The sequence below is a fragment of the Nonomuraea sp. NPDC059007 genome, assembly GCF_042740555.1.
GTDB lineage: Bacteria > Actinomycetota > Actinomycetes > Streptosporangiales > Streptosporangiaceae > Nonomuraea.
In genome coordinates this window covers 162,116-211,152 of sequence record NZ_JBHYJD010000017.1, presented here as the reverse complement: position 1 = coordinate 211,152, position 49,037 = coordinate 162,116, and the positions used below count along the sequence as shown (strand labels likewise).

General features: G+C 71.8%; 46 protein-coding genes, 1 tRNA gene and 1 riboswitch. Of the genes, 25 read left to right on the top strand and 22 right to left on the bottom strand.

Annotated elements, in window-relative coordinates; genetic code table 11:
- Window positions 1-1,374, bottom strand: a 1,374-nt coding sequence (locus tag ACFWY5_RS28040) for a sensor histidine kinase (RefSeq protein WP_379635309.1), incomplete at its 3' end; no start/stop codon positions are given.
- 30 nt (window positions 1,375-1,404) lie between these two features.
- Between ACFWY5_RS28040 and ACFWY5_RS28035 the strand changes: the two genes are divergently transcribed.
- Window positions 1,405-2,388: a hypothetical protein gene (locus tag ACFWY5_RS28035; protein ID WP_379613000.1), complete on the top strand. Its 984-nt coding sequence runs from the start codon at window positions 1,405-1,407 to the stop codon at window positions 2,386-2,388.
- A gap of 40 nt (window positions 2,389-2,428) precedes the next feature.
- On the opposite strand, the gene ACFWY5_RS28030 is transcribed toward ACFWY5_RS28035, so the two are convergent.
- From ACFWY5_RS28030 to ACFWY5_RS28020, 3 genes are all read right to left on the bottom strand, one after another.
- On the bottom strand, window positions 2,429-2,929 hold the full coding sequence (locus ACFWY5_RS28030) for a hypothetical protein (RefSeq protein WP_379613001.1): 501 nt from the start codon (window positions 2,927-2,929) through the stop codon (window positions 2,429-2,431).
- Window positions 2,930-3,038: 109 nt separating this feature from the next.
- Window positions 3,039-4,004 carry a zinc-binding dehydrogenase gene (locus ACFWY5_RS28025; RefSeq protein ID WP_379635307.1) on the bottom strand — a complete coding sequence of 322 codons (966 nt, stop codon included), beginning with the start codon at window positions 4,002-4,004 and terminating at the stop codon, window positions 3,039-3,041.
- Window positions 4,005-4,038: 34 nt separating this feature from the next.
- Window positions 4,039-4,686, bottom strand: coding sequence for a TetR/AcrR family transcriptional regulator C-terminal domain-containing protein (locus ACFWY5_RS28020; RefSeq protein ID WP_379613004.1), 648 nt, complete (start codon window positions 4,684-4,686; stop codon window positions 4,039-4,041).
- A 71-nt stretch (window positions 4,687-4,757) separates the two neighbouring features.
- Between ACFWY5_RS28020 and ACFWY5_RS28015 the strand changes: the two genes are divergently transcribed.
- Window positions 4,758-5,267, top strand: a complete 510-nt coding sequence (locus tag ACFWY5_RS28015) for a hypothetical protein (RefSeq protein WP_379613005.1) — start codon at window positions 4,758-4,760, stop codon at window positions 5,265-5,267.
- On the opposite strand, the gene tenA is transcribed toward ACFWY5_RS28015, so the two are convergent.
- Together tenA and ACFWY5_RS28005 are read right to left on the bottom strand one after the other, a co-directional pair.
- A complete protein-coding gene (tenA, locus tag ACFWY5_RS28010) occupies window positions 5,248-5,919 on the bottom strand; it encodes a thiaminase II (protein ID WP_379613006.1) in 672 nt (223 codons plus the stop codon). The two genes, ACFWY5_RS28015 and tenA, sit on opposite strands and share 20 nt — an antisense overlap.
- A riboswitch (TPP riboswitch) is annotated at window positions 5,907-6,001 on the bottom strand. It overlaps the preceding gene by 13 nt.
- On the bottom strand, window positions 5,970-7,148 hold the full coding sequence (locus tag ACFWY5_RS28005) for an MFS transporter (protein ID WP_379635305.1): 1,179 nt from the start codon (window positions 7,146-7,148) through the stop codon (window positions 5,970-5,972). (Overlaps the previous riboswitch by 32 nt.)
- A gap of 105 nt (window positions 7,149-7,253) precedes the next feature.
- On the opposite strand from ACFWY5_RS28005, the gene ACFWY5_RS28000 reads away from it, so the two are divergent.
- The 7 genes from ACFWY5_RS28000 (at window position 7,254) to ACFWY5_RS27970 (ending at window position 16,573) form a co-directional block, all read left to right on the top strand.
- Complete coding sequence (locus ACFWY5_RS28000; protein WP_379613008.1) at window positions 7,254-7,757, top strand: MarR family winged helix-turn-helix transcriptional regulator; 504 nt, start codon at window positions 7,254-7,256, stop codon at window positions 7,755-7,757.
- Between the two features lie 50 nt (window positions 7,758-7,807).
- Entirely contained in the window at window positions 7,808-9,703 is a 1,896-nt protein-coding gene (locus tag ACFWY5_RS27995; protein ID WP_379635303.1) for a prolyl oligopeptidase family serine peptidase, read from the top strand.
- A gap of 72 nt (window positions 9,704-9,775) precedes the next feature.
- Window positions 9,776-10,267 (top strand): hypothetical protein, encoded by a 492-nt coding sequence (locus ACFWY5_RS27990; protein ID WP_379613010.1) that lies wholly within the window; start codon window positions 9,776-9,778, stop codon window positions 10,265-10,267.
- Window positions 10,267-11,631, top strand: coding sequence for a hypothetical protein (locus ACFWY5_RS27985; RefSeq protein ID WP_379635301.1), 1,365 nt, complete (start codon window positions 10,267-10,269; stop codon window positions 11,629-11,631). Before ACFWY5_RS27990 ends, ACFWY5_RS27985 begins: the two co-directional genes overlap by 1 nt.
- Window positions 11,628-12,854: a VWA domain-containing protein gene (locus ACFWY5_RS27980; RefSeq protein ID WP_379613012.1), complete on the top strand. Its 1,227-nt coding sequence runs from the start codon at window positions 11,628-11,630 to the stop codon at window positions 12,852-12,854. Before ACFWY5_RS27985 ends, ACFWY5_RS27980 begins: the two co-directional genes overlap by 4 nt.
- Window positions 12,855-12,863: 9 nt before the next feature.
- On the top strand, window positions 12,864-13,973 hold the full coding sequence (locus tag ACFWY5_RS27975; RefSeq protein WP_379635299.1) for an AAA family ATPase: 1,110 nt from the start codon (window positions 12,864-12,866) through the stop codon (window positions 13,971-13,973).
- Complete coding sequence (locus ACFWY5_RS27970; RefSeq protein WP_379635297.1) at window positions 13,970-16,573, top strand: DUF5682 family protein; 2,604 nt, start codon at window positions 13,970-13,972, stop codon at window positions 16,571-16,573. The genes ACFWY5_RS27975 and ACFWY5_RS27970 overlap by 4 nt, the downstream gene beginning before the upstream one ends.
- 45 nt (window positions 16,574-16,618) lie before the next feature.
- On the opposite strand, the gene ACFWY5_RS27965 is transcribed toward ACFWY5_RS27970, so the two are convergent.
- Window positions 16,619-17,554 carry a carbohydrate kinase gene (locus tag ACFWY5_RS27965; protein WP_379635295.1) on the bottom strand — a complete coding sequence of 312 codons (936 nt, stop codon included), beginning with the start codon at window positions 17,552-17,554 and terminating at the stop codon, window positions 16,619-16,621.
- Between the two features lie 10 nt (window positions 17,555-17,564).
- Entirely contained in the window at window positions 17,565-18,920 is a 1,356-nt protein-coding gene (locus ACFWY5_RS27960) for an MFS transporter (protein ID WP_379635293.1), read from the bottom strand.
- Window positions 18,921-19,047: 127 nt separating this feature from the next.
- Here ACFWY5_RS27960 and ACFWY5_RS27955 point away from each other — a divergent pair, with 127 nt between their 5' ends.
- Window positions 19,048-19,734: a hypothetical protein gene (locus ACFWY5_RS27955; protein WP_379635291.1), complete on the top strand. Its 687-nt coding sequence runs from the start codon at window positions 19,048-19,050 to the stop codon at window positions 19,732-19,734.
- A 1-nt stretch (window position 19,735) separates the two neighbouring features.
- Here ACFWY5_RS27955 and ACFWY5_RS27950 read toward each other — a convergent pair whose 3' ends face one another.
- Window positions 19,736-20,458, bottom strand: a complete 723-nt coding sequence (locus ACFWY5_RS27950) for a siderophore-interacting protein (protein WP_379613018.1) — start codon at window positions 20,456-20,458, stop codon at window positions 19,736-19,738.
- A gap of 69 nt (window positions 20,459-20,527) precedes the next feature.
- On the opposite strand from ACFWY5_RS27950, the gene ACFWY5_RS27945 reads away from it, so the two are divergent.
- Window positions 20,528-21,223 (top strand): TetR/AcrR family transcriptional regulator, encoded by a 696-nt coding sequence (locus ACFWY5_RS27945; RefSeq protein ID WP_379613019.1) that lies wholly within the window; start codon window positions 20,528-20,530, stop codon window positions 21,221-21,223.
- On the opposite strand, the gene ACFWY5_RS27940 is transcribed toward ACFWY5_RS27945, so the two are convergent.
- The gene (locus ACFWY5_RS27940) at window positions 21,220-22,233 is read right to left on the bottom strand and encodes an ROK family transcriptional regulator (RefSeq protein WP_379635289.1); all 1,014 of its coding nucleotides are present in this window, start codon (window positions 22,231-22,233) and stop codon (window positions 21,220-21,222) included. The genes ACFWY5_RS27945 and ACFWY5_RS27940 overlap by 4 nt on opposite strands.
- 59 nt (window positions 22,234-22,292) lie before the next feature.
- Here ACFWY5_RS27940 and ACFWY5_RS27935 point away from each other — a divergent pair, with 59 nt between their 5' ends.
- Entirely contained in the window at window positions 22,293-23,441 is a 1,149-nt protein-coding gene (locus ACFWY5_RS27935) for an MFS transporter (protein ID WP_379613021.1), read from the top strand.
- On the opposite strand, the gene ACFWY5_RS27930 is transcribed toward ACFWY5_RS27935, so the two are convergent.
- Complete coding sequence (locus tag ACFWY5_RS27930; protein ID WP_379635287.1) at window positions 23,438-24,742, bottom strand: FAD-binding oxidoreductase; 1,305 nt, start codon at window positions 24,740-24,742, stop codon at window positions 23,438-23,440. The genes ACFWY5_RS27935 and ACFWY5_RS27930 overlap by 4 nt on opposite strands.
- Before the next feature lie 57 nt (window positions 24,743-24,799).
- Here ACFWY5_RS27930 and ACFWY5_RS27925 point away from each other — a divergent pair, with 57 nt between their 5' ends.
- Window positions 24,800-25,615 carry an SAM-dependent methyltransferase gene (locus tag ACFWY5_RS27925; protein ID WP_379613023.1) on the top strand — a complete coding sequence of 272 codons (816 nt, stop codon included), beginning with the start codon at window positions 24,800-24,802 and terminating at the stop codon, window positions 25,613-25,615.
- Here ACFWY5_RS27925 and ACFWY5_RS27920 read toward each other — a convergent pair.
- The 4 genes from ACFWY5_RS27920 to alaS all read right to left on the bottom strand — a co-directional run bounded on the left by ACFWY5_RS27920 (window position 25,604) and on the right by alaS (window position 30,917).
- On the bottom strand, window positions 25,604-26,242 hold the full coding sequence (locus ACFWY5_RS27920; protein ID WP_379635285.1) for a YoaK family protein: 639 nt from the start codon (window positions 26,240-26,242) through the stop codon (window positions 25,604-25,606). The two genes, ACFWY5_RS27925 and ACFWY5_RS27920, sit on opposite strands and share 12 nt — an antisense overlap.
- A gap of 92 nt (window positions 26,243-26,334) precedes the next feature.
- Window positions 26,335-27,822, bottom strand: coding sequence for an MFS transporter (locus ACFWY5_RS27915; RefSeq protein WP_379635283.1), 1,488 nt, complete (start codon window positions 27,820-27,822; stop codon window positions 26,335-26,337).
- 80 nt (window positions 27,823-27,902) lie between these two features.
- Window positions 27,903-28,298 carry a DUF1801 domain-containing protein gene (locus tag ACFWY5_RS27910; protein ID WP_379613026.1) on the bottom strand — a complete coding sequence of 132 codons (396 nt, stop codon included), beginning with the start codon at window positions 28,296-28,298 and terminating at the stop codon, window positions 27,903-27,905.
- A 63-nt stretch (window positions 28,299-28,361) separates the two neighbouring features.
- Window positions 28,362-30,917: an alanine--tRNA ligase gene (gene alaS, locus ACFWY5_RS27905; RefSeq protein WP_379635281.1), complete on the bottom strand. Its 2,556-nt coding sequence runs from the start codon at window positions 30,915-30,917 to the stop codon at window positions 28,362-28,364.
- A 140-nt stretch (window positions 30,918-31,057) separates the two neighbouring features.
- Between alaS and ACFWY5_RS27900 the strand changes: the two genes are divergently transcribed.
- On the top strand, window positions 31,058-31,819 hold the full coding sequence (locus tag ACFWY5_RS27900; RefSeq protein ID WP_379635279.1) for a peptidylprolyl isomerase: 762 nt from the start codon (window positions 31,058-31,060) through the stop codon (window positions 31,817-31,819).
- A 51-nt stretch (window positions 31,820-31,870) separates the two neighbouring features.
- Here ACFWY5_RS27900 and ACFWY5_RS27895 read toward each other — a convergent pair whose 3' ends face one another.
- Window positions 31,871-32,944, bottom strand: a complete 1,074-nt coding sequence (locus tag ACFWY5_RS27895) for a PucR family transcriptional regulator (RefSeq protein ID WP_379635277.1) — start codon at window positions 32,942-32,944, stop codon at window positions 31,871-31,873.
- A gap of 89 nt (window positions 32,945-33,033) precedes the next feature.
- Between ACFWY5_RS27895 and ACFWY5_RS27890 the strand changes: the two genes are divergently transcribed.
- From ACFWY5_RS27890 to ACFWY5_RS27880, 3 genes are all read left to right on the top strand, one after another.
- Window positions 33,034-34,185: a lactate 2-monooxygenase gene (locus ACFWY5_RS27890; protein WP_379635275.1), complete on the top strand. Its 1,152-nt coding sequence runs from the start codon at window positions 33,034-33,036 to the stop codon at window positions 34,183-34,185.
- Complete coding sequence (locus ACFWY5_RS27885) at window positions 34,182-34,964, top strand: class II aldolase/adducin family protein (protein ID WP_379613031.1); 783 nt, start codon at window positions 34,182-34,184, stop codon at window positions 34,962-34,964. The genes ACFWY5_RS27890 and ACFWY5_RS27885 overlap by 4 nt, the downstream gene beginning before the upstream one ends.
- A gap of 160 nt (window positions 34,965-35,124) precedes the next feature.
- Complete coding sequence (locus ACFWY5_RS27880; RefSeq protein ID WP_379635273.1) at window positions 35,125-36,735, top strand: hypothetical protein; 1,611 nt, start codon at window positions 35,125-35,127, stop codon at window positions 36,733-36,735.
- Here ACFWY5_RS27880 and ACFWY5_RS27875 read toward each other — a convergent pair.
- From ACFWY5_RS27875 to ACFWY5_RS27865, 3 genes are read right to left on the bottom strand one after another with little or no spacing between them, the layout of a single operon-like run.
- Window positions 36,730-37,158 carry a MarR family winged helix-turn-helix transcriptional regulator gene (locus ACFWY5_RS27875; RefSeq protein WP_379613033.1) on the bottom strand — a complete coding sequence of 143 codons (429 nt, stop codon included), beginning with the start codon at window positions 37,156-37,158 and terminating at the stop codon, window positions 36,730-36,732. The two genes, ACFWY5_RS27880 and ACFWY5_RS27875, sit on opposite strands and share 6 nt — an antisense overlap.
- Window positions 37,155-38,624, bottom strand: coding sequence for an MFS transporter (locus tag ACFWY5_RS27870; protein WP_379613034.1), 1,470 nt, complete (start codon window positions 38,622-38,624; stop codon window positions 37,155-37,157). The genes ACFWY5_RS27875 and ACFWY5_RS27870 overlap by 4 nt, the downstream gene beginning before the upstream one ends.
- A 34-nt stretch (window positions 38,625-38,658) precedes the next feature.
- A complete protein-coding gene (locus ACFWY5_RS27865) occupies window positions 38,659-39,603 on the bottom strand; it encodes a hypothetical protein (protein WP_379635272.1) in 945 nt (314 codons plus the stop codon).
- Between the two features lie 136 nt (window positions 39,604-39,739).
- On the opposite strand from ACFWY5_RS27865, the gene ACFWY5_RS27860 reads away from it, so the two are divergent.
- Genes ACFWY5_RS27860 through ACFWY5_RS27850 form a run of 3 tightly spaced genes read left to right on the top strand, consistent with a single transcriptional unit; the run spans window position 39,740 to window position 41,806 of the window.
- Window positions 39,740-40,339, top strand: coding sequence for a TetR family transcriptional regulator (locus ACFWY5_RS27860; RefSeq protein WP_379613036.1), 600 nt, complete (start codon window positions 39,740-39,742; stop codon window positions 40,337-40,339).
- Complete coding sequence (locus ACFWY5_RS27855) at window positions 40,336-40,533, top strand: ferredoxin (RefSeq protein WP_379613037.1); 198 nt, start codon at window positions 40,336-40,338, stop codon at window positions 40,531-40,533. Before ACFWY5_RS27860 ends, ACFWY5_RS27855 begins: the two co-directional genes overlap by 4 nt.
- Window position 40,534: 1 nt before the next feature.
- Complete coding sequence (locus ACFWY5_RS27850) at window positions 40,535-41,806, top strand: cytochrome P450 (RefSeq protein WP_379635270.1); 1,272 nt, start codon at window positions 40,535-40,537, stop codon at window positions 41,804-41,806.
- On the opposite strand, the gene ACFWY5_RS27845 is transcribed toward ACFWY5_RS27850, so the two are convergent.
- Complete coding sequence (locus ACFWY5_RS27845; protein ID WP_379635268.1) at window positions 41,807-42,790, bottom strand: TetR family transcriptional regulator; 984 nt, start codon at window positions 42,788-42,790, stop codon at window positions 41,807-41,809.
- 150 nt (window positions 42,791-42,940) lie between these two features.
- On the opposite strand from ACFWY5_RS27845, the gene ACFWY5_RS27840 reads away from it, so the two are divergent.
- The 3 genes from ACFWY5_RS27840 to ACFWY5_RS27830 are packed head-to-tail and all read left to right on the top strand — an operon-like array spanning window position 42,941 to window position 46,739.
- Entirely contained in the window at window positions 42,941-43,930 is a 990-nt protein-coding gene (locus tag ACFWY5_RS27840) for a Gfo/Idh/MocA family protein (protein ID WP_379635265.1), read from the top strand.
- Entirely contained in the window at window positions 43,927-45,375 is a 1,449-nt protein-coding gene (locus ACFWY5_RS27835; RefSeq protein WP_379635264.1) for an aldehyde dehydrogenase family protein, read from the top strand. The genes ACFWY5_RS27840 and ACFWY5_RS27835 overlap by 4 nt, the downstream gene beginning before the upstream one ends.
- Window positions 45,372-46,739: a purine-cytosine permease family protein gene (locus ACFWY5_RS27830; protein ID WP_379613042.1), complete on the top strand. Its 1,368-nt coding sequence runs from the start codon at window positions 45,372-45,374 to the stop codon at window positions 46,737-46,739. The genes ACFWY5_RS27835 and ACFWY5_RS27830 overlap by 4 nt, the downstream gene beginning before the upstream one ends.
- Here ACFWY5_RS27830 and ACFWY5_RS27825 read toward each other — a convergent pair.
- Window positions 46,736-47,224, bottom strand: coding sequence for an RrF2 family transcriptional regulator (locus ACFWY5_RS27825; protein ID WP_379635262.1), 489 nt, complete (start codon window positions 47,222-47,224; stop codon window positions 46,736-46,738). The genes ACFWY5_RS27830 and ACFWY5_RS27825 overlap by 4 nt on opposite strands.
- An 84-nt stretch (window positions 47,225-47,308) precedes the next feature.
- On the opposite strand from ACFWY5_RS27825, the gene ACFWY5_RS27820 reads away from it, so the two are divergent.
- Window positions 47,309-48,502, top strand: a complete 1,194-nt coding sequence (locus ACFWY5_RS27820) for a CynX/NimT family MFS transporter (protein WP_379613044.1) — start codon at window positions 47,309-47,311, stop codon at window positions 48,500-48,502.
- A gap of 21 nt (window positions 48,503-48,523) precedes the next feature.
- Window positions 48,524-48,808 (top strand): hypothetical protein, encoded by a 285-nt coding sequence (locus ACFWY5_RS27815; protein ID WP_184959110.1) that lies wholly within the window; start codon window positions 48,524-48,526, stop codon window positions 48,806-48,808.
- A 77-nt stretch (window positions 48,809-48,885) separates the two neighbouring features.
- Here the strand turns inward: ACFWY5_RS27815 and ACFWY5_RS27810 are convergent.
- Window positions 48,886-48,959, bottom strand: a tRNA-Ile gene (locus tag ACFWY5_RS27810).
- Window positions 48,960-49,037: the final 78 nt, after the last annotated feature.

Genomic DNA, 49,037 nt, shown 5'->3' with positions numbered 1-49,037 from the left:
GAGCAGCACACCGGCCGCCCAGGCGATCACCACCGGGACCAGCACGAACGCGCTCAGCACCGCCCACGCGGCGAACCGGTTCCCGACGATCCCCGGCCCCCAGGCCAGCGCGGCGCCCACCGTGGAGCCCACGGCCAGCGGCGCGAGCACGCCGCGCGGGCCGCGGGCGACGCCGATGCCATAGACCATGATCAACTCGATCCAGCCGCACCACAGCACGAGGTCCCCGCCCGGGGTGATCGGCCAGCCGGAGACCCGCGCCAGCTCGATCAGCGGGTAGAGGGACAGGGTCGCGGCGAGCGCGGGGACCGGGCGCGCGAGGTGCCAGCGCAGCGGGAGCGCGTGCAGGATCAGCAGGGGTACGAGCAGCGCCAGTTCCTTGGCCGGCAGCGGAACGTCGCCCGGATCGGGCACCAGCAGCCCGCCCACCGGAATCCCGACGCCCAGGACCACCGGCGCCCAGTTCCGGACATGCTCGCTCCACCACCGCCCCCGCCGCGACCCGCCGTCACCGAGCGGCAACACGGCACGCACCCGCCAGCCGCACCCCGCAGGGACCGCCGTGGGGCCCGCCTCCAGGGAGCCGCCCGCGGCCGCGGCCTCCGAGCGCAGAACCGCCAGTCCGCAGCCGCTGCCCGCGTCGAAGGCCGCGCCCCCTCGTCCCTGGTCGGTGACGGAGACGACCAGCCGCCCGCCATGCTCTCTGACCAGCACGTCGACCGGGACGCCTGGGGCGTGCCGCCGGCTGTTGGTCAGCGCCTCGCGTACGATCCGCACCGCCAGCGCCGCGATCGGCGGCGGCACGTCCCCGGCGTCCCTGCGGTAGGCGACCCCGCGCCCCGGCCAGCCGGCGACGAGCGCGTCCAGGTCGGCCAGACGCGCGTGGTCCGCGCGAGCGTCGAGCTCGGTCAGCCTGGTCAGTTCCGCGACGACCAGCCGCCCCTCCCGTACGGCATGCGCCCCCGCCTCAGCCGTCAGCCGGCCATCCCGGACATGCAGGGCGGACGAGGCGCCGATCATGATGCCGGTCAGCCGGTGGGCGGCGGTGTCGTGCAGGTCGGCGGCCAGCCGGTGCCGCTCGGCCTCGGCCGCCAGACCGGGCACCGCCGCCGCACCCGAGGCGTACGCGGCGAACGCGCGCCTCCTGGCTCCGCGTACCCGTGCCGACCTGCCGAGTGCCCAGCCGGCGGCGCTGAGGCCGGCGGCCAGGAAGGCCACTCCGGCGACCTGGCCGGGGGTGCCGCCGGCGGCCAGGGTCACGGTTGTCGCGCTCGCTCCGGCCAGGGCTACGAACCAGAGGACGACGCGGGCCGTACAGGAAAAGGACAGTCCCGCCACCACCGCGACGGCCGCGAACGAGCCTGCCCACCACACCGTTCCAGGATAGGGATATCTTGTCGGGCCATGTCGCCAAGATCGTGGTTATGGTGGGGCGTCGCCGTGGTGCTCACGCACGCGCACCTGGTCTTCGCCCGCCCTTCCGACGGCATTGGGTGTGCCGGAATCGGCCTGTATCAGGTGGTCGCCGCCGAGCTGTGGTCGATCGCGGACTGGGTTCCGCTGGTCTGGTACTCGGGGATACCGGCGGTCGGCCTGGTCGTGGTGACGTGCTGGCTGTGGGAACCGTGGATCGCCCGGCAGATCGTGCGGTGGCTGGCGGCGTTGCTGCTGCTCTTCTTCGGCCTTGAGCAGTTCGGCTTCCTCGTGGATCTGTTCTTGAGCCCAGGATGTCTGGACACGTGGGGCTGGTCGGCGTTCACTCGCCTCGACCTGCTTCCGCCGCTGGCGGCGTTGTGCATGATCGCGGCGGTGCGCGCTCCCGGTCGGAGGCTCCTGAACGTCCGGCGGGTGACGGTCCTGGTCGTGGTGGCGCTGCTGACCCTGCTCCCCACGGCCGACCAGGGGCCCGGGCACACCGGTGAGCGGACGCCGGTGCGCCCGAGGGCGGCTGCGGAAGAGCAGGACTTCGATCGGTGGGAGGCCGACAGCCGGCGGGCCTGCGACCGGGGCAGGCACCGGCCGAAGGTCAAGCCGGTGGTCGCGGGCCGGCAGTGGATCCTGTCGGAAGCCGGGCTCGCGGTGTTCGAGGAATCCGCGGATGAGGGCCTGGCGTTCGAGGTGGCCGCGGACTATCCGGTCTGCGTCACCACCGAGGCGTATCGCCAGGCTCCCCCGCGGGAGTCGCGTGGGTGGGAGCGGGTCAAGGAGGTGGCGTACGTGAGCCCGGACGGCGCGATCGTGGTGCACGATCCCTTGGCGGGGCCGTCGGGGCTGCCGAACCTGGCGATCGCCGGGCCCGGACGCTACCGGGTGCGGACGCACTACCGGATCGCGCACGACGACGGGGTGGGGCATCTGCTGGTGATCGTGTTCCCGGAGCGGCGGTGAGCCACGGGGCGGGTGCCTCGGGGCTCACCGGGTGGGGCTGTTATCGCTCGTAGTGCTCGTGCAGGGTGACCGAGCGGTACTCGTGGGTCCTGTTGATCCTGGCGTCGACCAGCCAGACCTTCGCGTACACGTCGTCCTTGTTGTCGGTCCACGAATTGTCCTCGTCGAGGCGGCTGCCGCCGACGCGGATGTCGAACTCGGCGCTGAGGCCGCCGGACCAGGCGGAGACCCAGCTGACGGGGACGGCGAAGAGGGCGTTGTCGAAGGCGGGGTCCTCGCCGAACGTCTTGGCCGAGAACGGCTCGCCCGGCGCGTCGATGATGGCCTGGGCGTCGCTCTGGCTCATGGTGACGTCGATGCCGATGTGCACGTCGTAGATGCCGGGTCCGGCCTTGGTGATGCCCAGGCAGATGACGGCGTTCTTGTCGGTCCTGCAGGACTGGGCGTTGGCCGGGGGCGCGACGAACAACATCAGCGTGGCGATCGTGGCCGTCAGGACGCTGATCGCGGCGACGAACCGGCGGCTCATGGTGGTGACCAAGGGTTCTCCTCGGGGTGGTGCGCCGCACTCCGTTGGCGGCGCGCTCATCCCGTGGGGCGTGACATCGCCGTTCCATGGGGGTGGAACGGCGCATGGCACAGGCCGGACGTCAGGTGACGAGCAGCAGCGACTTGCCGACCGTGGCGCGTTCGGCGAGGGAGGCGTGGGCGTCGGCGGCGCGCTCCAGCGGGAAGGTGGCGCCGATGCGTGGCGTGATGACGCCCTTCGCGGCGAGGTCGAGCGCCTGGGCCAGCACGTCGCGGACCTCGTCCTGCTCGGGCGGGCCCGCCTCCAGCGCGTTGTGGACGCGTACCCGGCGCCGTTCGGCGAGGTCCGGGTCGATGGTGGTGAACTCCCCGCCGGAGGTGCCGTACGTGATGAAGCGCCCGCCCTCGGCCGCCGTCTCGAACGCCGCGAGCCCGAGCGCCCCGCCCACGCCGTCGAAGACGAGGTCGACGCCGCCGGTGGCCGCGCGTACGCGCTGCCGCCAGTCCTCGGCCGAGTAGTCCACGACGACCTCGGCGCCCAGTTCGCGGGCCAGGTCCAGCTTCTTCTCGCCCCGCGCGGCCGCGGCCACCCGGGCACCGGCGTCGCGGGCGAGCTGCACCAGGAGCGACCCGGCCCCGCCCGCCGCGGCGGTGACCAGAACCCACTCCCCCTTAACGATCGCCCCGTCGCGGGCGAGCAGCAGCGCCGTCACCCCGTCATGCAGTACGGCCGCCGCCTCCCGGAATCCCAGCCCGTCCGGGATCTCGACCACCTCGCCGGCGGCGGCGACGATCCGCTCGGCGTAGCCGGTGGACGACCTGGCCACCACCCGCCGCCCGACCCAGGACGGGTCGACGCCCGCGCCCACGGCCGACACCACGCCCGCTCCGCCGCCGCCGGGCACGTAGGGAAGGTCGCGGGGGAAGTAGTCAGCGCCCCAACCGGCGCGCAGCAGGGTGTCCAGATAGATGACGTCGGCGACGGCCAGGTCGACGACCAGCTCGCCCGCGCCGGGGACCGGGTCGGGCACCTCGACGGGCGTCAGGACTTCAGGGCCGCCGAACTCGCGCACATGAATGGCTCTCATGCCCCCTACCCTTCAACCTCCAGCATGGTTGAGGTCAAGCCAGGCGGGCGAAGAGGCCGTCGAGCAGCGACGAGAGGCCGAACTCGAAGGCGTCGCCGCCGGTGGGGTAGTCCGGCTCCAGGCGGGCCCGCAGGCGGGGGAAGCGCTGGGCGGTCTCGACCATCTCCGCCATCGCCTCGTCCATCCGCTTCTCCTCGTCGGCGCCCGCGCGGCGTACCTTCGCGCGCAGGGCGGACTCGGCCGCCTCCCCCTGCGCGGCGCCGATCACGAACATCAGGATCGACGCGGCGACCCGGTCGGCGTCGGCGGCGCCGAAGCCGGCCGTCTCGTGGACGGCCAGGCAGTGCTCGTCGTAGCGGGCCTTGTTGGGGCCGTAGATGACATGGGTGCTCATGGCCGGGATCAGCCAGAAGTGGCGGACGATCATCTCGTGGGCGCCGCGGGCGAGTTCGGCGGCGGCCTCGCGCCAGCCCATGGCGGCTGAGTCGGGCAGCCGGATCTCGCCGAAGACGTGGTCGGCGGCCAGCTCGACGAGCCGGTCCTTGCTCTTGACGTGGTAGTACATGGCGGTCGCGGCCGAGTCGAGCTGGGCGCCGAGCCGCCGCATGTTCAGGCCGGCCACGCCCTCGGCGTCCAGGACCTCGACGGCGGCCAGGACGATCTGCTCCTTGGTCAGCGACATGCCGCCATCGTATTGCACTTAGTTCAACTACGTCCTACAGTTTTACTAAGTTCAAAAACGAGGAGACATCCATGAACGCCCGCATCGCCGCAGCGGTGATCCAGCTACTGACCGTGGTCCCGTTCCTGCTGGGGATCTACTCCGTGACCTTCTACGGCGCCGCCGCCCAGCGGGCCGCCGAGGCCGAGATGGCCCGCCAGAACCAGCCCCTGGAACTGCTGACCGGGAACGGCATCAGCTTCGCCGGCAGCGAGGGCCTGGCGATCGTGATCATCGTCATCCTGGTGGTCCTGGCGCTGCTCAACCTGACCGGCAGGCGGATCGGCCGGATCCTCTCCTGGATCTTCCAGCCGATCCTGCTCGTGCTCGGCGTCGTCATCATTCCCGGCCAGGTGTTCACGGCCCGCTTCCTGGAGCCGGTGCTGCCCGGCGTGGACACGCACACGCTGGTCGCCGCGGCCCTGGGCGCCATGCCCGCCTGGGCGACGACCGTCAGCTGGGCCAAGCTCGTGCTCACCACCGCCGGCTCGGTCGCCGTCGTGGTGCTGCTGATCCGGGCGGCTAAAGCCACTTCGCGGTAGGCCAGGACTCCAGTTGCCAGGCGCTGTCCCAGAACATCCACTCGAACTCCGCCGCCTTCACGAAGGCGGCCCGCATCTCCTCCAGGAGCGCCGGGTCGGCCTCGGCGGCGAGGCGGTCGGTGATCTGCTTGGCCCGCGTGACCGACGCGGCGTACTCGGGGTCGGCGTAGGTGGCGATCCAGGCGCGGTACGGATGGGTCTCGGAGCTGCGGCCCACCAGCGCGGTGCCGACGTCCTCGTAGATCCAGAAGCAGGGCAGCACCGCCGCCGCCAGCACCGGGTACGGCGCCGACAGCGCGGTGGCCTGCAGCCAGGAGGAGTAGCCGAGGGCCGTGGGCGAGGTGGGCACGCCGGTCAGGTCGGCGGCCGTCAGGCCGTACTGCTCGATGTAGCCCTCGTGGAGGGTGCGCTCGGCGGCGATGGCGTCGTGGGCGGCCTGCGACCAGAAGGCCATCTCGTCCGGGTCCGCCGCCCTGACGGCCGCGGTGGCCAGGGCCTTGGCGAACGCCTCCAGGTAGCGGGCGTCCTGGACGATGTAGAAGGCGAAGCGCTCGCGGGAGAGCGTGCCGTCGCCCAGGGCGGTGTTGAACGGATGCTCGTGGATGGCCCGCAGCAGGCCGGCGGTTTGGGTCCAGGCGTCGTCGGTGAACACGACAGTCCCTTCGCTAGTCCGAACTAGATCAGGTTCGACGGGTTTGGATCTCAGCCCTTGTCGGGCACCCCGCGTCGCGCGCTCACAGTAACAGCCGCCAATGCGGTGAGTCCCATCAGGAGGGCGCCGAACCAGAGGGCGCCGGTGATGGCCAGGTTGTCGGCCACGATCCCGCCGAACGCGGCGCCGAAGGCGATGGCCAGGTTGAAGACGGTGGTGTTCAGCGCGGTCGCCGCCTCGGCCGAGGCTCCGGCGCCCTTCAGGATCCAGGTCTGCACGGCCACGGGGGCGCCGCCGTAGGCCAGGCCCCAGATCAGCAGCAGGATCGAACCGGTCACCGGCGTGGTGCCGGCCAGCGGGAAGATCACCATGATCACGGCCAGGGTCGCGCTCAGCGTGACGACCCGGCGCCTGACGTCCCAGGACGAGCCGACGAAGGTGCCGACGACTCCGGCGACGCCGAAGCCGAGCAGGACCGGGCCGATCAGGTCGGCGGGCACGCCGGAGACGTTCTGCAGGATCGGGCTGATGAAGGTGAAGGCCGCGTACTGGCCGCTGACCACGAGGAACGTGGAGATGACGGCGGCGCGGACGACCGGATTGCGGAACTGGCGCGGCAGTTCGCGCAGGCGGACGGGGGCGGTGGCGGGAATCCTCGGCAGCAGCCACAGCAGCGCGCCGACCACCAGCAGGGCCAGCACGCCGACGGCGGCGAAGGCGACCCGCCAGTCGGTGAGCCCGCCGATGAGCGTCCCGGCCGGGACGCCGAGCACGTTCGCCGCGGTCGCACCGCCGAAGGCCAGCGAGGTGGCCCGCGCGACGTGACGTTCCGGCACCAGCCGTACGGCGATGCCCGCCGCGAGCGCCCAGAACCCGCCGATCCCGATGCCGACCAGGAACCGGGAGGCCAGCATGACGCCGAAGTTGGGCGCGACCACGGAGACCGCGTTGGCCACCACCATCAGGCTGAGCAACCCGATCAGCACGGTACGCCGGTCCAGCCGCCCGATCGCCACGGGCAGCAGGGGCGCGGTGGCGGAGGCGACCAGGCCGGGCACGGTCACCATGAGCCCGGCGGCGCCCTCGGAGATGTCCAAGGAGCCGCCGATGGCGGTGAGCAGGCCGACGGGCAACTGCTCCACGGTGACCATGGCGAACGTGCCCACGGCCACGGCCGCCACGGCCAGCCATTCCTTCAGTGAGACCTCTTCTCGCGTGACGATGGACACGCCGATCACCTCTCATTGATAATCTTAACGTTGAGATATCACCACTTTATTGTGTGAACGTCAAGTCTGTTAACGCTAAATCTGTGAACGTTAAGAGGTTTCGCCATGAGCGACGCGGTGGACATGCTGCTGGCCCAGTGGAAGAGGGAACGCCCCGACATCGACCCCTCCCCGATGGGGATCATCGGCCGGGTCTCCCGGCTCAGCCTGCTGTTCGGGGGCGAGCTCAAGACGTTCTTCCAGGAGCACGGGCTGGAGCGATGGGAGTTCGACGTGCTGGCCACGCTGCGCAGGTCCGGCGCGCCGTACGAGCTGAGCGCGGGGGAACTGCTCAAGGCGGCCATGGTCACCTCGGGCGCCATCACCAACCGGATCGACCGCATGGAGGCCAAGGACCTCGTCGAACGCGTCAGGGCCAGCGGCGACCGCAGATCGGTGCGGATCCGGCTCACGCCGCAGGGGCTGGAGCTGGTCGACCGGCTCGTCGGGGCGCACGTGGACAACGAGGAACGCCTGCTGGCCGCCCTCGGTCCCGCCGAGCGCGATCAGCTGGCCGGGCTGCTGCGCACCTTGCTGGAGTCGCTGGGAGACACGAGCCTGGTAGAATGAAGATGGAGAGGGCCGCTTCCCGTGATCACGGGGGCGGCCATGCTGCGTTCATGACCTTTCTCAGCCAGCTCGCGCGCACCGAGCGGTTCACGCTCGGCCGGCCGTCCTCCTTCACCGTCTCCGCCGACGGGCGTACCGTTTTCTTCCTGCGTGACAGCAGCTTGTGGGCTCATGCCCAGGGTGAGGAACGCCTGGTCGCGGGGCCCGGCATCACCGCGTACGCGGCCGACGACGACGGCCGGGTCCTGGCCTTCGAGCGCGACGGGCAGCTGTGCACGGCCGGCGGAGCGCTGCCCACGGCCGAGCCGGTGCGCGCCCCCCGCCCCGACCCCACAGGCGAGCGCATCGCCTACGTCAGCGCGGGCGCGCTCCGGGTCATCGGCGTGGACGGCGACGGCGACCGGGCCGTGGCCGAGCCCGACGGGCCGGAGGTGACGTGGGGGCTGCCCGAGTACGTCGCGCCCGATTCGATCGGGCGGCGCGAAGGCTTCTGGTGGGCGCCCGACGGGCAGCGGTTGCTGGTGGCGCGGGTGGACACCGCGCCCGTCCAGCGCTGGCATCTCGCCGATCCGTCCGATCCGTCGCGGCCGTCGCGCTCCTTCCCGTATCCGGCCGTGGGGACCGCCAACGCCGACGTGACGTTGTGGATCGTCGATCTCGACGGGACGAGGATCCGGGTCGAGGCCGACGACGAGTACCTGACCGCCGCGGGCTGGGACACCCACGGGCCCTACGCCGGCGTGCAGAGCCGCGACCAGCGCCGGGTCCGGCTTCTCGCCGTCGATCCCGCCACCGGGCGGACGGAACTCCTGGACGAGCGGCGTGACGCCGCCTGGGTGACGCTGGTGCCGGGGCTGCCGCGCCGTACCGGGAAGGGGGTGTGGCTCACGAGCGACGACCGCGACGACACCCGCACCCTCCTGTACGGCGGGCGGCCCGTCACCCCGCCCGGCCTGAACCTGCTCGAGGTGCGGTCGGTGGACGGCGAGAGCGTGCTGTTCACCGCCACCGACGAGCCCACCGAGACCCAGCTGTGGTCCTACCACCCGGACGCCGGCCTGGAGAAGCTCGGCCGGGCCGGACTCGACGACACCGCGCGCGGAGGCACGACGGTGATCGGCGCCAGGATCCGCCCGAGCGGCGAGGAGATCGTCTCCCACGCCGAGAAGCCGGTGCTCGACCTCAGGATGCGCCTGCTCAGGCTGGGCCCGCGCGAGCTGCGGGCGGCGCTGTTCCTGCCGTCGTGGCACCGGGAGGAGGACAGGCCGCTGCCGGTCCTGGTGGACCCGTACGGCGGGCCGGCCATGCGTAAGGTGACCGCCGAGCCGTTCTGGGCCAGCTACGTCTCGCAGTGGTTCGCCGAGCAGGGCTACGCGGTGCTCGCGGTGGACGGCAGGGGCACGCCGGGCCGCGGCCCCGCCTGGGAGCGCGCGATCCATCTCGACATCGCCCAGCCGGTGCTCGACGACCAGGTCGAGGGCCTGCACGAGGCGGCGAAGCTGGAGCCGGCGCTCGACCTGAGCCGGGTGGCGATCCGCGGCTGGTCGTTCGGCGGCTTCCTGTCGCTGGTCGCGGTGCTGCGCCGGCCGGACGTCTTCCACGCGGCGATCGCCGGCGCGCCCGTCACCGACCAGCGCATGTACGACACCCACTGGCGCGAGCGTCACCTCGGCCAGCTGGACGAGCACCCGGAGGCCTACGACCGGTGCTCGCCGCTGCTGGAGGCCGAGCGGCTGACCAGGCCGCTGCTGCTGATCCACGGGCTGGCCGACGACAACGTGGTGGCCGCGCACACGCTGCGCCTGTCGGCCGCGCTGCTGGAGGCCGGGCGCCCGCACGAGGTGCTGCCGCTGACCCGCGCGGGGCACCGGCCGACGGCCGAGTTCCTCCTCGCGCACCAGCTCGGCTTCCTGCGCCGAGCGCTGCCGGCCGAACGTTTTCGTTGATCGGAAATTGTCGGACTGGTCGGGTAAATTCCCGTTCACTGATCGACCGATACCAATCTTGGAGGTCGTCCTTTGAACGCGGACAGACCCGCGTGGGAGCAGCTCAGCGCGTTGCGGGTGGTCTCACCGCTCCAGCCGCGCAAGCTGGCTAAAGTGCCCTTCGTCGAGATGGCGGAGGGCCGGCTGCAAGGTGTGGTGTCCAGCGGTTCCGACATCGAGCGGGTGTACGTCTCCTCGATCACCGCCGGAACCCACGGCTACAACTGCAGCACCAACAACAACCGGCCCTGCGGCGGGCTGCGCGGCGCGCCGTGCAAGCACCTGCACTCGCTGGTCGACGAGGCCGTCCTGCAGTACGGCCTCGACCAGGTGGCCCGCTACCTGCGCGTCGAGGGCGAGCGCGCGGGCGACCTGGTGCGCAACCTGGACGGCGGGCACGAGTCCATCCCCGCCGCCGTGGTCTTCAGCCGCTTCCTGCGGCACCTGGCCTACCTCGAACTGCCCGCCACCAGCGAACCGGTCGCCGAGATGCACTGGTTCCCCTCGCTCGGGGCGGTGAGCTGATGCTCGCCACGCAGCTCGCGGCCCTGCGCGAAGGCCCGCAGCCCGGACTCGACGAGGCGCTCGGCCTGGTGGCCGGCTTCGACGACGCGCTGGCCAACGGCTTCGCCCGGCTGGGCGAGGAGCGCGCGGAGGCGCTGACCGCGCTCGCCGCCGCCGTCGCCGCCACCCCCCTCGGCCCCCTGGCCGCGGACGCCGCCGGGAAGCTCACCGCGGGCTCGATCGCGGAGGAGCACCTGACGGCGCTGGCCGGAGCGCGCACGACGCTGCTCGGCGCGGTGCACGACGCGCTGCTCGCCCGGCTCGACACCGCGCTCGGCCGTACCCGCGCCCCCTGGAACGGCGCCCAGCCCCCGGCCGCCGACCCGCTCACCAGCGCCTGCCGCTCCTGGCTGGCCGAGCTGGCCATCACCGGCTGGCGCGGCGTCGACCACGAACTCGCCTCCTCCGCCGACCAGGCGATCCAGGGCATGCTGGCCGAGCCGCGGCTGCGCCGGGCGGGCGTCCTGCTCGACGGCCTCGCCGCCGAGCTGCGCGCCTCCTCCCCGGTCGGCGCGATGGAACACCTGCCCGTGCGCCGCTGGGCCGACCTGTGGGCGCGCGCCCTGCTGCTCACCCAGACGGGCGCGGTGGAGGGCGCCGAGGAGGTCTCCGGCCGGCTGCTGCCACTCGGCGTCGACATCCATGAGCACGGTACGGCCGTGCAGATCCAGCTCCACGCGATCCTGGAGCCGCACGGCCGCCTGGTGCGCACCAGCGTGTCCGCGGCCAAGGTCGACACGATCGCCGGGCCGTTCGTGTGGCAGCTGTTCCAGGACTACCCCGTGCTGACCGGCGCGCTGGCCAAGCACCTCAGCCTGGAGATCACCGGCATGACGCTGCTGCCCGGCGGCGACCTGCTCTGGCAGGAGGCCAAGGCCGGGGTGGGCGCCTACAGCGACCCGTTCGCCACCGCCCGGGTCCAGCTCGGCGGGGCGAGCGCGCCGGCGGTGCCGCCGCTGGACCGCCACCCGGTCCGCGTCGCCGAGCCGGTGTTCGTCGAGGGCTACAAGAGCGACGGGGCCGTGATCCGGCTCGACGGCGCCGAGCTGCCCTTCGACCTCGACCGGCTGCCGCAGTCGGGGCCGCTGACGCCCCAGTTGCTCAAGGCCTCCACCGCGTGCATCGGGCTGATGCGCTGGGACGGCGGGGGATGGCGCCTGCAACCGCTGGCCGTACAGGCGAGTGTGAAGAAAGAGGCGGTGGCCGCGCACAACGGCGACTGGGCGCAGGGGCCCACCGACCAGAAGGTGCTCAAGAGCGGCGCCAAGGCCGGCGATCCCGTCTCGGTGCTCAAGGAGCGAGCGGGACGGTTGCTGCGCAAATGACGGAAACCCGACGTCAGATCCTTTACTGGCGCCTGCTGGCGCGCGTGTTCGAGGGCGAGGAGCAGCCTTCCCTGGAGAAGGCCAGCGTCGCCATCGTCGACGACCTCGGGCTGCCGCCCGCGTTGCTCGACCCGGGCGTGTCCATCGACAACCTGGTGCAGCGTCATCCCGAGCTGGCCGACAGGCTGCGCAAGCTGGACGGCGACGAGGTGACCAACGCGGCGCTGGTGTCGAAGCTGCTGCTCAACACGTTCGCCACCGGCAACGGCACGGTCAGCGCCACCCAGCTGGCCGGGTGGAAGCAGGACGCCGGATGGCTGCAGGAGGCGTTCGGCGGCGAGGCCGCGGGCGAGCTGGGCAAGGTCGAGGCCGACCTGGTCAAGCGCATGCACCTGCGCGAGGTGCTGGCCGACCCGCAGCTCGCCAAGCAGCTCACGCCCAGCATGTCGCTGATCGAACAACTGCTGCGCGACAAGGCGAACCTTTCCGGCGTGGCGCTGGCCAACGCCAAGGCGCTGATCCGCCGGTTCGTCGACGAGGTCGCCCAGGTGCTGCGTACGCAGGTGGAGAAGACCAGCGCGGGCACGATCGACCGGTCGGTACCGCCGAAGCGCGTCTACCGCAACCTCGACCTTGAGCGCACGATCTGGAAGAACCTCACCAACTGGAGCCCCGAGGACGAGCGGCTCTACGTCGACAAGCTCTTCTACAAGCAGACCGCCAAGCGCACCACCCCGGCCAAGATGATCGTGGTCGTCGACCAGTCCGGCTCGATGGTCGACGCGATGGTCAACTGCACGATCCTGGCCTCGATCTTCTCCGGGCTGCCGAAGGTGGACGTGCACCTGGTCGCGTACGACACCCGGGCGCTCGATCTGACCCCGTGGGTGAACGACCCGTTCGAGGTGCTGCTGCGCACCACGCTCGGCGGCGGCACCAACGGCACGGTCGCGATGGCGCTGGCCCGCCCGAAGATCACCGATCCGCGCAACACCGTCATGGTGTGGATCTCCGACTTCTACGACAACCGGTCGCTGATCACGGACTTCGAGGCGCTGCACAAGTCGGGAGTCAAGTTCATCCCGGTGGGCTCGGTGAACAGCTCGGGCCACGCCAGCGTGGACCCGTGGTACCGCCAGAAGCTCAAAGCCCTCGGCACACCGGTCATCTCCGGACACATCCGCAAGCTCGTCAACGAGCTCAAGACTTTCCTGAACACCTAGGAGCCTCCGTTGCTGCGTGCCCCCGCAGAGATCAAGTTCGCCGAAGAGCTCGACTACCTCGAGTCGATCGACACCTCCCCGAAGCCGTTCTCCTGGCGGCTCAGCCCGCGCATGGTGCGCATCTTCGTGCTCGGCTCCGACCGCGCCGACGGCCTCGACCGCGAGATCCCGCAGAAGTGGTTCGGCGACCGCAGCTTCGTCGAGCGCAGCATCGTCACGCTCGCCTCCGACCGCGGCCTGCTGCTCATCGGCGACCCCGGCACGGGCAAGAGCTGGCTGGCCGAGCTCCTGGCCGCGGCGATCTCGCGCAACTCCACCCTGGTCGTCCAGGGTACGGCCGGCACCACGGAAGACCACATCAAGTACTCCTGGAAAGTCTCCATGGTCATCGCCAAGGGCCAGTCCAAGGAGTCGATGATCCCCTCGCCCATCATGACCGCAATGGAACGCGGCGTGATCGGCCGCTTCGAGGAGCTGACCCGCTCCACCAGCGACGTGCAGGACGCGCTGATCTCGATCCTGTCGGAGAAGTACGTCTCCATCCCCGAGCTGCCCGACGACGACAACATCGTCTTCGCCCAGCCCGGCTTCTCCATCATCGCCACCGCCAACAGCCGTGACCGGGGCGTCAACGACCTGTCCTCGGCCCTGAAGCGCCGGTTCAACTTCGTGCGCATCCCCGTGGTGACGAACAAGAAGAGCGAGGCGGAGATCGTCCGCTTCCGTACCGAGGAGCTGCTGCGCAGGCACCAGATCGAGCTGGAGCTGCCGCCGACGCTGCTGGACATCCTGCTGCAGAGCTTCGCCGACCTGCGCGCCGCCGCGGCCTCGGCCACCAGCGACGACGAGAAGCTGGAGTCGGCGCTGTCCACCGCCGAGCAGATCGGTGTGCTGGAGGACGCCATCCTGCACAGCCAGTTCTTCGGCGACAACACGCTGAAGGCGGCGACCCTGGCCAGTTCGCTGGTCGGCTCGCTGGCCCGGCGCAGCCCGGAGGATCTGGCGATCCTCAACAAGTACCTGCACGGCGTCATCGAGCCGCGCAGCAAGAAGGACGAGGGCGGGCCGTGGAAGGAATTCCTCGACGGCGGCCGTGAGGCGATCTCCACCCTGTCATGAGCCCCTTCGACCCCCTGCGCGAGCAGCTCGCGAGCGCCGCGGAGACGTTCGGCGCCGGTCTGATCGACGACGTCGAGCAGGCGCTGCGGACCGACGTGGAGATCTTCCCGGTCTGCCACCACTCGCCGGCCTCCGGGCTGGCGATGGTCCGGCGGCTGCGGGAGAAACAGCCCAAGGTCATCTACCTGGAGTTGTGCGAGGACCTGCGACCCGTCCTGGACGAACTGCACAACTGCAAGCTCCCGGTCGCGCTGCAGGCCTTCGCCACCGACATCGACGGCTTCCCGAAGGAGTGGGCGCCGCTGAGCGTGGTCGCGCCCATCACCGAGTCGTCCGCGGAGTACCAGGCCATCGCCTACGCCCTGGACACCCCCGGCGTGGAGATCGTCCTGGTGGACCGGTCGGTCGACCACGTGTTCCAGTGGGAGCCGCGGGCGGAGTCGGCCGACGTCGGCATCGAGATCGGCGACCTGCGGCCCGGCTTCGCCGCCCTGGAGGAGCACCTGCTCCACCACGGCAAGGTGCGCCACTGGTCGGAGTGGTGGGACCAGTACGTCGAGCAGCCGCTGTCCGGCGCGGACTACGAGACCTACCGCCAGGTCATGGTGCTCATCGGCAGCCTGTTCCGCCGCATCAAGCCCGGCGGCAACGAGGTGGACGAGGACCGCGAGCGCTACATGTGGACCAGGATGCGCGAGCACCTGGCCGCGACCGGCGCCGACCCCGCCGACTGCCTGTACGTGTGCGGCGCCTTCCACGCCGCCAGCCCGGTCATGGACGAAACCCTCGACATCAGCCCGCGCACCGAGACGAGCTGGCTCTACGGGCTCATCCCCTCCAGCCACTCGGCCATCGAGAACCAGTTCGGCCTCGCGCCGGGCTCGGTCTCGATCGCGGCCGCGACCTGGGACAAGTCGCTCAAACGGCACGGCCTGGCCTCGTACCAGCTCGGCTCCAAGCGCAAGGGTAAGACGCCCGCCCCGGTCGAGTCGCAAGGGCTGCACGCCTTTCTCACCCAGCCGCCCGTCCTCGACGGCTTCGACGAGGCGGAACTGCTCGGGTGGTGCGTCGAGATCGTCCGGCTGGCCAGGCGCAACGGCTACCTGGCCAGCACCGCCGACGCCATCGCGGTGTTCGAGACGTCGATCCTGCTCGCGGGCATGCGCAACAGGAAGCGGCCCACGCCGTACGACTTCCAGGACGCCGCGGTCACCTGCATCGAGAAGGACGTCGTACCCGGCCGCAGGGACGTACGGCGGCTGGTCGAGATCATGCTGGGCGGCGACAAGGTCGGTCAGGTCGGCTACGACTCGCTGCCGCCCCTGGCCAGGGACGTGCTCGACCGGCTCAAGCCGCTCGGGCTCGACCTGGAGAAGCGGACCATCCAGCGGGCCCTGATCGACCTCGACGCCCACCCCGAGCTCGAACCCTGCTCCCACCTGCTGTGGATCCTGCGCAGGCTGCTGCCCGACGACGCCGTCCGGCCCATCATGGGCTCGCGCCGGCTCGGCGAGCGCTCCCACCAGGAGAGCTGGGACCTGTCGATCGGCCGCAACCAGCGCTCGATCATCGAGCTGGGCTACGAGGGCGTCACCATCGAACAGGTCCTTGAGCAGCGGCTACGGCGCGCGGTCTGGGACCCGAAGGCGACCGCATCGGTGGCGCTGGACGCGGTCGAGGACTCCATCCTTTACCTGGGCAGCAGGCGGTTCACCGACGAGCTCGGGGCCCGCGCCATCCAGTTGCTGTCCGGCGAGCGCACCGTCGACGACGCCCCCGACGTGCTCCGGCGCATCCGCCGCCTGCTGGCCCACTACCGGGCCACGGAGCCGGAGCTGCCGGAGTGGGCCAAGGCGTTCGTGACCACCGGGTACGCGCACTACTGCACGTTGCTGCCCACCGCCTTCGTCGAGGAGGAGGCCGGGGTGCGCCAGGTGGGCGCGATGCTCGGGTTCCTGTTCACGATGGAGAGCCTGGCGTTGTCGCTGGGCTGCGACCGGGCTCAGCTTGAGCTGGCCGTACAGCAGTCGCACCCGACGGTGCCGGCGAAGGTGGCGCTGCTGTGGACGGCGCGCTACCAGCTCGGGCTGCTCAGCATGGCGGAGCTGCGGGAGCTGGTCGGTGGGCTGCTCGGCAGCCCGCTGGTGGTGCCGTCGGTGCCGCAGTACGTGAGCGGGTTCGTGCAGGCGCTGGAGTCGGCGCCCGCGCTGGCTCCGTTCGTGGTGGAGGTGTTGTCCAGGGCGTTCGGGCAGTTGCCCGACGACGTGCTGCTGCCCTGGCTGCCCAAGCTGATCACCGCCCTGCGGGAGCAGGCGCCCGAGCTGGTGCCGGTGCTGGTCCGTGAGGCCGAGCGGACGTTCCCCGCCCGGCTGGGCGAGGTGGACTCGTTCACGCCACCGTGGCTGGCCAAGCCTTCTTCGCGCAGAGCCGTGGCGGTTTCCGGGCCGGTCAGCGAGTTGCTCGCCGCGCATCCGGCGACCGGGGCGGCGGTCGGGGAGCTGCTGGGGTGTGAGCCGGTCGCCGACCTGAACGCCGAGATCGGTGCGCTGCTGGCGGCGTATCCGGAGACCGGGGTGGCTGTCGCGGGCCTTCTGACCTGAGTTCCGCGTGGAAGCGGCCGGCCGGGTTCCGGCCGGCCGCTTCCTTCAGTCCTCCGCCCGCGTCCGGCCGGGCCAGGGGAGATCGGCGCCCGCGACCGTGCAGGTCAGCGCGGCCACCTCGGCGGCGAACGCGGCGGCCGCGCGGGCGCTCTCCAGGTCGAGCCGGTCCAGGCGGCCGCCGAGATGTCCGTGCAGGCGGTGCAGAAGCCCGGCGGTGAACGCGTCCCCCGCGCCCACCGTGTCCACCACCTCGACCGGCACCCCGGGCACCACGACCCGTTCGCCGTCCAGCGACACCATCGCCCCGGCGGCGCCCCGGGTCACCACGACCAGGCGGACGCCCTGCTCATGCCATCGGTCGCAGGCGGCCTCCTGGGAGGTTTCCGGCAGCAGGAAGGCCAGGTCCTCCTCGCTGAGCCGCAGGATGTCGGCGCCGCCGGGCAGACGCTTCAGGTACGCCTCTCGCCCGGCGAGGCCGGGCCGTACGTTGGGATCGACGGAGATCGTCGCGTACGGCGCCGCGGCCGCCACGAAATGGGCCACCTCCTCGGCCCCAGGCTCCTTGACCAGCGCCAGCGACCCCGTGTGCAGACACGATGCTCCGCCGAGCCGATCGAGCCCGAGCTCGGCCCGGCTCCACTGAAAGTCCGCCGCCCCGTCGGCATGGAACGAGTAGACGGCCCGCCCGGCCGCATCGAGCGCGGCGACGGCCAGCGTGCTCGGCTCGGCGGCGTCCACCACGCCGGAAACATCGACCCCGGCCCCGGCCAGCCGCTCCCTGAACAGCCGCCCGAACACGTCACCGGAAATCCGCCCCAGGAACCGCGTGGGCGTCCCGAGCCTGCCCAGCGCCACAGCCGTGTTGGCCGGACCGCCCCCCGGCAGCACCCGGAGCGCCAGCTCCCCGCGGACCGCCCCGTCCGAGAACGCGTCCGCCACGCACTCCCCCAGCACCGCGATCACCGAACCTCCCAGGGCCATCAGAGCGAAACTACTGCCTGTTGGCGAAAACCAGCACGGCCACGATCGCCGCGAACACCACGAGCAGCACCAGTGCGCTCTGGGCCGCCGCCGTCCAGCCCCGGTCGGCGGCGGCCAGGAAGACGGCGCCGGTCAGTGTTCCGCCCAGGACGCCGCCGGTCTCCTGGGCGGTGCCCAGCACTCCGGCCGCGGCGCCGGCTCGTTCCCCGCGCACCCTCGCCAGGACGGTCGAGATCAGCGGGGACATCAGCAGGCCCATCCCCGCCCCGACCACTCCGAGCGCCACCGCGATCAGGTACGGCTCGCCCGCGCCGACCGCCCCGTGCACCAGCACCAGCCCGGCCACGATGGCCAGCGCCCCGGCCACCGGGCGGCCCCGGCGTAGCGAGGCCACGAAGAAGCCCGCGTTGAGCGCGGTGAACACCATTCCGGCGGACAGCGGCCCGAGACCCAGGCCGTCCTGCAGATACACGGCCAGGACGAACGACAACCCCGCCGAACCGCCGAACAGCAGCGCCACGGCCACCAGCCCGCGCGCGAAGCCCTGCTCTCCGAACACGCGCAGGTCCAGCAGGGGTTCGGGACGCGTACGCTGGCGGGCCACGAACGCCGTGAGCAGCGGTGCGGAAAGGGCGAGCAGCAACCAGGTCCACAGCGGCCAGCCCAGCTCGGGCCCCTGCACCAGCGGCAGCACGATCGCCGCCAGCCCGCCCGCCACCAGCAGCGCCCCCGGCACGTCCAGCGTCCGCCCCGCGCCCGCCGGGGCGGAGGCCGGGAGTTCGGGGAGGACGATCCTGGCCACCAGCAAGGCGGCGACGCCGATGGGCAGGTTGATGAGGAAGACCGCGCGCCAGCCCAGCCCGCCGAGGTCGGCCGCCATCAGCAGACCGCCGACCACCTGCCCGCTGACCCCGGCCACGCCGGTGGCGGTGCCGTACCAGCCGAAGGCCCGGGCGCGGTCGGCGCCGGGGTAGAGGGCGCCGATCAGCGTGAGGACCTGCGGTGCCAGGAGGGCGGCCGCGCTCCCCTGCACCACCCGGGCCACGATCAGCACCAGGATGCCCGGCGCCGTACCGGCGGCCACGGAGGCCAGCGTGAACAGCGCGAGCCCGGCCATGAAGATCCTGCGCGCCCCGTAGAGGTCCCCGAGGCGGCCGGAGATGATCAGCCCGGCGGCGTAGGCCAGGCCGTACCCGCCGAACACGAGTTGTGTCGCGGCGGGACCGGCGGCGAAGTCGGTGCGGATGGAGGGGATGGCGACGTTGGCGATGAAGAAGTCGAGCGTGGTCACGAACACCGCGACCAGCACGACGGGCAGGGGCAGCCAGCGGCTGGGGCTGCGCACGGCTGGACTGGCGAGGACCACGACGGCTCCTGGGGCGAGAGGGATGAGCGGTGGTTGAACACCAGCCCGGTCGAACCGGTTTCACCCTGCTCCAGACCGATTCCGATCCCCTGCGGATCGGCTACGGATGGCGCATAATCTCCCCGTAATGCCGAACTCTCCCCGCTTCGCCGCACGTATCGCACCGGTCATCAACGCCGCCCACGTCAGCCTCCACGCCGCCGCCCGCCCCGGCTTCGAGCACCCGGCGTTCACCCCGGGCTTCCTGGTCGACCTGCGCTACACGCTCCCCCTCCGCCCCCTGACCCGCGCCGGCCTGTCCACGATCTACCGCTACACCAAGCCCGCGGACCTGGCGGAAGAGGTGGCCCTCCACCTGGCCCAAGGCACCCTGAAGGAGACGGACGCCCTCCACCCGACCTCCAGGACCACCACGTTCATCAGGTCCCTGTACGCCCACCACGAGGCCACCGCCGCCAGGATCTGGCCCGACGTGACGCACCTGGCCGCCCAGGTGGCCCGCGTGCTGGCCGCCGCCCCCAGGCAGCCGGGCAGCGCGCTGGAACTGATGGCCCCGCCCTACGAACCCCCCGGCGCCGCTCCGGGCCTCCTGCTGTTCAACCGCCTGGCCGCCCTCCGCTACAGCCGGGCCGACGCCCACGCCGCCGCCTGGCGGGCAGCGGGCCTCACGGCCGAAGAGGTGGTGAACCTGCGGGACGGCCCTCTGCACGCCGAGATCGAACACGCCACCAACGTGGCGGCGGCCGAGCCGTACGAGATCCTCACCGACAGGGAGCGCACCGACCTCCACACCGGCCTGAGCGCGCTGATCTGACTCAGTGCAGCCCCTTCTTCCCGAGGGCCCAGAAAGGCTTGACCTTGATCGAGGTACGCGCCCAGTTCCGCTCGCGCACCAGAAAGTCGCGGACCATCTGGCAGGTCTTGGCCTCACCCGCCACGTAGGCGGCACCGGTGTTGCCGGGCAGTTCCAGCTCGGCCAGCCCGGCCAGCAGCACGGTCGAGGACACGGCGGGGACACCGCGCCGGTGCACGCGCCGCAGCGGGTGCTCGCCGGGCATCGGCAGGTCGTGCTCGGCGCTCTCGCTCTCCAGCACGCCGTACACCTGCGCCGCCGGCCCGAGCTCGCGGATCATCGGCCCGAACGCGGCGCTCGCCGTCTCCTCGCCGACGAACACGTGGAACGGCGCCTCGCGGGTGAAGAAGTCGCCCTGCGGCCACCACAGCGTGACGGCCGAGCCGGGCTTGGTCTCGCGGGCCCAGACCAGGCCGATGCCGTCTCCGGGATAGTCGTGCACGCGCAGTTCGATGGCGAGCCCGTCGAGCTCCCAGATGGTGTACGTGCGCAGCGTCTCACCGGGCCGCAGGAGTCCGGGCACCGACAGCGGGTCGGTGATCTGGACCCTGACGTGCTGGCCCGCCCGGTACGGCAGGCCGATCGGCGCGCTCGCCACCAGACGGATCCGCCGCATCGTGGGCGTGACCAGCTCGTTGTCGGTGACGGTCGCCTCGACCGTGTAGCGGGCGAAGTATTTCCGCATCACGCCTCCTTAATAGAGATAAGCTACCTTAGAGCCATTAAGCAAACATAGATACTCTAGGATGTCAACGTGGCAACGACAAGGCGGGACAGACTCCGGCAGGCGACGCTGGCCGAGATTCACGCGGCGGCGCGGCGGCTGCTGGTCGAACAGGGATCGGGCGCGGTCACGATCAACGCCGTCGCCAGGGAGGTGGGGATGAGCGGCCCCGCGCTCTACCACTACTACTCCGGACACGACGAGCTGGTCGGCGCCGTGACCGCGGGCTTCTTCCGCGAGATGGCCGAGGTGATGGAGGCCGCCCGCGACCGGAACTCGGGCGAGCCCTTGGAGACGCGCATCCTGGAGACGTGCCGCGCCATGCGCACGTGGGCGATCACGCACCCGGCCGAGTTCGGCTGGATCTTCGCCAGCCCGGCGAGCCCGCCCAACAAGCTCCCGGAATCGCCCCGATACCAGGCCGCCCATCACTTCGAACAGATCTTCAGCGGCCTGGTCACGGAGTTGTGGCAGACCAGGCCCTTCCCCGTGCCCGACCTGGCCGACCTGCCGCCCTCCCTGCAGGAGCAGCTACGCGCCTACTCGGCCGCCATCGGCGGCGCGCTGCCGCCCGCGGCCGCGCACGTCTTCCTGTCCTGCTGGATCCGCCTGTACGGCCTGCTGTGCATGGAGGTCCTGCACCAGCTCGACTTCGCCTTCACCGACCTGTCCCCGGTCTACGAGGAGTGCCTGCGCGAGCTGGGCGAAAGGCTCGGCTTCCGCTAGCCGAACACCTCGTCGCGGGCCAGGTCCAGCGCGGTCAGCACGGCGCCCTGCAGGACGGCGTTGCCCTCGACCGTGCTCGGCCGCACCCGTGTGGGCGCCGGTGAGCGCAGCGCGACCTGCTCCTCGACCAGCGCGGCCAGTTCCTCGCCGCCCTCCCGGCCGATGCGTCCGCCGAGCACGACCAGCCCGGGGTCGAGCACGGCGACGACCGCGAACACGCCCCGCGCGATGCGCTCGGCCAGGCCCGTGCCGTCCTCCAGCGCGGCCTCGACCGCACGGCAGAGGGTCGGATCGTGCATGCCCAGGTCGAGCGTGCCGATCTCGCCGGCGCCGCCGGACATGCCCCTGCGCAGCTTGCCGCCCAGGACGATCGCGCCGCCGACGCCGTCGTCCAGCCACATGAGCACGAAGTCGGCGACGCCGCGGGCCGCGCCCTGCCGGTGCTCGGCGATGGCGGCCAGGTTGGTCTCGTTCTCCAGGACGACCTGGACGCCCAGGCTCCGCCGTAGCTCGCCGAGCAGGCCGGGATGCCAGCCGCGCACGCGGTAGTCGCTGGTCAGCGCGCTGGTCTCCGGGTGGACGAGGCCGGGCGAGCCGATCACGACCGCCTGCAGCCGCCGCCCGCCCGCGGCCTGCGCGACCGCTCCGGTGATCGCCTCGTAGAGGTCTTCGGAAGGCTCCCGTACGGCGGTGCCGACCTCGCGCCCGGTCAGGTCTGCCACGGTCACGCGCAGGCCGGTCCAGCGGATGTCCACCCCGGCGACGTGCGCGCGATCGGCCACCAGCCCGTAGACCCGGGCGTTCGGCCCGCGCCGGTCCTCGCCCGACTCGCCGGTGACCTCGATCAGTCCGGCGGAGCGCAGCCGTTCGACCAGGTCGGAGACCGTGGGCCGGGACAGGCCGGTGATCTCGCGCAGTTGTGGAGCGGTCAGCGGGCCGCGTTCGAGCAGCAGGTCGAGGGCGAGCCGATCGTTGATGGCGCGCGCCATGGCCGGGGTCGCGGTCTTCACGGGCCCATGATAGCCACGTGCTCTTTTCATCAGGAAGGCTAACTGTTAATTTCTCGTCTGTGACCAACCATCGCGCCATCGCTCTCGTGTTCGCCACCCACGGAGCCGTCGCGGGCAGCCTGTCCACGCGGATCCCCTGGCTGCAGGACCACTTCGCGCTCACTCCCGGCATGCTCGGGCTGGTGCTGCTCTGCCAGCCCATCGGCGCCTTCATCGGGATGCCGATGGCCGGCCGGCTGGCGTACCGGATCGGCGGGCGGCGGGCCACGCGCATCCTCATCGCGCTGTGGTGCGTGCTGGTCCTGGCGCCTGTCCTGGCGCCGGGGCCCGGGTGGTTGTTCGGGGCGTTCCTGCTGCTCGGCGCCGCCGCGGGCACCAGCGACGTGGTCATGAACGCGCACGCCGTCGTCCTGGAGCGCAGGCTCGGCCGCTCCATCATCGCCGGGCTGCACGGCCTGTGGAGCGTCGGCAGCCTCGCCGCGGGCGGGCTCGGCGTGCTCGCCGCCCACCTGGGCATCGACGCCCGGCTGCATCTGGCGGCGGTCGCCGTGCTGCTGCTCGGGCTGAGCGCGGTCGCCGGGCGCGGGCTCCTGGCCGACGAACCCGCCGCGGCCGGCGAGCCGGCGCCGCGCAGGTTCGCGCTGCCGACGCGGGCCATCGCGGCGATCGGGCTGGTCGGCTTCTGCGGCACCTTCGCCGAAGGCGCCTCCGCCAACTGGGCCGCCGTCTACGTCACCCAGGTCGCCGCCGCCGCACCCGCCGCGGCGGCCGCCACCTACACGGTCTTCATGCTGTTCATGGCCGGAACCCGGCTGCTCGGCGACCGGATCGTCGGCCGGTTCGGCGCGGTCGGCGTCGTCCGCGCAGGCGGGGTCGTCGCCGCCGTGGGCGGGGTCCTGGTCGTCGCCGGTCGCACGACGTGGGTGTGCGCCGCGGGCTTCGCGCTGATCGGGATCGGGGTCGCGGTCAGCGCGCCCCTGGCCTATGCGGCGGCCGGCCGTACCGGAAGCTCGCCCGGCGAGGGCGTGGCGGGCGTGACCACGATCACCTACCTGTCCAGCCTGATCGCGCCCGCCGTGATCGGCGGGGCCGCGGATGTCCTGTCCTATCCCGCGGCCTTCGCCCTGATCATCGTGGCCGTGCTCCTCATGGGCGCCCTGGCCGGCGCGCTGCGCCCCGCCCCCGCGCGGGAGCCGTGCCCGTCCTAGCCGAGCACGGGGAAGTTGGAGCGGAAGACGCCCTCGGGGTCGCGGGCCCGCTTGATCGCCCGCAGCTTCCCGAGCGTCTCGGCGGAGAACGCCGCGGCCGCGCTCTCCCCCGCCGCCAGGAAGGTGAACGGCTTGCGCCCCGACACCCGCTCGCCCAGCGCCGCCACGACCCGCTCCTGCTTGTCCCGCGACGCCGCGGAGAGCTGCGGGTTGATCGCCAGACCGAGCAGATACAGCAGGTACGGCTCCGCCACCCCGCCACTCGCGCCTTCCCCACCCTTGGCCAGCGCCCCGCCGAGCTGCCTCACCTGGACGTTGATCAGCGGATCGATCGGCTCGGCGAGCAGGGCCGCCACGGCCTCGTCGTCGAGCCCGGTCAGCAGCTCACCCCGGGAGACGCCGGGCGACGGGTTCGTCGGCTCGTTGGTGATCGCGCCCAGCTCCGCGGTCTGCAGCGGCCCCCGGCTGTCGGACAGCAGCCCGCCGATCTCCTCGAACCTGCGCAGAAGCCGCCGCCCCTCCTCCGCCGAGCCCAGGAAGGCGGTGCTGATCCCGGCCATGGGCGGCGCGGAGGGGAACTGCACCCGGTTCAGCCAGATCGACAGCTCGTCCGGCGCGTAGGTCACGACCTCGCGCAGGGCCGCGAACACCTCGGGCGCGCGGTCGTCCGGCCACATCATGCTGCCGCCGTAGAGCTCCCGCTCCGGGTAGAGCGCGAACTCGACCGCCGTGACCAGCGCGAAGTCCCCGCCGCCGCCGCGCAGCGCCCAGAACAGGTCCTGGTCGGATTCGGCGGTGACCCGGGCGGGCGCGCCGTCGGCGGTCACCACGTCGAAGGCCAGGACGGCGTCGGCGGCCAGGCCGTACTTCCTGCTGAACCAGCTCAGGCCGCCGCCGAGCGTGTAGCCGGTGACGCTGACCAGCGGCATGCTGCCCGCGAGTCCGGTCAGGCCGTACTCGCCCGCCGCCCCCTGCACCTGGCCCCATCGCGCCCCGGCGCCCACACGGGCCAGGCGGCGCTCCGGGTCGATCTCCACCCGGTCGAGCGCGGCGGTGCGCAGGAGGATCACGCCGTCGGTGTTGCCGGAGGCGCCGTGGCCGCTCGGCTGGGTGGCGATGGTCAGGCCGGCCTGGGCGGCATGCCGTACCAGGGAGGCGACGTCATCGGCGTCGGCGGCGTGCGCCACCGCGGCGACCGGCTGGTCCACTGCGGAGTTCCAGGGCTTGCGGGCCTCGTCGAAGTCCTCGTCGCCGGGGAGCAGCATCCGGCCCTTGATCACGTCACGCAGATTGCTCTTCATAGTCTCTATGACGTAACCAGCGGGGTAATAGTGACCGTCTGGACCTAAGATTTACCCATGTCGGCTGGCGAGCACGTCCCGGGCATCGATCCACACACGCCGAGCGTCGCGCGAATGTACGACTATTTCCTCGGCGGGAAGGACAACTTCGCCGCCGACCGCCAGGCCGCCGAGAAGATCGTGCGGCTGGTCCCCGAGATCACCGAGATCGCCCGCGCCAACCGCGACTTCCTCATCCGGGTGGTCCGCGTGCTGGTCGAGGCGGGGGTGCGGCAGTTCGTCGACATCGGCGCCGGTCTGCCCACGCAGCAGAACGTGCACGAGGTCGCGCTCGGCGCCGCCCCCGAGTGCCGCATCGCCTACGTGGACAACGACCCCATCGTCCTCACCCACGCGCGCGCCCTGCTGGCCGACAACACGCGGACCATCGTCATCGACGCCGACCTCAGGCGGCCCGAGACGATCACCGGCCACCCGGAGATCCGCGCCCACCTCGACTTCGACCGGCCGGTCGCGGTGCTGCTGTTCGCGATCCTGCACTTCGTCCCCTCCGACCTCGAGGCGGCCTCGATCGTCGCCCACCTGCGCGCGTCGATGGCGGCCGGCAGCTATCTCGCCATGTCGCACGGCTACGCCGGTGACCTGGCCGCCGAGACCGTCCGCGCCGGGCAGGCCGTCTACCGGGCGTCCTCGACGGGCTCCGTGGTCCCGCGCGGCGCCGACACGTTCGGCTCCTACTTCGACGGCCTCGATCTGCTGGATCCCGGCGTGGTCCCGGTCGAGGCCTGGCGTCCGGAGTGGGAGGAGCACAAACCCGACTTCGGCAAGCCGGGCCTGCTCGGCGCCGTGGCCCGCCTGCCCTCAGCCGGATAGCCGCACCAGCACCGCGCTCACGGCGGCGAGCAGGACGGCGGCGACCGCGAGCGCGGCGGCGTCACCCACGCGCAGGTGCAGGAATCCGCCGACCAGCGCGCCGGTGAACATGGCCAGGATCGAGACCGCCCGCCGCCGGTTGGCGGTTCCGGGGGAGTCGGCGACCAGGCCGGTCAGCGTGGTGGTCAGCACCGTGGTGGTCATGTCGGGGATGCCGGTGTGGCGTACGGAGGCGTTCTGGATGCCCATGCCCAGCGCCAGCAGTACGATCACCACCGCGTCCGCCCCGGGCCCGGCCAGCACGAGCACGGCGGCGGCGAGCAGTCCGAGATGCACCAGCGTGAACGCCGTGAAAGACACCCTGCGCGCCACCCGCCCCGTCGCCCACGCCCCGAGCGCGAACGAGGCGATGGCCAGCGGCGAGGCCCACAGGCTCGGCTCCGCGACCCCCGCCAGCGCGAACCCGACGAACACCACGTTGCCCGTCATGTTGGCCACGAACACGTTGCCCAGGCCGAGAAAGCTGACCGAGTCCACGATCCCCGTCACCACGGTGAGGAGGACGAGCATGGCGGGCAGGACTCCGCGCTCCTCGCCGGGGAGCAGCCAGGCGGCGGCACTCTTCATCGCACCGCAGGCTAACCCCGCGCCGCCGCCCGCCCGCGCCCCGACACGCGCTTGACCCCGGCCTGGTCGAGGCCGGGGTCAGGGGTTCGTTCTCAGTGGGTGACGGTCAGTTCCCGTTCGGGAGCGGGAGGAGCGTCGGAGGCGGCGGGCTTGCGGTCCCGGATGACCAGGACGGCGAGCAGGGCGGCCGCCGCGACACCGATCGCGCTCAGCGTGAACGCGCTGGACATCGCGGTGGTGAAGGCGTCCCGGGCGGCGGTGGCCAGACCGGCGTCGCCGAGGGCCAGGGCGTCGCCGATGGAGCTCTTGGCCGCGGCGGGGGCGCCGCCGGGCAGCGCGGCGGTGTAGCCGGAGGTGAGGATGCTGCCCAGGACGGCGATGCCGAGCGCGGCGCCGGCCTGCTGGATGGTGTCGTTGAGCGCGGAGCCGACGCCGGCCTGCTCCGGCGGGACGGTGCCCATCAGCGCGGCGATCGCGGCCGGCATGGCCAGCCCGCCACCGGCACCCAGGACGAACAGCGCGACCGCCGTCAGCACGAAACCGGAGCCGGAGCCCAGGGAGGCGAGCAGGGCGAAGCCACCCGCCATGACCAGCATGCCCCCCGCGATCAGCGGCCGGTTGCCGATCTTGGCGCCCAGCCCGGCGCCGAGCCCGTTGAACACCAGCGAGGCGATGGCCATCGGGATGAAGGCCATGCCGGCCTCGGTGGGCGTGTAGCCGAGCACGTACTGCAGGAACTGGGTCAGCACGAGCAGCAGCCCGCCGTTGCCGACCTGGACGAGGGTGAGGGAGAAGCTGGCACCGGAGAAGGTGCGGTTGCGGAAGAGCGCGAGCGGGACCATCGGGTACGGCGTGCGCAGCTCCCACACCACGAAGGCGGCGAGCGAGACGACGGAGGTCACGAGGCTGACCCAGTTGAGGCCGTGCGGGAGGTCGATGATGGTCCAGACCAGGGTGACCATGCCGACGGCCGACAGGATCGCGCCGAGCGGGTCGGCCTTGGTGGCCGGGCCGCGGGACTCGGGCATGAGGACGAGCGCGGCGACGATGGCGATGGCGGCGATGGGGACGTTGATGAGGAAGACCGCGCCCCACCAGAACCAGGCGATCAGCGCGCCGCCCAGGACGGGGCCGCCGACCAGGCCGAGCATGGCCACGGCCGACCAGGCGCCCATGGCCTTGCGCCGCTCCTCCTCGTCGAAGACGACGATCAGGATGGACAGCGTGCTCGGCATGATGAGCGCGCCGCCGATGCCCATGACGGCGCGGGCGGCGATCAGCGTGCCCGGGTCGGTCGCGAAGGTGGCGGCCAGGGAGGACAACCCGAACAGGGCCAGTCCGATGATCATCACCCGGCGGCGGCCGAACCGGTCGGACAGGCTGCCCGCGGTGAGCAGCAGGCCGGCGAAGACCAGGATGTAGGAGTCCAGGATCCACTGGGCGTCCTGCGCGGTGGCGCCGAGGTCGACGGCCAGCGGCGGGATGGCCACCGTGAGGACCATGTTGTCGATGACCAGCACGAGTGTGCTCAGGCACAACACGATGAGGATGAGCCACCTGCGGGGGTTGCGGGCGTCCATTGGGGTTGCCTCCAGCTGCGAAGTACGTCGTTCCCGTATGCGAACACTGTACCCAGTGAGAACGGTGTGCGCAACAGGCGTCAGCCTTGGGCTTTGATCCGGCGCCAGCCTCCCGCCCGGTTGTTGGCGATGATCTGCCGGAGCATGGCCAGCAGGGCGGGCCTGTTGATCGGCTCGCCCTGCCGTATCGAGATCATCCTGGCGGTCTTGTTGCCGTGGCCCGCGGTGATGATGCCTTCGGGGTCGGGCACGATCGCGCCGTCGTACAGGAACACGTTGACGTGGTTCTTGGCCGCCAGCAGGGCGCAGACGTTGCCCCGCAGCACGAAGTACGGCAGGACGGTGCGCTTGACCGTCTCGCTCAGCTCGGGGTCGGCGGCGTGGGCGAGGTCGCGCACCTCCTGGCAGATGGCCTGCTGCCACTCGGGCAGGGCGTCGATGTAGGCGTCGACTCGCGGGTCACGGGTGTAGGACATCGTTCCTCCTCAGGTACGTCTTCACCCGGGACGTAGAAGCCGACGCCCTGTTCTCGACATGCTTCAGGCAAGCTCTTCGCGCAGGATCGCCAGCGCCCGCTCGACACCGGAGACGTCACGGCCACCGGCCACCGCGCGGCGCGGGTCCTTGCCGCCCGCGCCGCCGCCCACCGCCCCGGCCGCCCGCCGGGCGATCTCCGGCGCGCCGGAGCCGCCCTCGGCCAGGTCGACCGAGAGCGCGACCGTCCTGCCGTCGGGCGAGCCCACCAGGCCGACCGCGCGGACGCCGGCCGCCAGCACCTCGCCGGCCAGGTGCCGCAGCGCCGCCTGGTCGCGCCCGTCACACCGGCGCACCACGACGCCGCCCTCGGCCCCGCGCGCCATCGCCGTCGCCAGCTCCCTGTCCAGCTCGGCCGCCAGCCTGCGGCGCTCACGCTCGGCGCCGCGCACGGACTCCCGCAGCCGCTCGATGCCGTCCGGCACCTCGCCCGGCTCGCTCTTGAGCAGCCGCGCGGCCGTACGCAGCAGCGCGCGCTGCCCGCGGACCTCCTCGAACGCCGCAAGGCCCACCCGCGCCTCCACCCGCCGCAGGTTGGCGCCGATGGACGACTCGGCGGTGATGAGCACCTGGCCGATGTCGCCCAGCCGGGAGACGTGGGTGCCGCCGCACAGCTCCAAGGAGTGCTCGCCGGCCTTGACCACGCGCACCACGTCGCCGTACTTCTCGCCGAAGAAGGAGATCGCGCCCGCCCGCCTGGCCTCGTCGTAGCCGGTCAGGGTGACCTCGACCGGCTGGTTGCCGAGGACCTCGGCCGCGACCAGCGCCTCGACCTCGTGGATCTGGTCGTCGGTGAGCGGCGCGTGATGGTTGAAGTCGAAGCGCAGGTAGTCGGGGGCGACCAGCGAGCCCTGCTGCCGCACGTGGCCGCCGACGACCTTGTTGAGCGCCCAGTGCAGCAGATGGGTACCCGTGTGGCTGCGCCGCAGCGCCGCGCGCCGGTCCCGGTCGACCTCCAGACGTACGCGCTGGCCCGGCTCGAACGTGCCCTCCGCCACCTCGACCAGGTGGCGGATGACGCCGGGGACGGGCGCGTCGGTGCCGAGCACCCGGCCCCGCCCGGTCGGCCCGTGGACCTGGCCGGTGTCGCCGATCTGGCCGCCGCCCTCCGGGTAGAAGGGGGTGGCGTCGGCGTACAGCTCGGCCCGGCCCGGTCCGGTCGCGGTGACGCGGAGCAGGGTGGCGTCGGCCTCGGTGACCTCGTAGCCCAGGAAGTCCGTGGTGCCGGACGTGTCCAGGACCTCCCGGCCGGTGCCGCTCGTGGTCGCGGCCTTCACGACCTTCGCGCCGGCCCGCTGGCGTTCCATGGCCGCGGCGAAGCCGTCCTCGTCCAGGGCCAGCCCGCGCTCGGCCGCGACCTCCCTGGTGAGCTCGATCGGGAAGCCGTGGGTGTCGTGCAGCAGGAAGGCGACCTCGCCCGAGATGCCCTCCCGCCCGGCCAGGCCGTCGAGCAGTCCGAGCCCCTGGGTGAGCGTCTCGTGGAAGCGGTGCTCCTCACGCTCCAGCGTCTCCCGCACCCGGTCGATCGCGCCGGCGAGCTCCGGATACCCCGGGCCCATGACCCGCGCGACCGCTCCGGCCATCCGCGGCAGCACGCCGGAGCGCGCCCCGGCCCGGCGCGCGTGCAGGGCCGCCCGCCTGATGATGCGGCGCAGCACGTACCCGCGCTCCCCGTTGCTCGGGACGACGCCGTCGGCCAGCAGAAACGTCATCGACCGCGCGTGGTCGGCGAGGATGCGCAGGCTCACGTCACGCCCCTCATCCATCCCGTACGGCCGGCCGCACACCTCCTCGGCCACCGAGATCAACCGCCGCAGCACATCGGTCTCGAACACCGACGAGGCGCCCTGCAGGATCGGCAGGATGCGCTCGAGACCCGCGCCGGTGTCGATGTTGACCTGCGGCAAGGGCCGCAGCGAGCCGTCGTCGAGCCGGTTGTAGGTCATGAAGACGAGATTCCAGATCTCCACGAACCGGTCCTCGCCGCCGTGCGCGGGCCCGCCGCCGGGCCCGAGCTCGGCGCCCATGTCGTAGAAGATCTCCGAGGAGGGCCCGCAGGGTCCGGTGGGCCCCATCTCCCAGAAGTTGTCGCCGGTGAGCCGCTGGATCCGCGCGAAGGGCACTCCCGCGATCTCCCGCCACAGCTCGGCCGCCTCGCCGTCGCTCTCGTGCACGGTCACCCACAGCCGGTCGGGATCGATGCCGAGCACCTCGGTGAGGAAATCCCACCCGTATTCGATGGCCGTGCGCTTGAAATAGTCGCCGAAGCTGAAATTGCCGAGCATCTCGAAGAACGTGAGATGGCGCCGGCTGATGCCGATCACGTCGATGTCGTCGTGCTTGCCGCGGACGCGCACGCATTTCTGCGCGGTGGTCACCCTGGTGAAGCCGGGCCGTTCCTCACCCAGGAAATACGGCAGGAAGGGCACCATGCCCGCGTTGACGAAGAGCGGGGCGGCCGCGTGTGCCGGGATGAGACCTGCCGACGACCGGCGCTCGTGGGCGCGCGCGGTGAAATAGTCAAGGAACGCTGACCTGAGCCGGTCGGCGGTCATCGGCATTTCCGTTCTCCCTTTTTCGCTCGCTGATTTCCGCCGAAGGTAGCAAGGCGAAGCCCGGGAACTCCTCTGGTTTTCCGCCTGTCGACGCCCTTGCCTTGACGCCCTAGGGTTGATCCGTTGACAACCCCTGTGGAGGACAGATGTCGCTGGCACGACTCGCCTTAACCGCAGCGGCGACGGGCTCGCTGGTCGCGCTCGTAGCCACCCCCGCCTCAGCCACCCCGTCCTCGGCCACCCCCGCCTCGGCGGCCTCGGCCGACCGGCCGCCGAAGACGACCAAGGGCCCGTGCGCCTACACCCAGACGCCCGACGAGCCGCCGGCCCGCCGGGTGCACCTGCCGCCGGACCCGCGCCGCACCCCCACCCGGCCGGTCTCCGCCGTCCTGGAGACCAACCACGGCGACATCCGCCTCACGCTCGACCCGGTCAAGGCGCCGTGCACCGTGCAGAGTTTCGTGCACCTGGTCAGGCACCGCTTCTACGACCGCACCTCCTGCCACCGCCTGACCGCCTACGACCGGCTGAAGGTGCTGCAGTGCGGCGACCCGAGCTTCACCGGCGAGGGCGGGCCCGGCTACAAGTACAAGGACGAGCTGCCGACCGACCTGCCGCCGTGGCCGGGCGACCCGACGGGGGTGCGCAAGACGTACGCGCGCGGCCTGCTGGCCATGGCCAACGCCGGGCCCAGCACCAACGGCAGCCAGTTCTTCCTCGTCATCGGCGACTCCGGGCTGGCGCCCAACTACACGGTCTTCGGGACCGTCGACGGCCCCGGCCTGGCCGCCCTCGACCGGATCGCGGCCGGCGGCATCCAGCCCACCCCGGGCGGCCCGACACCGCCCGTGGACGGCAAGCCGGTCCTCCCCGCCGACATCAGGGACGCGAGAATCAGCCGCCGCTGACGCCGGTCCCGCAGCGTTGGGGCTGCACCGGTACAGCCCCAACGCCAAGCTCTACCTGCGGACGTAGACGGTCTCCAGGGCCAGGAAGAGCTCGGCCGCCTGCCGCGGATGGTCGACCGAGCGGCCGGTGAGCTCCTTCACCCGGCCCAGCCGATAGCGGACGGTGTTGCGGTGGCAGAAGAGCGCCTGCGCGGTACGCGCCGTCGAGCCGCCCTCGGCGAACCACGTGTAGGCGGTGGCCAGCAGGGCGTCCCGGTCGTCGGCGGGCAGGTCGAGCAGCCTGCCGAGCACCCTGTGGGCCAGGTCGTCGGCGGTCTCCAGACTGCTGGCCACCAGCGTGGCCACGGGGCGGTCGCCGTAGTGGGAGACGCCTTCCGCGCCCGCCGCCAGCGCCAGCCTGGCCAGCCGCAGCGCCGCCGCCGTCTGCGAGATCTGCTCGTAGGCGGGGCTCACCCCGTAGCGTCCTCCCGTCAGCGCGGGAAACGCCGCGTTCTCCGGCAGCGACAGTACGGCCAGCCGCTCCGTCGGCAGGTGCCGCCACACGGCGGCGACCGGCATCCCCGCGGTGACCTCGGCGGCGATCACGTGGAAGCGCCCCCGGTGCGGCAGCCCGAGCGCGTCGGCGCTCTGCCGGATCCGCACCGGGTCGGTGCCCAGCAGGGCGTCGAAGAGCACGTCCCGATCCCGCCTGGCCCGCAGGTCGCGCTCGGCCTCCACCTCGCGGTAGGCGGTCCTGATGGCCTCCGACATGAGGTCGAGACCGAGCCACATCTCGCTCGCGCTGGCGATGAGGATGGCGTGCTCGTCGTCGCCCGCCTCGGCGACGAAGCTCTCCCACAGGAACTGGGTGCCCACCCGGTAGCTGTGCAGCAGCGCGGCCAGCGGCACGCCCCGCTCGGCGCGGCGGCGGGCGTTGGCCTCGGTGGAGGCGGTCGAGATCACCGCGCCACCCGACAGGTGCGTGAGCGAGAGCCGCAGTTGCTCGGCGCAGACCGCGGCCAGGTCGTCCGGCGGCACCACGGCCAGCTCGGCCTCCGCGGCGTGCACCCGCCTGGCCAGCTCGCCGCCCAGGTCCTCCACCCGCTCCAGCAACCGCGCGCTCAGCGCCGCGAACCTGGGATCCACCCGCTCATTGTGCCACGACACAATCTGCCGAACCGGATTCGCGACCGGTGAACGTTGCCCGCCGGTGATCCGCGAGACAGGCTGGTCGGGTGGCCTACTCCGACTTCCAGCTCGAGATCTACCTCAACGGCCTGACCGGCGCGCTCCCGCCGTACTCGGTGGACCCGGCCAAGCTCCAGGAGGCCGCCCGCAGCCTGCTGGAGGAGGGCCCCTACTGGTACGTGGCCGGCTCGGCCGGCAGCGGCGAGACCGACGCGGCCAACCGGGCGGCGTTCCTGCGGCGCGCGATCGTGCCCAGGATGCTGCGCGAGACCACCGAGCGGGACCTGAGCACCGAACTGTTCGGGCGTACCTATCCCGCGCCGCTCGCGCTGGCGCCGATCGGCGTGCAGTCGATTGTGCACCCGCACGGTGAGCTGGCGACCGCTCGTGCCGCCGCCTCGCTGGGGCTGCCGGCCATCCTGAGCACGGCCTCCTCGCACACGCTGGAGGAGGTGGCCGAGGCGGGCGGGCCGCGCTGGTACCAGCTGTACTGGCCGCACGACGACGAGGTCACGCTCAGCCTGCTGGAACGGGCCCGCAAGAACGGCTACGACACGCTCGTGGTCACCCTCGACACCTTCACGCTGGCCTGGCGGCCCAACGACCTCGACCGCGCCTACCTGCCGTTCCTGCGCGGGACCGGGCTCGCGATCCCGCTGTCCGACCCGGTCTTCCGCTCCCGGCTGGAGCGGCCGGTCGAGGAGGACCTCAACGCCGCGATCATGACGTGGGCGCCCATGTTCAACGGCCGCGCCCACACCTGGGACCAGCTCCCGCTGCTGCGCGACAACTGGGACGGGCCGATCGTTCTCAAGGGCATCCAGCATCCGGACGACGCCCGGCGCGCCGCCGACGCGGGCATGGACGGCGTCGTCGTCTCCAACCACGGCGGACGCCAGGTGGACGGCGCGCTCGGCGCGCTCGACGCGCTGCCCGCGGTCGTCGCGGCGGCCGGCGACCGGCTGACCGTGTTGTTCGACTCCGGCATCCGGTCCGGGGCGGACGTGGTCAAGGCGCTCGCTCTCGGGGCGCGGGCCGTACTCCTCGGGCGCCCTTACATCTGGGGGCTGGCGTGCGGCGGCGAGGACGGCGTGCGGCACGTCGTGCGCGCCCTGCTCGCCGACCTCGACCTCACCCTCGGCCTGGCGGGCTTCCGCACACCGGCCGAACTCGACCCGTCGATCCTGGAGGAACGATGAACCTGGAGCCCATCCCCACCGACCAGTTGTCCTTCCCCATGCCGGCGAAGTTCGACGACGTGGCCGACGAGCGGCGCCACCGCCAGGAGCGCCTGGTCGCCGCGCTGCGGCTGTTCGGCCGTTTCGGCTTCGAGGAGGGCGTCGCCGGGCACATCACCGCCCGCGACCCCGAGCACACCGACCATTTCTGGGTCAACCCGTTCGCCATGAGCTTCAAGCACATCAAGGTCAGCGACCTCATCCTGGTCAACCACGAGGGCCAGGTCGTGCACGGCCGCCACCACGTCAACCAGGCCGCGTTCGCCATCCACGCGATGGTCCACCAGGCCCGCCCCGACGCCGTGGCCGCCGCGCACTCCCACTCCGTGTACGGCAAGGCCCTGTCCTCACTCGGCGCCATGCTGGAACCGCTCACCCAGGACGCCTGCGCCTTCTACGAGGACCACGGCCTGTTCGACGACTACACGGGCGTCGTCGTGGAGACCGAGGAAGGCCGCAGGATCGCGACCGCGCTCGGCTCCCACAAGGCCGTCATCCTGCGCAACCACGGCCTGCTGACCGTGGGCGACTCGGTGGACGCCGCCGCCTGGTGGTTCATCACGATGGAGCGCTCGTGTCAGGCGCAGCTGCTGGCGAAGGCGGCGGGCCCAACGGTGCAGATCGACCACGACCAGGCCAAGCTCACCCACGGCCAGATCGGCAACGACTTCGTCGGCTGGCTCAACTTCCAGCCGCTTTACGAGCAGATCATCCGCACCGAGCCCGACCTTTTCGACTGATTTTTCGCCTTAAGATCACCACATCGTCACTCGCCTCCGGGCCGCCGTCCGCCGATACCGCTTCGGCCGGACGGCGGCCGTCATCGTCACGCTCTACCTGACCGCCGCGACCGCCGCCGCGGCGCACGCCGCCGTGTCCGGCGACCTTCGAGTGCTGTCGATGGCCACGTTCTGGGTCAGCCCCTTCGCGGTGGCGGACTGGCTGGGGCTCGTGCTCGCCGGGATCTGCGGACTCAACGCCTGGGCGCTGTGGCAGGTGCTGCGCGGTCCTGCGCTGCCCCGCGCGGCGAACCTCCCGCCGAGCGTGATCTGGCCGCGGCGCCTGATCTATGCGGGCATCGTCGGCAACCTGGGCCTCTGGGAACTCGTCGAAGAGCTGTCCGACACCGTGGCGGATCTGGGGAGCGCGGCTCTGTGGATCGCCACGGTGATCCTGCTGTTCCGCGTCATCTCGGGGGTCCCGGCCTGGTTCCGGGCGGCGGCCATCGCCCTCAGCCTGGTCGAGGCGGTACCGCTTTTCCTCGACCGCTCGCGCCCTGTGGTGTTCGCCCTGTTCGCGCTGCCGAGCGTGGCCTGCACGGCGATGATCCTCATCGGGCAGCGCCGCGACGGTCGCTGGAGCAGGGCCACGATCGGCATCGGGCGGTTCGGCCTTGCTGTCCAGCTTGCCCTCCATGCGCTCCTCCTCGTTCCTGAGCCCCAGGAGCTGGTGTTCGGCATGGGGACCCTGCTCAACGCACTCGGCGTCTTCACCACGGTGTGGCTGGCGCGTACCGCGCACGAGCTCGCCCGTCCCGGCGCCGTGCGGCCGGCGACCGGCCGTCCCTCGCGGCTGTCCGCCGCGCTCGCGCTCGCCCTGCCGCTCGTCGTAGTCGGTACCGAGGAAAGTGCCAGGTTCAGCTTCACCGCCGCGCAAGAGCCCTGCCCGTCGTACGCGGCCACCCGCCCGGAGGACCGGCGGCGTGCCTTCCTCTGCCTGGCCAGGACCGCGAACATGTTCCCCGAGGACCTGCCGGACCAGCGCGTTCTTGCACACGCCGCGGACATGTGCGCGTTAACCGACGCCATGGACCGCACCGCTCGGCTCCGGCTGGCAGGCGGCGCGGCCGACCCGCCCGACCTCGCCGCCGCCCTGGAGTTCCTGTGCCCGGCCGTCATCGCCCGGCAGCGGGCCGACGAGGCAGTCGAACAGGCCGAGCAGCTCCGGGAACACGAACTCCGGGAGGCCGCGTGGCAGTCCGAGAGGGCCAGGATGAACGCCCGCTGCTCCGACCCCTGGCCGAAGGTGCGGGCCGAACGGCAGGGCACCGCCGCGTACATGCTGTTCGAAGGCGGCGGCTACGACGTCTACGACGAGATCGGGGCCCCGGGCGGCGACTTCTTCAAGGCCATCGACGACGGTTTCATCGACGCCGTGGGCAGCAGTGCCGCCATCACGACGTTCGGCGAGAACGAGCCGATGTGCCTCACGCTCAAGGCCTTCGGCAAGGCGCCGCCGCTCCGGCTCAAGGGCTGGGACAGGGTGGTCGAGGTGGGGATCGCCAGCCGTACCGGCCGGTTGGGGGTGGAGCGGTACTCCGAGGGTGTGGAAAGCGGCGCGCTCGGCCCGCTCCCGGACCTGGCCGCGGGTCCGGGCCGGTACCGGATGCGCGTGTACGCCCGCGACTTCGAATGGGACGAGAAGGACCCCGACGCGCCCGGCGAGGAACACCTCATCGTCGTCTACCCGGGCCGCTCCACCAAGAAGATCGCCCACGTCCCCTGGTCATGACGCGGTACGCAGGCTGGTCATGATGCGGTCGAGGGCGGCCAGGTCGCCGGGGTCCAGGGCGAGCATGGAGCGCGGCGGGCGGGCCAGGATGCGCTCGGCCGCCTCGGCGGCGGCCGTCCCCGCCGGCGTGAGGGTGACGATCTTGCTGCGCCGGTCGTCGGGGGAGACGCTGCGGGTCACGTAGCCGCGCTGCTCCAGGTCGTCCACCATCAACGTCGTGTACGGCTTGTCCGTCGACAGGTCGGCGGTCAGCTCCCGCATGGTCTTGGGCCCGGCCAGCAGCCGGCGCAGCGCCTTGACCCGGAAGAAGCTCACGCCGAGCGTCTCGGCCACCTCCTTGCGACGGTCCTCCTGCCGCAGGACGAGGTCGTACATGGCGGCCCAGACACGGGCCACCGCCTCCTGGTCGGGGGTGTCGCTCATGGGGCGTCCGCCGTTCTGTCGGGAGCTTGGGCGAGCCTTTCGGCGGTACGGGCGGCGCTGCGGCGGGCCCAGCCGGTCGTGGTCAGGATACCGAGCAGCACGATGGCCACCCCGCAGCCGAAGACGATCCACCAGCCGATACGGCTGGCCGCGGGGAACCCGGTGGCGAACGGTCCGGCCACCGCCGAGGTGACCAGCGAGCCGATGACGGCGACACCGAGCGACTGCCCGATCTGGCGGCTCGTGGAGGCCACGGCCGCGGCCACACCGGCCTGGGTCCGTGGCATGCCGGCCACGGCGGTGTTCGTGATCGGCGCGTTGAGCATGCCGAAACCCACCCCGAACAGCACGTACGCGGCCATGAGCCGCCAGGTGGGCGTGTCCGCCGTCAGCCCCGTCATGATCAGCCCGCTGGCCCCCATGGTGGCCCCCGCCACCAGCAGCGGGATGCGGGTCCCGGCATTGCCGACGATCCGGCCGGACAGCGGCGAGCAGACCAGGGTCAGCCCGGCCATGGGCAGCGTGTAGAGCCCGGCGTGCAGCGCGGACAGGCCCAGCACGTCCTGGAGGTAGAGCGTGTTGACGAACAGGAATCCGGCGAAGGCGGCGAACCCGCACACCGCGATCACCGTGGCCCCCGTGAACGGCGCACTCCGGAAGAAGCGCAGGTCGATCAGGGGTTCGGTACGGCGCAGCTCGTACGGCACCAGACAGGCCAGCGCCAGCGCCGCGACCGCGAACCCGGCGAGCGTCCGCGGCGACCCCCACCCGGCCGCCGGCGCCTCGATGAGGGTGTACGTCAGCACGGCCAGCAACACGATGACCAGCACCTGCCCGACCGGGTCCACCCGGCGCGGGCGCGGCGCCCGCGACTCCGGCACGAACCGCGCGCACAGAAAGTACGCGGCCAGCCCCACCGGGATGTTGATCCAGAAGATCGCCCGCCATCCGGCCGAGTCCACCAGGACCCCGCCGACCAGCGGCCCCAGCGCCATGCTGATCCCGACCACACCGCCCCACACGCCGATGGCCCGCGCCCGCTCGCGCGGCTCGGTGAAGGTGTTCGTGATGATCGACATGGCCACCGGGTTGAGCATGGACCCACCGACGGCCTGCAGCGCCCGCGCGGCGATCAGCCAGCCGAGGCCCGGTGCGAGCGAGCACATGAGCGAGCCGAGCGTGAACAGCGCCAGCCCCATCTGGAACGTACGGCGCCGGCCGACCCGGTCACCGGTCGAGCCGGCCAGCATGAGCAGGCTCGCCAGCACCACCGTGTAGGCATCGATGATCCACTGCAGGCCGGAGACGGAGGCGTTCAGGTCGCGGCGGATGGCGGGCAGCGCGACGTTCACGATCGTGTTGTCCAGGCCGACGATGAACAGGCTCATACAGCAGATCGCCAGGACGAGCATCCGCTGACGGGGGCTCAGCGCGAGGGCGACGGGCGTCCTATTGGTTATAGGCATACAACGATTATATTCGCATAACTAAATATCCGGCTCAGCGGACCCGCCAGTCCGCCCTCCGCGGCGGATAGGCGAAGGTCTGGACGTCGGCCCAGTCCTCCCCGGCGACGCGGTAGCCGTGCGCGGCCTCGCCGGCGACGTGGCCGCGGCCGACGTCGAGCCTGTCGGCGACCGTCCAGCCCCCGTCGACCTCGTTCTCCACGGTGTAGAAGAACTCGTTGAAGCCCGAGGCGGACACGGACGTGTTGACGATGGTGAGCGAGTCCCGCCCCGCGGTCAGATGCGGCGGGAGGGTGACGACCTGGTCGCGCCACTTGTAGACGGCGTCTTCGAGCAGCGGCCGCCACTCCGCGGCAGGGACGCCGTTGACGGAGATCGTGGCATGTTGCAGGCCGACGCCCACGTCCAGCCGGCGGACCAGCCGTACCCTCGTGCTGGCCGGATCGACACGCACGGTGAACCGGCTCGACCCGCCGCGGGGGAACGAGCGTCCGTCGTCACTGACGATGTGGGAGGCCCCCACGAAGCTGCCGGGCACCCCTGCGGACGTGCCGCGTTGCGGAGTCACCCGCTGAGCCATGACGCCGAGGCTGATCGCCACCGTCGCCACGGCCATCGCGGCCAGCAGACCGGCGCGCCGCCACCGCCGGACCGTCCATACGCGCCCGGGCAAGACCGGCGGCTCGCCGGAAGTCCCCGGCGGCAACCGACCGACCCGCACCCGGTCCCACGCCCGCTCCCACGCGGGGAGCTGAGCGTCGGGAACCCGGCACCCCCGCAGGAACGCCAGCATCACCGCCTTCTTGGGGAACCGCCGGCCGGCCAGCATGTCGGCGCAGGTGGTGCGCGGCAGCCGCGCACCGCCCGCCCTTTCCGCCCGCGTCTGAAGCTCCCGAAGGGACACGTCGGCCCGCGCGAACTGCTCGGCCAGCAGCTTCACCAGGTCCTCGTGACAGGTCACCGACTCCGGCCCGCTCATCGTTCCCGACCCTCTCCCGACCGCCAGCCACCACAGAAAGTGTACGAGCGATCGCCCAGCGTGTCCGACGTCTCACAGGCGCTGTCCGGGGCTGAAAAGTCTTGACGTATCAAATGAACGGTCTTTTAATTCGGACATGGGCCGCATCGCCGGCGTCACCGCCGCCGAGACACGTCAACGGCTGCTGCACGCCGCCGCCGAGGCGTTCGCCGAGCGCGGGTACGACGGGACCCGGGTGGCCGACATCGCCGCCGCCGCCGGGGTCAGCAACGGGGCGCTCTACGCGCACTTCGGTTCCAAGGCCGACCTGCTCGTGGCCGCCCTGCGCGCGCACGGCCCGCGACTGCTGGCCGAACTGCTCACCGCCGAGCCCGACCGGTCGATCACCGATCTGCTCCTCATCGTCGGCGACCGCCTGCCCGAGCGGCGCGAGGCCGCGGGCTACCTGATCGTCGAGGCGCTGGTGGCCGCCCGCCGGGACGAGGAACTGGCCAGGCCCATGCGCGGGTACGTCGGCGAGCGCGCCGACTGGCTGGCCGGGCTGGTGGAGGCCGCCCAGCACGCCGGGGAGATCGAGTCCGACCTGTCGCCGGACGCCCTCGCCCACTTCTGCCTCCTGCTCGCGATGGGCAGCGCCCTGATCACCCCCGACCTGCACGCCGTCGACGCCAGGGAGTGGGCCAAGCTGCTCTCCCGCGTCGTGACCGCGCTAGGAGCACAGGAGCACAAGCAGTGAAAGTCCACATCAACGCCGAACGATGTCAGGGTCACGGGCGCTGCTACGACCTGTCGCCCGAGCTGTTCACCGAGGACGACGAGGGTTATGGGCAGGTCGCCGGCGACGGCCTCGTGCGGGACGCCGCCGTGCCCGCCGCCCGGCTGGCCGCGGCCAACTGCCCGGAACGCGCGATAGCCGTACAGGAGGCGTGAGATGACCGTCGACGACCGCTTCACCCCAGCCGCGGACGACCGGCAGGACGCCCCGCTCGAAGGCACCCGCAACGAGATCATCACCGGCCCCGTCGCCGACTGGGCGACCGATTTCTCCCACACCGAGGGGGAATGGGCGGCTGATCCGTACCCCATCCAGGATGATCTGCGGCAGCGGTGTCCCATCGCGCACACCGAGCGGTTCGGCGGCGGATGGCTGCCCACCCGCTACGAGGACGTCGCCGCGATCGCCTACGACACCGAGAGCTTCTCCTCGCGCTCGATCATCATGAGCAACTTCCGCCCGCCCAAGGAGATCGCGCCCGTGGGCGGCGTGCCGCCGATCTCCTCCGACCCGCCCTTCCACCACGACGCGCGCAAACTGCTGCTGCCCGCCTTCACCAAGACCGAGGTGGGCAAGAGGGAGGCGGCGACCAGGGCGTTCTGTCATTCGCTGATCGACGCCATGGAGGGCAGGGAGGTCGTGGACGCAGCCCGCGACTACGCCCAGCACATCCCGGTACGCGTCATCGCCGACATGCTCGGTTTCCCGCAGGAGGACGGGCCCAGGTTCCGCGAGTTCATCGAAAGCGCGCTGGAAGGCGTCAACCTGCCGCCGGACCAGCGCATCGTCAACATGGGCCGGCTCTTCGACTATCTGCTGGTCCAGATCCGCGACCACCTCGACCGCCCGCGCGAGGACCTGACCACGTTCCTCATCGACGCCGAGCTGTACGGCCAGAAGCTCTCCCCAGACCACGTCGCCGGCACGATGGCCCTGCTGCTCATCGCCGGCATCGACACCACGTGGAGCGCGATCGGCGCCTCCCTGTGGCACCTGGCCAAGACCCCCGCCGACCGCGAACGCCTGGTCGCCGAGCCGGAGCTGCTGCCGACCGCCATGGAGGAGTTCCTGCGCGCGTACGCGCCGGTGACCATGGCGCGGCTGGTGAAGGAGGACCTGAGCTGGAACGGCGTGGAGATGAAGGCGGAGGACTGGATCCTGCTGTCGTTCCCCGCCGCCAACCGTGACCCCGCCTACTTCGAGCGCGCCGACGAGGTCGTGATCGACCGCGAGGTCAACCGGCACGTCGCGTTCGGCCTCGGCATCCACCGCTGCGTCGGCTCGCACCTGGCCCGCATGGAGCTGCGGGTCGCGCTGGAGGTGTGGCTGGAACGCGTCCCGTCCTTCACGCTGTCCGACCCGGACGCGGTCACCTGGGCCACCGGCCAGGTCCGCGGCCCCAGAACCCTCCCGATCCGGCGCCTCTGATCACGGTCGCCGCGGCCGGAGCGTGCTCTCGACGAAGTCGTGGACCAGGTGCGCCATGCGCTCGTAGGACATCCACTGCCGGTCCAGGACGGCGGCCTGCCCGAGCCCGTCGAGCAGCCCGATCAGCTGCTCGGCGATGGCGTTCACGTCGCGGGCGGGCCTGAACTCGCCTGACCGGACGCCCTCCTCGATCACGTCGAAGAAGTACTGCCGGAACCGGGTGGCCATCGGCAGGTCAGCGCCGGGCAGCCGGCCGCGCATGGCCACGTGGAAGTACTCCAGCCACAGGATGAACTCGTCCCGTTCGGCCCCGTGGGTGGGGATGGCCAGGGCGATCAGGTCGGCGAGCTTCTCGGCGCAGCTCGCCGGCTCCGCCATGATCGCGTCGCGCCGTCCCGACGCCTTCTCGTGGGCCTGCCGCAACGCCTTCAGCAGGATCTGGTCCTTGTTCTCGAAGTAGTAGTGGACGACGCCGGTGGAGACGCCCGCCCGCGCCGCCACGGCCCGCACGGTCGTGGCCTCAAGCCCTTCCTCCACCACCACGTCGCGCGCCGCCGCCAGCAACTGCTGCTCCCGCGACGGCGCGGCCGTCTCCGCCCTGGGCTCGGGCGGCTCCTCGCCGGTGTTCCAGACCTCGCCGAGCGCGTCCAGCCCCGCGCGCTCCTGCCGCACCTTCTTCAACAACCTCCAGGCCGTGGCGTACGGCAGGCCGAGCTCGCGGGCCAGCTCGGCGGCCCCGGCACCCCGCCCGGCCCGTTCGCGCCTGATGACCGCGAACCAGGTGGCGAGGGGTGTGGACGAGCCGTGAAAGACCGTGCCCGCGGTCGGGCTGATCTGGTGCCCGCAGGTGGCGCAGCTGTAGGTCCGGCGCCCGTGGAGCCGGTGGAATCCCCGTGGTTCACCGCAGACCGGGCACTCGGCGTGCTTGCCGTCCGGGCTGAAGCGGGCCCGCCAGAGCCGGTCGAGGATCTCGTCCTCGGACATCCGTCACTCCCTGAAGGTATGAATCCGCGCTGACTACTTGTCCAAGATATTCCTTGACAAGCACGGCGGGCGTATTTACATTCCTGGACACGTAGTCAAGCAGGTTATTCATTTATACACGTATACCTGCTCAGGTGAAGGAAGCCAACCATGCAAAAGGTGAACTGCGCGGTCGTCGGACTGGGCTGGATGGGCAGGATCAGGGTCGCCGCCCTGCATGCCGGCGGAGCCGCACGGATCGTCGCCTGTTGCGACCTCGACCCCGAGACGGCCGCGGGACTGCCGGAGGGCGTGCGCTTCTCGACCGACGCCATCGAGACCGTCGCCTCCGGCGACGTCGACGCGGTCTTCGTCAGCACGCCCGACGGGCTGCACCGGGAGCCGGTGATCGCGGCGCTGCGCGCGGGCAAGCACGTGTTCTGCGAAAAGCCGGTGGCGACCACGCTGGCCGACGCCGACGCGATGGTGGCCGCCGACCCCGGAGGGCGCCTGGTCGTCGGTCACTCCCTGCGGGCCGACAGCCGGTATCTGGCCGTGCGGGCGGCGACGGAGGCGCTCGGGCCCGCCGTACACACGGTGACCAGGCGGAACTGGCCCGCCTCAGAAGGGCGGCGGCAGCAGGGACAGACGTCGCTGGCCCTCTACCTCGCGGTGCACGACTTCGACGTGCTGCAGTGGATCGTGGGATCGCCGATCGTCGAGGTCAGCGGGGTCGCCTCGCGCACGCCCGTCCCCGGGCTGGACGAGGGCGGCGCGCACTCCATCGTCGCCACGCTGCGCTTCGCCAACGGCTGCGTCGGCGCCCACGAGACGTCATGGGCGCTGCCCGACCAGGCCGGCCTGGACCAGGGTGACCACGCCCTGTCCTACGTGGGCGTGAACGGCAACGCGTACCTGACGGAACGAGACCACGGCGTCGTGGTCCACGGCGACGCCGCCCAGTTCCCCGACGCGCTCAACGGCGAGGTCTTCGGCGTCCAGACCGGGATGTACGTCAACGAGGTCGAGCGATTCCTCGCCACCGTCCGCGAGGGCCGCCCGCCCCTGGTCACCGGGGCAGAAGCGCGCGGCGCCCTGGCCGCGGCGCTCGCCCTGGAGGAGTCCCTGCGCACGGGCCGTCCGGCCGGGGTCGCGGCATGAGCGCCGACGTCCCGCACCTGATCGGCGGGCGGAGCGTGGCCTCCGCCGGCGGGGCCACGTTCGAGACCGTCGATCCGGCCACCGGGTCCGGGCTGGCCACGGTGGCGCTCGGCGGCGTACCGGAGGTGGACGCCGCCGTGCGCGCGGCCGGCGCGGCGGGCGAACGGGACGACTGGCGGCGCCTGCCGCCCGCCGAGCGGGCGCGGTTGCTGCGCAACCTGGCGGAGGTCGTGCGGAGCGAGGCGGAGTCCATCGCCGTCACCGAGTCCCGCGACAGCGGCCACCCCATCGAGGACGCCCGCGCGGACGTCGCGGTCTCCGCCGAGATCCTCGAGTACTACGCGACGCTGCCGGAGAACGTCCGCGGGACCAGCTACGCCGAGCAGCCCGGCTTCCTCACCACCTCACGCCGGGAACCCTACGGAGTCGTCGCGGCGATCGCGCCCTGGAACTTCCCCTTCTTCTTCGCGGTCACCAAGACCGGTCCCGCCCTCGCCACTGGCAACACCGTCGTGCTGAAGATGGCCGAGCAGACGCCGCTGACCGCCGCGATGTTCGGCGAGCTGTGCGCGCGCGCCGGGTTCCCGCCCGGCGTCGTCAACGTCGTCAACGGCGACGCCTCGACCGGCGCGGCGCTGGTCGCGCACCCCGGCGTCAGCAAGATCACGTTCACCGGATCGACCGAGGTCGGCGCGCTGATCCAGCGGTCCGGGGTGAGCTGCCACCTGGAGCTCGGCGGCAAGACGGCCAACATCGTCACCGCCCACGCCGACCTGGAGACCGCCGCCGCGGCCTCGGTGTTCCACGCCTTCTTCAACGCCGGGCAGGTGTGCACGGCCGGGTCCCGGCTGCTGCTCGCCGAGGAGATCGCGGAGGAGTTCCTGGAGCTGTTCCTGCGCGCCACCGCGAACGTCGTGGTCGGCGACCCGATGGACCCCGCCACCCAGATGGGCCCGCTGGTCAGCCGCGAGCACCGCGAAGGAGTGGAGCGGGCCATCGACGCCGCGCTCGCCGAGGGCGCCACGATCGCCCACGGCGGCGGCCGTCCCCGCCAGGAGGGCGCCTTCCTCCAGCCCACCGTGCTCGACGGCGTGACCCCGTCCATGGCGGCGGCGCGGGAGGAGATCTTCGGCCCCGTCGTGTCGGTCCTCAGGTACCGCGGCCTGGACGAGGCGGTACGCCTCGCCAACGACACCGCGTACGGCCTGGCCGCCACCGTCTGGACCGACCGCCTCGACGAGGCCGTCGAGCTCACCGACCGGCTCCAGGCCGGCATCGTCTGGACCAACGCCCCCTTCCGCGACCACGCCCACGTCCCCTACGAAGGCCACAAGGCCTCCGGCCGCGGCGAGGAGGGCGGCCTGGAGACCATCCGCGAGTTCACCAAGCTCAAGGTCAACTACCTGGCCCACCGGGCCCAGCCCTCGCCCTGGGAAGCGCCATGACGCTGGAACGACGCAGCATCGACATCATCCCCGCCGACGAGCGGACCGGCCGGCCACGCGACCTGTTCAGCATCTGGTTCGCCGCCAACATCGGCCCGCTGACCTTCGTCACCGGCGGCATCGCGCCCCTGGTCTACGGGCTCGACTTCTGGTGGAGCCTGATCGCGCTGCTCGCCGGCCTGCTGCTGGGCGGGCTGGCCATGTCGCTGCACAGCGCCCAGGGGCCGCAGCTCGGGGTCCCCCAGATGATCCAGAGCCGCGGCCAGTTCGGGGTCCGCGGGTCGCTCGTCGTCCTGGTCGTCGTCCTGATCATGTACGTCGGCATCTACGCGGCCAACATCGTCTCCGGCGCCCAGTCCGTCAACGCGGCCCTGCCCGCGGTGCCGATCTGGCTGCTCTCCGCGCTGTTCGCGGTCGTCGGCCTGGTCGTGTGCGTGGTCGGCTACCAGCTGATCCACCTCATCGGCCGCGTCATCACCGCGGTGTCGGTCGCGACCGTGGGCGTCCTGGTCGTCGGCATGGCCGTGATGGGCAACGTCCCGGCGGCGGTCTTCCAGATCGGCCAGCCGACCCTGCGCGGCTTCCTCGGCACGATGGCCGTCGGCGCGCTGTGGCTGATCGCGTTCGCGCCCTACGTATCGGACTACTCCCGCTACATGCCCGCGCGGACCGCCAGCCTCCGCTCCACCTTCTGGTGGACGTACGCCGGCGCCGTCCTGGGCGGCATCGTCCCGATGGCCGTCGGCGTCATCGTCTCCATCGCGGTCCGCGGCGACGTCCTGACCGGGATGCCCCAGGTGCTCGGCGGCCCGTTGAGCACGATCGCGCTGCTGAGCTTCGCCGCGGTGATCATGCACTTCAACGCGATGAACCTGTACGGCGCCGTGCTAGCGGTCGTCACCATCGTGCAGACCTTCCGCTCCCGCTGGCTGCCCGGCACCCGCGAGCGGGCGGCGATCGGCGCGGCGATGGTCGCCGTGGCCTCGTTCGTCGCCCTGCTCATGTCGGACGACTTCGTCACCGGCTTCACCAACCTGATCATCCTGCTGCAGTACGTGTTCATCCCCTGGACCGCGGTCAACCTGGTCGACTTCTACCTGGTCCGCAAGGGACGGTACGCCGTCGAGGACTTCTTCCTGCCCGACGGCGGCCGGTACGGCAGGTACGACAAGCCCGCCCTGATCGCCTACACGGTCGGGATTCTGGTGGAGATCCCGTTCATGAGCACCGTCCTCTACACCGGCCCGGTCGCCACGGCCCTGTCCGGCGCCGACATCAGCTGGATCGTCAGCCTCGCCGTCACCGTCCCGCTCTATCTCCTGCTGGCCCGCACCCGATCGGCCGACCTCGCGCCGGTGGTCTAACGACCGGCGGTATCGCTCGTGAGCCAGCTGCCGACGGCGGCCATCGCCGTACCTCCGCTGTCGGCGTCGATGCGCTCGGCGAGGTCCGCGACCGTGACCTCGCCGAGCGCCCGCGCCCAGGCCTCCTCGGCGGCAGCCATCGCGCGGGCTATCGCGCAGGGCCGCTCGCACCGCTCGGCCGGAAGGGCCAGCGGCCCGCGCTGACGGATCTCGGTACACCGGTAGGCGGGCTCGGTGCCGTCGATGGCCCGCACCACCTCCAGCGCCGAGATCTCCGCCGCCGGCCTGGTCAGGGAGTACCCGCCGACCTGGCCAGCCGTGGAGCGCACGATGCCCGCCCGCGACAGCGCCTGCAGATGCTTGGCGAGGTAGGCGGGCGGGGTGCCGTGCAGCTCCGCGAGCCGGGCCGCGGGCACGGGCGCGCGGCTCTGGCTGAGCGTGACGCAGCTGTGCAGCGCCCACTCCACCCCGTTGGACAACTTCATGGGCCCCAGCTTACGGACATTTTCTGTCCGAGTTGTGTGATAGAACTCGGATAGAAAATATCCGAGATCAATGGAGGCTGGACGATGGGCAAACAGACGCTCGGCATGGCCGGGCTGGCGATGTTCGTGGCGGCGGCGAACCTGCGGCCCGCGATCGCCGCCGTCTCCCCGCTCGTGGACCGCATCCGCGCCGACCTGGACCTGACCGCGACCGCCGTCGCGCTCCTGACGACCATCCCGACCCTGGCCATGGGCCTGTGCGCGCCGCTCGCCGCCGTGGCCGGCCGGCGTCTCGGGCTTCAGCGCGGTGTACTGCTCGGCCTGGGCGTCATCACCCTGGCCACGGCCGCCCGCGCCGCGGGCGCGTCCACCTGGCTGCAGCTGAGCTGCGCGGCGGCGGTCGGAGCCGGAATCGCCATCGCCCAGACCCTGCTCCCCGCCGTCGTGAAGACCCGCTTCGCCGACCGCGCCGGCCTCGCCACCGGCGTGTACACCGCCGGGCTCGGCGCGGGCGGCGCCGTCGCGGCCGGGGTCAGCGCTCCCCTGGCCGGCTTCCTGGGCTCCTGGCCCGGCGCGCTGGCGTCCTGGTCCCTGCTCGCCCTCGCCGGCACGGCCGTCTGGACGGCGTCGCGGCGCTCACTGGCCCTGTCCGACGTGACCGCCCCCGCCGGCCCCGCCACCAGAGGCCTGCCCTGGCGTAGCGCCGTGGCCTGGCGGGTGACGATCCTGTCGGCCGCCAGCTCCGCCCTGTACTACTGCGAGCTGGCCTGGATCGTGCCCCTCCTGCGGGAGAGCGGCGCCGGCGGCGGGGGCCTGCTGACCGTGATGATCGGCATCCAGGTGGCGGCGATGCTGGCCGTACCCGCTCTGCTGGGCGAGCACCGGGACCGGCGCGTAGGACTGGCACTGACGACCACGCTCACCGCCATGGGTTTCGCCGGCCTGTCCCTCGCCCCCGCCACGGCGACCTGGCTGTGGATAGCCGCTCTGGGCGTCGGCCACGGCGGTCTGTTCACGCTGGTCCTCACACTCCCCGTGGTCCTCAGCCGCGACGCCGCCCAGGCGGGCCGCATCAGCGCGATGGCCTTCTTCATCGGGTACGGCTGCGCCGCCCTCGCCCCCGTCCTCGTCGGCGCCCTGCGCGACACCATGGGCGACTTCCGCCTGGCCTTCGGCGCCCTGGCGGTGGTGACGGCGCTGACCCTCGTCCCCGTGAGCAGGTTGAGTAGGGGGATGCTCATGCCGGTAGGAGCCCCGCGCCCACACGATGAGTCCTAGAAACCACGAAAGGGACACATCATGACGAGCACCACAGAACAGACCCGCGTTCCCCTGAGCACGGACGACCGCGCGCGGGTCAAAAGGCTCACAGAAGAGGTCAAGAGCCGCCTCTACGAGGTGAGCCTCATCATGGGCCGCACCCTGGACCGCGACTTCCCCGCCGACTCGCTGGTCAAGTACGAGCCCAAGCAGAGCACCCAGGCCGACGACGGCCAGACCATCGAGGTCGTCGTCATCGCCCTGCCCGACGGCACCTTCGCCTGCCTGCAGGACCCGCCCGGCATCTCCGTCTACCCCTGCTGAACCGCCGCGCCTTCCCAGAACATGAAAAGAGCCGCCTCGTAATCGAGAGCGGCTCTGCTTGTGCTGGTGGGACTGGGTGGGGCTACCAGGACTTGAACCTGGGACCTCTTCCTTATCAGGGAAGCGCTCTAACCGTCTGAGCTATAGCCCCGCGCACACCGAACGTTATCGCATCCGCCGAACGGGTGCGAACCGGTTGTTCGGACGAGGAAAAGCTTACCGTGCCCGG

Excerpts from the sequence above, each read along its gene's own strand:
- ACFWY5_RS28035 (WP_379613000.1), top strand. The coding sequence starts at position 1,405 with ATGTCGCCAAGATCGTGGTTATGGTGGGGCGTCGCCGTGGTGCTCACG.
- ACFWY5_RS28025 (WP_379635307.1), bottom strand. The coding sequence starts at position 4,004 with ATGAGAGCCATTCATGTGCGCGAGTTCGGCGGCCCTGAAGTCCTGACG.
- ACFWY5_RS28020 (WP_379613004.1), bottom strand. The coding sequence starts at position 4,686 with ATGTCGCTGACCAAGGAGCAGATCGTCCTGGCCGCCGTCGAGGTCCTG.
- ACFWY5_RS28015 (WP_379613005.1), top strand. The coding sequence starts at position 4,758 with ATGAACGCCCGCATCGCCGCAGCGGTGATCCAGCTACTGACCGTGGTC.
- ACFWY5_RS28000 (WP_379613008.1), top strand. The coding sequence starts at position 7,254 with ATGAGCGACGCGGTGGACATGCTGCTGGCCCAGTGGAAGAGGGAACGC.
- ACFWY5_RS27995 (WP_379635303.1), top strand. The coding sequence starts at position 7,808 with ATGACCTTTCTCAGCCAGCTCGCGCGCACCGAGCGGTTCACGCTCGGC.
- ACFWY5_RS27985 (WP_379635301.1), top strand. The coding sequence starts at position 10,267 with ATGCTCGCCACGCAGCTCGCGGCCCTGCGCGAAGGCCCGCAGCCCGGA.
- ACFWY5_RS27980 (WP_379613012.1), top strand. The coding sequence starts at position 11,628 with ATGACGGAAACCCGACGTCAGATCCTTTACTGGCGCCTGCTGGCGCGC.
- ACFWY5_RS27970 (WP_379635297.1), top strand. The coding sequence starts at position 13,970 with ATGAGCCCCTTCGACCCCCTGCGCGAGCAGCTCGCGAGCGCCGCGGAG.
- ACFWY5_RS27965 (WP_379635295.1), bottom strand. The coding sequence starts at position 17,554 with ATGGCCCTGGGAGGTTCGGTGATCGCGGTGCTGGGGGAGTGCGTGGCG.
- ACFWY5_RS27955 (WP_379635291.1), top strand. The coding sequence starts at position 19,048 with ATGCCGAACTCTCCCCGCTTCGCCGCACGTATCGCACCGGTCATCAAC.
- ACFWY5_RS27950 (WP_379613018.1), bottom strand. The coding sequence starts at position 20,458 with ATGCGGAAATACTTCGCCCGCTACACGGTCGAGGCGACCGTCACCGAC.
- ACFWY5_RS27930 (WP_379635287.1), bottom strand. The coding sequence starts at position 24,742 with ATGAAGAGCAATCTGCGTGACGTGATCAAGGGCCGGATGCTGCTCCCC.
- ACFWY5_RS27925 (WP_379613023.1), top strand. The coding sequence starts at position 24,800 with ATGTCGGCTGGCGAGCACGTCCCGGGCATCGATCCACACACGCCGAGC.
- ACFWY5_RS27920 (WP_379635285.1), bottom strand. The coding sequence starts at position 26,242 with ATGAAGAGTGCCGCCGCCTGGCTGCTCCCCGGCGAGGAGCGCGGAGTC.
- ACFWY5_RS27915 (WP_379635283.1), bottom strand. The coding sequence starts at position 27,822 with ATGGACGCCCGCAACCCCCGCAGGTGGCTCATCCTCATCGTGTTGTGC.
- ACFWY5_RS27910 (WP_379613026.1), bottom strand. The coding sequence starts at position 28,298 with ATGTCCTACACCCGTGACCCGCGAGTCGACGCCTACATCGACGCCCTG.
- alaS (WP_379635281.1), bottom strand. The coding sequence starts at position 30,917 with ATGCCGATGACCGCCGACCGGCTCAGGTCAGCGTTCCTTGACTATTTC.
- ACFWY5_RS27900 (WP_379635279.1), top strand. The coding sequence starts at position 31,058 with ATGTCGCTGGCACGACTCGCCTTAACCGCAGCGGCGACGGGCTCGCTG.
- ACFWY5_RS27885 (WP_379613031.1), top strand. The coding sequence starts at position 34,182 with ATGAACCTGGAGCCCATCCCCACCGACCAGTTGTCCTTCCCCATGCCG.
- ACFWY5_RS27880 (WP_379635273.1), top strand. The coding sequence starts at position 35,125 with ATGGCCACGTTCTGGGTCAGCCCCTTCGCGGTGGCGGACTGGCTGGGG.
- ACFWY5_RS27875 (WP_379613033.1), bottom strand. The coding sequence starts at position 37,158 with ATGAGCGACACCCCCGACCAGGAGGCGGTGGCCCGTGTCTGGGCCGCC.
- ACFWY5_RS27870 (WP_379613034.1), bottom strand. The coding sequence starts at position 38,624 with ATGCCTATAACCAATAGGACGCCCGTCGCCCTCGCGCTGAGCCCCCGT.
- ACFWY5_RS27865 (WP_379635272.1), bottom strand. The coding sequence starts at position 39,603 with ATGAGCGGGCCGGAGTCGGTGACCTGTCACGAGGACCTGGTGAAGCTG.
- ACFWY5_RS27860 (WP_379613036.1), top strand. The coding sequence starts at position 39,740 with ATGGGCCGCATCGCCGGCGTCACCGCCGCCGAGACACGTCAACGGCTG.
- ACFWY5_RS27850 (WP_379635270.1), top strand. The coding sequence starts at position 40,535 with ATGACCGTCGACGACCGCTTCACCCCAGCCGCGGACGACCGGCAGGAC.
- ACFWY5_RS27845 (WP_379635268.1), bottom strand. The coding sequence starts at position 42,790 with ATGTCCGAGGACGAGATCCTCGACCGGCTCTGGCGGGCCCGCTTCAGC.
- ACFWY5_RS27840 (WP_379635265.1), top strand. The coding sequence starts at position 42,941 with ATGCAAAAGGTGAACTGCGCGGTCGTCGGACTGGGCTGGATGGGCAGG.
- ACFWY5_RS27835 (WP_379635264.1), top strand. The coding sequence starts at position 43,927 with ATGAGCGCCGACGTCCCGCACCTGATCGGCGGGCGGAGCGTGGCCTCC.
- ACFWY5_RS27830 (WP_379613042.1), top strand. The coding sequence starts at position 45,372 with ATGACGCTGGAACGACGCAGCATCGACATCATCCCCGCCGACGAGCGG.
- ACFWY5_RS27825 (WP_379635262.1), bottom strand. The coding sequence starts at position 47,224 with ATGAAGTTGTCCAACGGGGTGGAGTGGGCGCTGCACAGCTGCGTCACG.
- ACFWY5_RS27820 (WP_379613044.1), top strand. The coding sequence starts at position 47,309 with ATGGGCAAACAGACGCTCGGCATGGCCGGGCTGGCGATGTTCGTGGCG.
- ACFWY5_RS27815 (WP_184959110.1), top strand. The coding sequence starts at position 48,524 with ATGACGAGCACCACAGAACAGACCCGCGTTCCCCTGAGCACGGACGAC.